Annotated in this window: 57 protein-coding genes (1 of these 57 cut by a window edge); 50 read left to right on the top strand and 7 right to left on the bottom strand. The window is 61.6% G+C overall.

All coding sequences use genetic code 11. From position 1 onward, the window contains the following. The 12 genes from KBB36_RS11575 to KBB36_RS11630 form a co-directional block, all read left to right on the top strand. Window positions 1-376 (top strand): acyl-CoA dehydrogenase (locus tag KBB36_RS11575; protein WP_290980539.1); only part of this gene is annotated, 376 nt, incomplete at its 5' end. 47 nt (window positions 377-423) lie between these two features. Then, window positions 424-1,158, top strand: coding sequence for an ABC transporter ATP-binding protein (locus KBB36_RS11580; RefSeq protein ID WP_290980542.1), 735 nt, complete (start codon window positions 424-426; stop codon window positions 1,156-1,158). 2 nt (window positions 1,159-1,160) lie between these two features. After that, window positions 1,161-3,122, top strand: coding sequence for an AMP-binding protein (locus KBB36_RS11585; protein ID WP_290980545.1), 1,962 nt, complete (start codon window positions 1,161-1,163; stop codon window positions 3,120-3,122). Next, window positions 3,119-4,018: a branched-chain amino acid ABC transporter permease gene (locus tag KBB36_RS11590; RefSeq protein WP_290980548.1), complete on the top strand. Its 900-nt coding sequence runs from the start codon at window positions 3,119-3,121 to the stop codon at window positions 4,016-4,018. The genes KBB36_RS11585 and KBB36_RS11590 overlap by 4 nt, the downstream gene beginning before the upstream one ends. A 3-nt stretch (window positions 4,019-4,021) precedes the next feature. After that, window positions 4,022-5,074 (top strand): branched-chain amino acid ABC transporter permease, encoded by a 1,053-nt coding sequence (locus KBB36_RS11595; protein WP_290980551.1) that lies wholly within the window; start codon window positions 4,022-4,024, stop codon window positions 5,072-5,074. A gap of 50 nt (window positions 5,075-5,124) precedes the next feature. Further along, window positions 5,125-6,324 carry an ABC transporter substrate-binding protein gene (locus KBB36_RS11600; RefSeq protein ID WP_290980554.1) on the top strand — a complete coding sequence of 400 codons (1,200 nt, stop codon included), beginning with the start codon at window positions 5,125-5,127 and terminating at the stop codon, window positions 6,322-6,324. Between the two features lie 36 nt (window positions 6,325-6,360). After that, complete coding sequence (locus tag KBB36_RS11605) at window positions 6,361-7,158, top strand: ABC transporter ATP-binding protein (RefSeq protein ID WP_290980557.1); 798 nt, start codon at window positions 6,361-6,363, stop codon at window positions 7,156-7,158. A 5-nt stretch (window positions 7,159-7,163) separates the two neighbouring features. Next, window positions 7,164-8,390 (top strand): hypothetical protein, encoded by a 1,227-nt coding sequence (locus KBB36_RS11610; protein ID WP_290980560.1) that lies wholly within the window; start codon window positions 7,164-7,166, stop codon window positions 8,388-8,390. Window positions 8,391-8,410: 20 nt separating this feature from the next. Further along, window positions 8,411-10,012: a carboxyl transferase domain-containing protein gene (locus KBB36_RS11615; protein ID WP_290980563.1), complete on the top strand. Its 1,602-nt coding sequence runs from the start codon at window positions 8,411-8,413 to the stop codon at window positions 10,010-10,012. 17 nt (window positions 10,013-10,029) lie between these two features. Then, on the top strand, window positions 10,030-12,063 hold the full coding sequence (locus KBB36_RS11620) for a biotin carboxylase N-terminal domain-containing protein (RefSeq protein ID WP_290980566.1): 2,034 nt from the start codon (window positions 10,030-10,032) through the stop codon (window positions 12,061-12,063). Further along, complete coding sequence (locus KBB36_RS11625; RefSeq protein WP_290980569.1) at window positions 12,063-12,527, top strand: MaoC family dehydratase; 465 nt, start codon at window positions 12,063-12,065, stop codon at window positions 12,525-12,527. Before KBB36_RS11620 ends, KBB36_RS11625 begins: the two co-directional genes overlap by 1 nt. A gap of 5 nt (window positions 12,528-12,532) precedes the next feature. Beyond that, window positions 12,533-13,384: a CoA ester lyase gene (locus tag KBB36_RS11630; RefSeq protein WP_290980572.1), complete on the top strand. Its 852-nt coding sequence runs from the start codon at window positions 12,533-12,535 to the stop codon at window positions 13,382-13,384. On the opposite strand, the gene KBB36_RS11635 is transcribed toward KBB36_RS11630, so the two are convergent. The 5 genes from KBB36_RS11635 to KBB36_RS11655 are packed head-to-tail and all read right to left on the bottom strand — an operon-like array spanning window position 13,381 to window position 18,420. Beyond that, the gene (locus tag KBB36_RS11635) at window positions 13,381-15,699 is read right to left on the bottom strand and encodes a xanthine dehydrogenase family protein molybdopterin-binding subunit (protein WP_290980575.1); all 2,319 of its coding nucleotides are present in this window, start codon (window positions 15,697-15,699) and stop codon (window positions 13,381-13,383) included. The genes KBB36_RS11630 and KBB36_RS11635 overlap by 4 nt on opposite strands. 3 nt (window positions 15,700-15,702) lie before the next feature. Next, the gene (locus tag KBB36_RS11640; RefSeq protein ID WP_290980578.1) at window positions 15,703-16,197 is read right to left on the bottom strand and encodes a (2Fe-2S)-binding protein; all 495 of its coding nucleotides are present in this window, start codon (window positions 16,195-16,197) and stop codon (window positions 15,703-15,705) included. Next, window positions 16,190-17,065: an FAD binding domain-containing protein gene (locus KBB36_RS11645; RefSeq protein WP_290980581.1), complete on the bottom strand. Its 876-nt coding sequence runs from the start codon at window positions 17,063-17,065 to the stop codon at window positions 16,190-16,192. Before KBB36_RS11645 ends, KBB36_RS11640 begins: the two co-directional genes overlap by 8 nt. Before the next feature lie 10 nt (window positions 17,066-17,075). Further along, window positions 17,076-17,702: an SRPBCC family protein gene (locus KBB36_RS11650; RefSeq protein WP_290980583.1), complete on the bottom strand. Its 627-nt coding sequence runs from the start codon at window positions 17,700-17,702 to the stop codon at window positions 17,076-17,078. A 58-nt stretch (window positions 17,703-17,760) separates the two neighbouring features. Continuing rightward, a complete protein-coding gene (locus KBB36_RS11655; RefSeq protein ID WP_290980586.1) occupies window positions 17,761-18,420 on the bottom strand; it encodes a GntR family transcriptional regulator in 660 nt (219 codons plus the stop codon). A 183-nt stretch (window positions 18,421-18,603) separates the two neighbouring features. Between KBB36_RS11655 and KBB36_RS11660 the strand changes: the two genes are divergently transcribed. From KBB36_RS11660 to KBB36_RS11730, 15 genes are all read left to right on the top strand, one after another. After that, on the top strand, window positions 18,604-19,851 hold the full coding sequence (locus KBB36_RS11660; RefSeq protein WP_290980589.1) for an ABC transporter substrate-binding protein: 1,248 nt from the start codon (window positions 18,604-18,606) through the stop codon (window positions 19,849-19,851). 52 nt (window positions 19,852-19,903) lie between these two features. Beyond that, a complete protein-coding gene (locus KBB36_RS11665) occupies window positions 19,904-20,767 on the top strand; it encodes a branched-chain amino acid ABC transporter permease (RefSeq protein ID WP_290980592.1) in 864 nt (287 codons plus the stop codon). Beyond that, window positions 20,764-21,729 carry a branched-chain amino acid ABC transporter permease gene (locus KBB36_RS11670; protein ID WP_290980595.1) on the top strand — a complete coding sequence of 322 codons (966 nt, stop codon included), beginning with the start codon at window positions 20,764-20,766 and terminating at the stop codon, window positions 21,727-21,729. The genes KBB36_RS11665 and KBB36_RS11670 overlap by 4 nt, the downstream gene beginning before the upstream one ends. Continuing rightward, entirely contained in the window at window positions 21,726-22,475 is a 750-nt protein-coding gene (locus KBB36_RS11675) for an ABC transporter ATP-binding protein (RefSeq protein ID WP_290980598.1), read from the top strand. The genes KBB36_RS11670 and KBB36_RS11675 overlap by 4 nt, the downstream gene beginning before the upstream one ends. After that, window positions 22,465-23,181: an ABC transporter ATP-binding protein gene (locus tag KBB36_RS11680; RefSeq protein WP_290980601.1), complete on the top strand. Its 717-nt coding sequence runs from the start codon at window positions 22,465-22,467 to the stop codon at window positions 23,179-23,181. The genes KBB36_RS11675 and KBB36_RS11680 overlap by 11 nt, the downstream gene beginning before the upstream one ends. An 11-nt stretch (window positions 23,182-23,192) precedes the next feature. After that, complete coding sequence (locus KBB36_RS11685; RefSeq protein ID WP_290980603.1) at window positions 23,193-23,972, top strand: alpha/beta fold hydrolase; 780 nt, start codon at window positions 23,193-23,195, stop codon at window positions 23,970-23,972. A gap of 348 nt (window positions 23,973-24,320) precedes the next feature. Beyond that, entirely contained in the window at window positions 24,321-25,001 is a 681-nt protein-coding gene (locus KBB36_RS11690; protein ID WP_290980606.1) for a GntR family transcriptional regulator, read from the top strand. Between the two features lie 56 nt (window positions 25,002-25,057). After that, a complete protein-coding gene (locus KBB36_RS11695; RefSeq protein ID WP_290980608.1) occupies window positions 25,058-26,161 on the top strand; it encodes an ABC transporter substrate-binding protein in 1,104 nt (367 codons plus the stop codon). Window positions 26,162-26,199: 38 nt separating this feature from the next. Next, window positions 26,200-26,988, top strand: coding sequence for an ABC transporter permease (locus tag KBB36_RS11700; protein ID WP_290980611.1), 789 nt, complete (start codon window positions 26,200-26,202; stop codon window positions 26,986-26,988). A gap of 16 nt (window positions 26,989-27,004) precedes the next feature. After that, a complete protein-coding gene (locus KBB36_RS11705) occupies window positions 27,005-28,105 on the top strand; it encodes an NAD/NADP-dependent octopine/nopaline dehydrogenase family protein (protein WP_290980613.1) in 1,101 nt (366 codons plus the stop codon). 19 nt (window positions 28,106-28,124) lie between these two features. Then, a complete protein-coding gene (locus KBB36_RS11710) occupies window positions 28,125-29,222 on the top strand; it encodes an NAD/NADP-dependent octopine/nopaline dehydrogenase family protein (protein ID WP_290980616.1) in 1,098 nt (365 codons plus the stop codon). A 58-nt stretch (window positions 29,223-29,280) separates the two neighbouring features. Next, window positions 29,281-30,390, top strand: a complete 1,110-nt coding sequence (locus KBB36_RS11715) for an ABC transporter substrate-binding protein (protein ID WP_290980619.1) — start codon at window positions 29,281-29,283, stop codon at window positions 30,388-30,390. 4 nt (window positions 30,391-30,394) lie between these two features. Beyond that, on the top strand, window positions 30,395-31,222 hold the full coding sequence (locus tag KBB36_RS11720) for an ABC transporter ATP-binding protein (protein ID WP_290980622.1): 828 nt from the start codon (window positions 30,395-30,397) through the stop codon (window positions 31,220-31,222). 208 nt (window positions 31,223-31,430) lie between these two features. Beyond that, a complete protein-coding gene (gene metA, locus KBB36_RS11725) occupies window positions 31,431-32,348 on the top strand; it encodes a homoserine O-succinyltransferase (protein ID WP_290980626.1) in 918 nt (305 codons plus the stop codon). Between the two features lie 6 nt (window positions 32,349-32,354). Further along, on the top strand, window positions 32,355-32,849 hold the full coding sequence (locus KBB36_RS11730) for a peptide deformylase (protein WP_290980629.1): 495 nt from the start codon (window positions 32,355-32,357) through the stop codon (window positions 32,847-32,849). A gap of 10 nt (window positions 32,850-32,859) precedes the next feature. Here the strand turns inward: KBB36_RS11730 and KBB36_RS11735 are convergent, their stop codons facing one another. Further along, the gene (locus tag KBB36_RS11735) at window positions 32,860-33,783 is read right to left on the bottom strand and encodes a LysR family transcriptional regulator (protein WP_290980632.1); all 924 of its coding nucleotides are present in this window, start codon (window positions 33,781-33,783) and stop codon (window positions 32,860-32,862) included. 106 nt (window positions 33,784-33,889) lie between these two features. On the opposite strand from KBB36_RS11735, the gene KBB36_RS11740 reads away from it, so the two are divergent. Genes KBB36_RS11740 through KBB36_RS11765 form a run of 6 tightly spaced genes read left to right on the top strand, consistent with a single transcriptional unit; the run spans window position 33,890 to window position 38,535 of the window. Then, window positions 33,890-34,948, top strand: coding sequence for an ABC transporter substrate-binding protein (locus KBB36_RS11740; RefSeq protein ID WP_290980635.1), 1,059 nt, complete (start codon window positions 33,890-33,892; stop codon window positions 34,946-34,948). A 15-nt stretch (window positions 34,949-34,963) separates the two neighbouring features. Further along, a complete protein-coding gene (locus KBB36_RS11745) occupies window positions 34,964-35,674 on the top strand; it encodes an isochorismatase family protein (protein WP_290980638.1) in 711 nt (236 codons plus the stop codon). Between the two features lie 37 nt (window positions 35,675-35,711). Then, window positions 35,712-36,104 carry a pyrimidine utilization protein C gene (gene rutC, locus KBB36_RS11750; RefSeq protein ID WP_290980641.1) on the top strand — a complete coding sequence of 131 codons (393 nt, stop codon included), beginning with the start codon at window positions 35,712-35,714 and terminating at the stop codon, window positions 36,102-36,104. Window positions 36,105-36,107: 3 nt separating this feature from the next. After that, a complete protein-coding gene (locus tag KBB36_RS11755; protein WP_290980643.1) occupies window positions 36,108-36,875 on the top strand; it encodes an ABC transporter permease in 768 nt (255 codons plus the stop codon). A gap of 20 nt (window positions 36,876-36,895) precedes the next feature. Then, a complete protein-coding gene (locus KBB36_RS11760) occupies window positions 36,896-37,738 on the top strand; it encodes an alpha/beta fold hydrolase (RefSeq protein WP_290980645.1) in 843 nt (280 codons plus the stop codon). Continuing rightward, complete coding sequence (locus KBB36_RS11765) at window positions 37,738-38,535, top strand: ABC transporter ATP-binding protein (RefSeq protein ID WP_290980647.1); 798 nt, start codon at window positions 37,738-37,740, stop codon at window positions 38,533-38,535. The genes KBB36_RS11760 and KBB36_RS11765 overlap by 1 nt, the downstream gene beginning before the upstream one ends. Window positions 38,536-38,554: 19 nt before the next feature. On the opposite strand, the gene KBB36_RS11770 is transcribed toward KBB36_RS11765, so the two are convergent. Further along, window positions 38,555-39,295 (bottom strand): GntR family transcriptional regulator, encoded by a 741-nt coding sequence (locus KBB36_RS11770; protein WP_290980649.1) that lies wholly within the window; start codon window positions 39,293-39,295, stop codon window positions 38,555-38,557. Window positions 39,296-39,550: 255 nt separating this feature from the next. On the opposite strand from KBB36_RS11770, the gene KBB36_RS11775 reads away from it, so the two are divergent. The 17 genes from KBB36_RS11775 to KBB36_RS11855 all read left to right on the top strand — a co-directional run. After that, entirely contained in the window at window positions 39,551-41,923 is a 2,373-nt protein-coding gene (locus KBB36_RS11775; protein ID WP_290980651.1) for a xanthine dehydrogenase family protein molybdopterin-binding subunit, read from the top strand. Window positions 41,924-41,927: 4 nt separating this feature from the next. After that, window positions 41,928-42,749 (top strand): xanthine dehydrogenase family protein subunit M, encoded by an 822-nt coding sequence (locus KBB36_RS11780; protein ID WP_290980654.1) that lies wholly within the window; start codon window positions 41,928-41,930, stop codon window positions 42,747-42,749. An 8-nt stretch (window positions 42,750-42,757) separates the two neighbouring features. Then, window positions 42,758-43,267 (top strand): (2Fe-2S)-binding protein, encoded by a 510-nt coding sequence (locus KBB36_RS11785; protein ID WP_290980656.1) that lies wholly within the window; start codon window positions 42,758-42,760, stop codon window positions 43,265-43,267. Further along, the gene (locus KBB36_RS11790) at window positions 43,267-44,331 is read left to right on the top strand and encodes a hypothetical protein (protein ID WP_290980660.1); all 1,065 of its coding nucleotides are present in this window, start codon (window positions 43,267-43,269) and stop codon (window positions 44,329-44,331) included. Before KBB36_RS11785 ends, KBB36_RS11790 begins: the two co-directional genes overlap by 1 nt. Window positions 44,332-44,340: 9 nt before the next feature. After that, window positions 44,341-45,720, top strand: a complete 1,380-nt coding sequence (locus KBB36_RS11795) for an aldehyde dehydrogenase family protein (protein ID WP_290980663.1) — start codon at window positions 44,341-44,343, stop codon at window positions 45,718-45,720. Between the two features lies 1 nt (window position 45,721). Further along, window positions 45,722-47,125 (top strand): gamma-glutamyltransferase, encoded by a 1,404-nt coding sequence (locus KBB36_RS11800; RefSeq protein WP_290980666.1) that lies wholly within the window; start codon window positions 45,722-45,724, stop codon window positions 47,123-47,125. A 12-nt stretch (window positions 47,126-47,137) separates the two neighbouring features. Then, window positions 47,138-47,755 (top strand): SRPBCC family protein, encoded by a 618-nt coding sequence (locus KBB36_RS11805; RefSeq protein ID WP_290980668.1) that lies wholly within the window; start codon window positions 47,138-47,140, stop codon window positions 47,753-47,755. Between the two features lie 37 nt (window positions 47,756-47,792). Then, a complete protein-coding gene (locus KBB36_RS11810; protein ID WP_290980671.1) occupies window positions 47,793-48,926 on the top strand; it encodes a penicillin-binding protein activator in 1,134 nt (377 codons plus the stop codon). Between the two features lie 61 nt (window positions 48,927-48,987). Then, complete coding sequence (locus KBB36_RS11815) at window positions 48,988-49,860, top strand: branched-chain amino acid ABC transporter permease (protein ID WP_290980674.1); 873 nt, start codon at window positions 48,988-48,990, stop codon at window positions 49,858-49,860. Between the two features lie 20 nt (window positions 49,861-49,880). After that, complete coding sequence (locus tag KBB36_RS11820) at window positions 49,881-50,819, top strand: branched-chain amino acid ABC transporter permease (RefSeq protein ID WP_290980677.1); 939 nt, start codon at window positions 49,881-49,883, stop codon at window positions 50,817-50,819. Next, the gene (locus tag KBB36_RS11825) at window positions 50,819-51,583 is read left to right on the top strand and encodes an ABC transporter ATP-binding protein (RefSeq protein WP_290980680.1); all 765 of its coding nucleotides are present in this window, start codon (window positions 50,819-50,821) and stop codon (window positions 51,581-51,583) included. The genes KBB36_RS11820 and KBB36_RS11825 overlap by 1 nt, the downstream gene beginning before the upstream one ends. Window position 51,584: 1 nt before the next feature. Further along, window positions 51,585-52,304 carry an ABC transporter ATP-binding protein gene (locus tag KBB36_RS11830; RefSeq protein WP_290980683.1) on the top strand — a complete coding sequence of 240 codons (720 nt, stop codon included), beginning with the start codon at window positions 51,585-51,587 and terminating at the stop codon, window positions 52,302-52,304. 30 nt (window positions 52,305-52,334) lie between these two features. Further along, the gene (locus KBB36_RS11835) at window positions 52,335-53,138 is read left to right on the top strand and encodes an aspartate dehydrogenase (protein WP_290980685.1); all 804 of its coding nucleotides are present in this window, start codon (window positions 52,335-52,337) and stop codon (window positions 53,136-53,138) included. 5 nt (window positions 53,139-53,143) lie between these two features. After that, window positions 53,144-53,971, top strand: coding sequence for a sulfite exporter TauE/SafE family protein (locus KBB36_RS11840; RefSeq protein WP_290980687.1), 828 nt, complete (start codon window positions 53,144-53,146; stop codon window positions 53,969-53,971). A 62-nt stretch (window positions 53,972-54,033) separates the two neighbouring features. Continuing rightward, window positions 54,034-54,741: a TetR/AcrR family transcriptional regulator gene (locus KBB36_RS11845; RefSeq protein ID WP_290980690.1), complete on the top strand. Its 708-nt coding sequence runs from the start codon at window positions 54,034-54,036 to the stop codon at window positions 54,739-54,741. Between the two features lie 98 nt (window positions 54,742-54,839). After that, complete coding sequence (locus KBB36_RS11850) at window positions 54,840-56,279, top strand: amidase (RefSeq protein WP_290980693.1); 1,440 nt, start codon at window positions 54,840-54,842, stop codon at window positions 56,277-56,279. A gap of 4 nt (window positions 56,280-56,283) precedes the next feature. Continuing rightward, window positions 56,284-56,398, top strand: partial view of an NAD(P)-dependent oxidoreductase gene (locus KBB36_RS11855; RefSeq protein WP_290980696.1) — the 5' end (the start) only. It continues 944 nt past the right edge of the window; the window shows 115 of its 1,059 coding nt (coding positions 1-115); it begins with the start codon at window positions 56,284-56,286; the stop codon falls past the right edge of the window.

Raw genomic sequence — 56,398 nt, forward strand, 5'->3', positions numbered from 1 at the left:
TTCGATCCGTTATGCGCAAACACGGCGCGCTTTTGGTGGCCCGATTGGCCGCTTGCAGATGATCCAGGAAATGGTTGCCGAAATGGCGCTGCTGGTGGATAGCGCACGCCTTATCACTTATCGCGCTGCCTGGGGCGTGGATAACGGCCATCACAATCTGATGGACCTGTCGATGGCGAAATACCACGCCACCGAAGCCGGTTCAAAATGCGCCAATCTGGCGGTGCAGATTCATGGCGGCTGGGGTTTCATGGATGATTGCCCGGTTTCGCGCTACATGCGTGATAACCGCGTCTGCACCATCGGCGATGGCAGCTCGCAGATTCAGAAGCTGCTGATCGCCCGCGAATGCGGCCTGGACGTCAGCTTCTCCTGATGCTGCCCGCTCCCGATGCCCGACCGGTCCTGGAGGCACAGGACCTGATGCTCCGCTTCGGCGCGGTGGAGGCCTTGAAACAGGTCTCCATCCGCGTGCTGCCGGGCGAGATTCACGCCATCATCGGGCCGAATGGCGCCGGGAAATCCAGCCTGCTGAATTGCCTGTCGGGCTTCTACCGGCCGCAAACCGGCGCGGTGCGCTTTTGTGGTGACGACATCACCGCGCTGGCGCCCAACCGGCGCGCCGCCATCGGCATCGGCCGCACCTTCCAGGGCATCCAGACGTATCCCAGCATGACGGCCCGCGAGAATATCCTCACCGGCTTTCACAACCGCATGCGCACCGGCCTGCTCGGCGCATTGTGCTACTGGGGCGCCACGCGGCGCGAGGAAGAAGCCTTCGCCGCCAAGGCCGAGGAGATCATCGAATTCCTTGAACTGGAGGAATTGCGCCATGCCGTGGTGGGCGATCTCAGCTACGGCCTGCGCAAGCGGGTTGATCTTGGCCGCGCCATCGCACTGGATCCGAAAATCCTGATCATGGACGAGCCGATGGCCGGCATGAACCCGGAAGAGAAGGGCGACCTGGCGCGCTACATCCTCGATATCCGCGATGCGCGCGGCATTCCGGTGGTGCTGGTGGAGCATGACATGGAAGTGGTGATGGATATTTCCGACTCCGTCACGGTGATTGATTTTGGCCGTGTCATCGCCCATGGCGCGCCGGCAGAGATCCGCCGCAATCCGGCGGTGATTGCCGCCTATCTCGGGAGCGAATAGCGATGCAGAGCTTCCGCGCCAACCCGGTTCCCGATCAGCGCACCGCCAATGGCCGCACCTTGCCGCAATTGCTGCGCGACCGCGCTCAAGCCTTTGCCGACAAGCCGGCAATCCGCAGCAAACGTGCCGGCATCTGGCGCCAGCATGATTGGCGCGAAGTCTACCGCCAGGTGCGGCTCTGCGCCCGTGGCCTGGCGGCGGTTGGCCTCAAGCGTGGCGATGTGCTTGCGCTGGTGACCGAGAATATGGAGGAGCAGTTCCTGCTCCAGCTTGCCGCGCTCTGCCTGGGGGCGCGCACTGTATCAGCCTATCCCGATGCCTCGGTGGATGAACTCGGTTTCCTGCTGGAACATGCCGAAGCCGCCATGGTGGTGGGTGAGGATCAGGAGCAGATCGACAAGATTTTTGAGATCATTCCGCGCGCAAAGGCAATCCGCGCCGTGTTCCATGTTGATGGCCGTGGTTTGTGGGATTACAAGGCGCCGGCCGAAGCTGTGACGCTGGCGCCGATGCAAAGCCTGTTTGAGCTTGGCGCAAGTTATCGGGATGATGCCTGGCTGGAAGCCGAGATCGCGCTCGGCCGCCAGGATGACGTGGCGGTGTATTGTTATACCTCTGGCACCACAGGCCGGCCCAAGGGCGCCATGCTGTCGCATGGCTTCATCCTGGATAATGCCTATCGCCTGATGGGCTCGCTGGGGGTGGAACCTGGCGCACGCTATCTGTCCTACATCTCGCCAGCCTGGGCCGCCGAGCAGTATTTTGGCGTTGGCCTGGCCATGCTGGCGCCGATGGTGCTGCATTACGCCGAGAAGCCGGAAACCGTGCAATCCGACCTGCGCGAAGTGGGGCCGGAATATCTCATGTTCACGCCCCGGCAATGGGAAATGTTGGCTTCCAGCGTGGAAGCCCGCATGATGGATGCAGGCCGGCCGCGCCGGGCGCTGTTTGCCTGGGGCGCCGGCATCGGCCGCAAGCGCAACCTGCCTGATGCCGGCTTTGTCACGCGCAAATTGCTGGCACCGCTGGCAGACCTGCTGATCCTGCGCGGCGTGCGTGATCTGCTCGGCCTGTCTGCGGCGCGTGGGGTGCTTAGTGGCGGTTCCGGCTTATCCGCGGAATTGTTCACCCGTTTCCATGCCTTCGGCGTGCCGCTGGGCAATCTCTATGGGTCCACCGAATTAGGCTTGGTTTCGGCGCATCGCCGTGGTGCCGCCTATCGGCCGGAAACCATGGGCGAGTTGATGCCGTCCGATCCTAGCATTGCCGAACCGATGGAAGCCTGGATTGATGAAAGCGGGCAGTTGCGCCTGCGGCTGCCGGCCTTCTCGGGTTATCTCAAAAATGCAGTCGCGACGCTGGAACTTGGCCAGGCAGCGGATGGTTATGCCACCGGCGATGCCGTGCGGCTTGATGAGCAAGGCCAGTTGATCTTCCTCGACCGGGTGAAGGATATGCGCCGGCTGCGCAGCGGCCAGGCCTATCCGCCGCAATTTATCGAAAACCATTTGCGCGCCTCGTCGATGATCCGTGACGCCATTGTGATCGGCGATGCCAATTGCGATTTTGTCACCGCACTGGTGAATATCGACAGCGAGATTGCCGGGCGGTTTGCCGAAATCAACGGCCTGGCCTATGGCACCTTCACCGAATTGAGCCAGTTGCCGGCGATCCGCGCCGAAATCGGCAAGGTGATTGCCGGTGTCAATCGCCTGGTGGAGCCGGGCGCCCGTGTTGCCAGTTTTGCCACCTTGCCCAAGGAACTGGATGCCGACGAAGCGGAACTGACCCGCTCGCGCAAGCTGCGCCGCGAAATGATCCATGAACGCTACAGCGACATGATCGAGGCGCTTTATGCCGGCCATGCGCATTGCGATGCCGAGATTCAGGTCAAATACCAGGATGGCAGCACCAGCCGGCTACGCGCCCGGGTTGCCATCAATCAAGTGGGGGCGGGCGCATGATCAAGTTTTTTCAAGTGCTGATCGATGGCACGCTGGTCGGCCTGGTCTATGGCCTGGTAGCGATTTCGTTTGTAGTGATCTATCGCGCTTCCAAGATCGTCAATCTGTCGCAGGGCGAGGTGTTGGTCTTTGGCGCGTTGTTCCTGTGGACCTTCACGCTCGGGGTCAAACAACTTGGCCTGGACATCCCGCTCTGGGTTGGCCTGCTGATTACCATCGGCGCCTGCGTGCTATTTGGCCTGCTGCTGGAACGGCTGGTTTTCCGTCCGCTGATCGGCCAGCCGGCCTTTGCCATCTTCATGGCCAGCATCGCCTTGCTGGTGATGCTGCGCGGTACGGCGCAACTGGTGTGGACCGCCGAGACACGGCCATTCCCGGCCCTGCTGCCCGGCGGCGCGTTGCAATTCGGCCCTTTCCTGCTTTCCACCAAGCTGCTGATCGGCGCCATCTTCACGGTATTGCTCACCATCGCGCTGCATCTTTTCTTCACCCGGTCGCGCCGTGGCCTGCGTCTCGCGGCGGTGGCCGAGGATCACAACACGGCCTTGTCGCTCGGTGTTTCGGTGCGTGGCGCCATCGCGGTGGCGTGGATTCTCGGCACAGTGGTGGCCACTTTCGGCGCCATTGTCTTCCTGTCCGGCCGCATCGTGTCGCTGGAAGTAGCGGCCATCGGCTTCAAGGCGCTGCCGGTGGCTTTGCTCGGCGGCTTGGAATCGATCCGCGGCGCGCCGCTGGCCGGCATCCTGATTGGCATCGGCGAAGCGCTGGCGATGGCCTATCTCGACCCGCTCACCAATGGCGTGGCCTCCAACGTGCTGCCCTTCGGCGTGATGATCGGTGTGCTGCTGCTGCGACCCCAAGGCCTGTTCGGCTGGAAAAAGATCGAGAGGCTCTAAGCCATGCTGCCCACCGGCATTCAATTCAGCTCCTATTCCGCCGAAGCGGGTCTGCTCAAGACCGGCCGGGCCAAGCTTGGCGTGGCCCTGCTGGTTGCTTTCCTGGCGCTGGCGCCGCTGCTTTCCGGGCCATATCTGGTCGGCATCGCCACGCAGATGTTCATCACCCTGATTGCGGTTTATGGCCTGCATGTCACGGTGGGCATGGCCGGGCAGATCAATATCGCGCAATCGGCCTTTGTCGGCATTGGCGCTTTTGCCGCTGCCAAATTTGGCAGTATGGGCCTGCCTTTCTGGGCGGTGATCCCGCTCAGCGCATTGGCTACTGGCGCGATCAGCGTATTGTTCGCCCTGCCTGCGGCGCGGGTGAAAGGCTTCTATCTGGCGCTCACCACGCTGGCGGCCCAGGTGCTGTTTCCCATTGTCATCCTCGGTCTGCCGCAGGAATGGCTCGGCGGCTTGGTCGGCATGCCGGTGGCGCCGCTTTCCATCGGTGGCTATAGCATCGCCTCGCCGAAGCAATTCTATTATTTCACCCTGGTGCTGGTGCTGCTGGCCACCTATGCCGCTTTCAATCTGCATCGCAGCCGCTTCGGCCGCGCTCTCATGGCGGTGCGAGACAATGATGTGGCCGCCGAAGTGATGGGCATTCCGGTGCTGCGCTACAAGATCATGGCGTTTTTCACCGGCTCGCTGTTTGCCGGCGTGGCCGGCGCCTGCACCGCCTGGTTCCTGCAATATGTCACGATCGAGAGTTTCACGCTGTTCGCCTCGGTCTGGTATCTCGGCATGCTGATCGTCGGCGGCGTGCATAGCCCGGTGGGCGCCATCCTCGGCGTGCTGTTCATCACCATCTTCCAGGAAAGCCTGCACGAAATTGCCACGCTGGTCATGCGCGGCCAGTCGCATGCCATCGGCGGCACCATCTTCGCTGCCACCAATATCGTGCTCGGCGCCTGCATTCTGTTGGCTCTGATCTTCGAACCGCGCGGGCTCGCGCATCGTTGGTCGGTGCTGCGTACCGCGTTTCAGCTATGGCCATTCCCGCGTCAGTAAGCCGGCCATGGCACAACAATGGGCCTAGAGCCCGATAATGGGAGGGTAGGATGACACTCAAAGCCAGTATGGCCGCGGCAGCATTGATGCTGGCGGCGGTTTCGGCCCCGGCCTGGTCGGCGGAATATACCATGTCGGCCTCGGCAGATTTCAGCGGCCCGTTCGCCGATGTGATGCCCAATGCCATGTCGGGCATCGAAACGGTGACGGCCTGGTGGAACAAGGAAGTTGGCCGCAAGCTTGATGTGAAGGTCAATATCAAGATCTACGACATGCGCTATGATTCGGCGGTGATTGCGCGCACCTGGCCCAGCATCCTGTCGCGCGACCAGCCGATCATGCATCTTGGCTTCGGTTCGCCCGATCTGACCACGCTGATGACCCGGCTGCCGAATGACAAGGTGCCGATGCTGATCGGCACCGCCATGGTGGGCCTGGTGTGGAAGCCGCAGGGCTGGCATTTTTCGATCCGCCCCACCTACAGCCATGAATTTGCTGGTCTGCTCGATAGCCTACAGAAGAAACAGGGCAGCAAGTTGCGTATTGGCGCGGTCAGCACGCAGACCGCCGCCGGCTTTGTCGACCAGGTCAAGGGTGTGGAAAAACTCGCCGCCACCTATCCGGATCGGTTCGAGGTGGTGGATACGCAATGGGTTGCCACCAGCCCGGTGACGATGACCAGCAATATCCGTGCGATGATGGAGAAGAAGCCGGATGTGATCCTGGTTGGCGGCACCACGGCGCAGGTTACCGCCACGGCGGCGGCGCTGGAGGAATTGAATCTCAAGGTGCCGTTGATTGCCTCTACCCATAACGGTTTGACCGAAGTGGCCAAGGGCTTCGATCTGAAGAAGCTGAATGGCTCATATTCGGCCTTCTCGTTTGCGCCAGACAATCAGGCCAAGCTGCCGTTGCGCGATGTGTATGAAGCCAACAAGACCGGCAACGGCCAATGGGGCATCATCACCACGCAATCGGCGGCGCAGGCCTTGCTGGCTTTGCGCGTGCTGGAAAAGGCCGTGGCCAAGGTGGGCAAGGACAAGGTGACCGGCCAGGCGATGTATGACGCGCTGCTGGCCAACAAGTTCACCGAAACCGAATTGCTCGGCGTGCTGCCTGATCTTGATTTCGACGACACCGCACCCTTCCCGATTGGCGCGATCAAGGCCAAGGCGCAGGTTGTGGTGGATGGCAAGATCACACCGCTGGGCAATGAATGGCTTGCGGTTCCTGCCCTGGAGAAGTGGTAGGCCGATGACGCTGCGCAAAACCTGGGAGATGGCGCCATGGGATTGACCCTGACCAATGTTGATGTCGTCTATGGCGGCGTCATCCAGGTGCTGCGCAGCGCCAATCTGGAAGTGCCGGATGGCAAGATGGTGGTTTTGCTTGGTTCGAACGGGGCCGGCAAAACCACCACATTGCGGGCTATTTCCGGCCTGCTGCATGCCGATCTGGGGCATGTCACAGCCGGCGAGATCAAGCTGGATGGCCAGAATATTACCAATGGCGATCCGATCGATATTTTCAGCCGTGGCATTGTGCAGGTGCTGGAAGGCCGCAAGGTGCTGGAGCATCTGACGGTGGAGCAGAATCTGCGTATCGGCGCGCATCGTCGCACCGATCAGCGCACGGTGAAGCGCGATCTGGAGAAGGTCTACAACTATTTCCCGCGCCTGCCTGAATTGCTGCCGCGTGTGGCTGGCTATCTCTCCGGCGGCGAGATGCAGATGCTGCTAATCGGCCGCGCCCTGCTGGCGCAGCCCAAGGTTCTGATCCTGGACGAACCTTCCATGGGGCTGGCGCCGATGCTGGTTGAGCAGCTTTTTGAGGTGATCGGCCGCATCAACCGGGAAGAGGGGATGACGGTTCTGCTGGTGGAGCAGAATGCCCGCGCCGCCATCCGGCAATGCGATTATGGCTATGTGATGGATGGTGGCCGCATTGTGTTACACGGCACGCGCGCCCAGCTTGAGCAGAATCAGGATGTACAGGAATTCTATCTTGGCCTGTCGCTGGCCGAGGGCCGGCGCAATTTCCGTGATGTGAAGCATTACCGCCGCCGCAAGCGGTGGCTGGGATGAACGCGATGGCGCCGGATCGTTTTGCCCGCATGCGCGGCCTCTATGCCGAAGCAGTGACGCTGGCGCCAGCCTTGCGCCGCCGCTTCGAGGTTGCCGGCCTGCTGCCTGAGCAATTGCAGGATGCGGTGGCGCTCAATCGCCTGGCCGTGCTGAAGAAGGAGACGCTGCTGGCGATGCAGCAGGCCGAGCCGCCTTTTGCCGGCTTCCTGGCCTGCCGGCCGGAGGAAATCGCCCATGTTTATGTGTCGCCGGGGCCGATTTTCGAGCCTTCGCTGGCCGAGGATAAGGGCGGCCATGGCATGGATATGATGTTTGCCGCTGCCGGTCTTGGCCCCGGCGATCTGGCGCTCAATACCTGGTCTTACCACCTGGTGCCGGCGGGTCTGCTGTTTGATCGTGGCTTGCGTGCCGTTGGCGCCGCTGTGGTGCCGGGTGGCACCGGGGCCAGCGATTTGCAGGCCGATATCCTGCTCAGCCTGCCGGTGACGGCCTTCCTCGGCAGCACGGCTTTTTTCCAAACCGTGATCGAGCGGCTGGAGCAAAAGGGCCATTCACTGCCGGCGGCCTGGAAGCTGCGCCATGCCTTCCTGGGCGGCGAATTCGGAGACTGGTCAACGAAGCGTCGGCATCTGGAAAGCTGTTATGGCATTCAGACCTGGTCCTGTTACGGCACGGCGGATTTTGGCCTGATCGGCTATGAGCGGCCCGGCAGCAGTGACTACCACATCCATCCCGAGCGTTATGTGCAGATTTGCGATCCGGAAAGCGGCCAGCCGCTGGCCCCGGGTCAGGCGGGCGAAATCGTGGTCACCACGCTGAGCCGGGGCTGGCCGATGATCCGCTTTGGCACCGGCGATGTTTCCACTGCGCTGGAACTGGCAGCCGATGGCGGCGCGGTGCGGATTGCGCCGTTGCAGGGCCGCGTTGGCCAGGCCGTGAAGGCACGCGAGATTTTTATCTATCCAAGCCATGTTGACCGGCTGCCGGCCCTGGTGCCCGGCCTGGCGCGGCTGGCGCTGGTGGTGAAACGGCCCGGCAGCCGGGATGAAATCACCGCACGCATTCTACCCACAGCCGATGTCGATGCCACTATTGTGGCGGCGCAATTGCGCGCAGCTTTTCCCGGCGTAACGCGACTGCAACTCGATCATGTCGAATTGCTGGCCGATGCCGGTGCTTTTGGCGATGCGCCGCCGCTCTGTGATGCGCGCCACGCTGTTGTTTCCTCTTAGTCAAACGAGTGGTTCCTGCCATGGCCGTCCTGACCAGTTCCGTTGATCCTCACGCCGAAACCTTCAAGGCTAATGCGGCGATCTATGATGGCCTGCTGCAAACCCTGCGCGAGCGGTATGCCTGGGCCATGGCCGGTGGCGGCGAGCATATGATGCAGCGCCATCGCACACGCGGCAAAATCCCGGCGCGCGACCGCATTGACCTGCTGGTTGATCCGATGACGCCATTCCTGGAATTGTCGCCGCTGGCGGCCTGGGGGCTTTACGACAACAAGGTGCCGGCTGCCGGCCTGGTGACAGGCATTGGCACAATTCGCGGCACCGTGTGCATGATCATTGCCAATGATGCCACCACCAAAGGCGGCTCGTTCTACAAGGAAACCATCCGCAAACATATCCGGGCGCAGGATATCGCCTTCGAGAATCGCCTGCCGGTGATCTATCTGGTGGATTGCGGTGGCGCCAATCTTGCCCAGGGCGACGAAGTGTTTCCCGATCAGGATCATTTTGGCGGCGCCTTCTATCGGCAATGCCGCATGTCGGCCGCCGGCATTCCGCAAATTGCAGCGGTGTTTGGTGAATGCACCGCAGGCGGCGCCTATATCCCGGCCCTGTCCGACGAGATCGTGATGACGGCCGGCAATAGCAGCGTGCATCTGGGCGGGCCGCAGATCGTCAAGGCGGCGATCAAGGAGATCATCGACCGCGACAGTCTGGGCGGCGCCGAGATGCATTCCACGGTTTCCGGCGTGTCAGACCATTTTGCTCGCGACGAATGGGAAGCCATCGCCAAGACGCGCGATATCGTTGGCGCACTTAACCGGGTGCAGCAGGCCCATGGCGCGCTCAGCCCAAGCCGGCCGCCGCTTTTTGATGCGGCGGAGATTCCCGGCATTGTCGGCGCCGACCTGACCCGGCCGTTTGATCAGCGCGAGATTATCGCGCGCCTGGTGGATGGCAGCGAATTTCATGAATTCAAGCCGCTTTATGGCAGCACGCTGATTTGTGGCTTTGCCAGCATTCATGGCCTGCCGGTCGGCATCCTGGCCAATAACGGTGTGCTGTTCTCGGAATCGGCGCTGAAAGGCGCACATTTCATTGAGCTTTGTGATCAACGCAACACGCCGATTCTGTTCCTGCAAAACATCACTGGCTTCATGGTGGGGTCGGAAGCCGAGCGTGGCGGCATTGCCAAAAATTCGGCCAAGCTGGTTTACGCCGTGTCAAATGCCCGGGTGCCGCGCTACACGCTAGTCACCGGTGGTTCCTATGGTGCCGGCAATTACGGCATGAGCGGTCGGGGTTTCCGCCCGCGCTTCATGTTCATGTGGCCGAATGCACGGCTGGGCACCATGAGCCCGGATGTCGGCAGTTCGGTGCTGATGGATTTGCGCCGCTCCAGTATTTCGCGCAACCCGGCAACGCCGGAAGAACTGGCGAATTATGAAGCCAAGCTGCGGCGCATGTTCGATGAGCAATCGAATCCCTATTACTGCACGGCACGGCTCTGGGATGACGGATTGATCGAGCCGCAGGATACCCGCGATGTGCTGGGACTGTGCCTGGCGATTGGCGCCATGCAACCGCCGGAAACCGGCAATCGCCCGGTCTACCGGATGTGATGAAGGATTTGCCCCCGATGTTTGCCGCTTCCCCCCGGCCGATCCGCTCCGTACTGGTTGCCAATCGTGGCGAAATCGCCATCCGTGTTCTACGCAGCTGCTCCAGGCTTGGCCTGCGCGGCATCGCGGTTTATTCCGATGCCGACAAGGATGCGCCGCATGTGCGCACTGCGGATGCCGCAATCCGCATTGGTGCTGCGCCGGCACGCGACAGTTACCTGAATATCCCGGCCATCATCGCCGCAGCGCAGCAGATGGAGGCCGATGCAATCCATCCCGGCTACGGCTTTCTTTCCGAAAATGCCGCCTTCGCCAAGGCATGCGAGGCAGCAGGGCTGATCTTTGTCGGCCCGTCACCGGCCGCCGTGGCCAGCATGGGATCGAAGATCGAAGCCAAGCGGCTGGCCGAGGCAGCCGGTGTGCCGACCGTGCCGGGTTATCATGGCGATGCGCAGGATCTGCCAACACTAAGCCAGGCCGCACAGGCAATCGGTTATCCGATTTTGATCAAGGCCTCGGCTGGCGGCGGCGGGCGTGGCATGCGCCGGGTGGATCGAGCCGAGGATTTTGCCTCGGCTCTGGCAGCCGCGCGCAGCGAAGCACAGGCGGCTTTTGGTGATGCCAGCGTGCTGCTGGAAAAGCTGATCCTGGAGCCACGCCATCTGGAAGTGCAATTGGCCGGCGACCGGCTGGGCAATCTGGTGCATCTGTTCGAGCGTGATTGCAGTGTGCAACGCAATAACCAGAAAGTGCTGGAAGAAGCGCCGGCGCCCAATCTGCCAGAAGCGGTGCGCGCCAAGCTGTTTGATGCCGCTTTGCGGCTGGGCCGCGCCATCGGCTACGATTCCGCCGGCACGGTGGAATTCATCATGGAAGCTGGCGGCGAGCAGCCGTATTTTCTGGAAATGAATACCCGCCTTCAGGTGGAGCATCCGGTTACCGAGGCAATCACGGGCATTGATCTGGTGGAATGGCAATTGCGCGCTGCCGCTGGCGAAGCTTTGCCGCTGCGCCAGGAGCAGATCAAATGCCACGGCCATGCCATCGAGGCGCGGCTGACGGCGGAACGCGCCGATCTGGATTTTCAGCCGGTGACCGGCGAGCTTACCCGCGTGACCGGACCAGTTGGATTGCGCTTTGATAGCGGCGTGGCTGATCATTCGGTGATTGGCCTTTATTATGATTCGCTACTCGCCAAACTGATCGCTCATGGCCGCAGCCGCGAAAGCTGCCTGGCGCAGTTGCAGGATGGCCTGCGCCGTCTGGTGCTGCTGGGCCTGCCAACGACCCAGCCTTTTCTGCGCGATGCCATCCGGCAGCCGCTTTTCGCCGAGGGCCGTGCCACCACACGCTTCATTCCTACTGCCTTTCCGCAGGGCTGGGCGCCACAGCCGGAGGAATTGCGCCTGCTGCGCGCCGCCGCAGCCTTGGCCTGGCTGCTGCCGGAGGTGCCGGAGCAGGCCGCTACCGGCTGGGTCAGCCCCTGGCTGCAACGTCGGCCGCTGCGGCTCACGGCTGCTGCCCGGCCCGCCAGTGTTTCGCTGTTGCAGAGCGATGAGTATGGCGATTGTGAAATCGAACTGCTGTTCCAGCGCGGCCAGGTGCGGGCGCGGGTGGACGGCGAGCTGGTGGAGTTGGGTGTGGTGTATGCCGAAGCCGGCACAATCTGCATCAGCCCGGCCGGTCAGGCCGAAACCCTGCCCTGTCTGCGTCAGGGCAACAATATCGGCATCACACGCGCCGGGCTGGCCATTAGCGCCCGGCCGGTGCTGAAAAGCGAGGCCGTGCGCGAAAGCGATACGGCAACATTGGCCGGCAACCGGGTCAACGCACCGCTGCATGGCGTGATCTCGCAGATTCATGTGGCGGTGGGCGACAGCATCACCGCCGGCATGGTGGTGATGCAGATGGAGGCGATGAAGCTGATCCACACGCTGAGCGCACCGGCTTCGGGCCGGGTGGCCAGTATCCGCCATGCCGTGGGCGAAACCGTGCCGGCAGGCGCATTGCTGATTGAAATAGACATCACCGAGCAAAAGGAGACAGACTGATGGCCGGATTGTATTTTGAGGAATTTGAAATCGGCATGGTGTTCAATCACGAATGGACCCGTACCATCACCGAGACCGACAATATGTGGTTTTCGCTGCTGACCATGAATACCCAGCCGCTGCATATCGATGCGCATTATTCGGCGCAGTCGGAATGGGGCAAGCCGCTGGTGAACAGCCTGTTCACCCTGGGCCTGATGGTTGGCATGTCGGTGAACGACACCACGTTCAAGACCACGCTGGCTAATCTGGGCATGAGCGATGTGCGGTTTCCCAAGCCGCTGTTCCAGGGTGACACGGTACATGTGCGCACCACGGTGAAGGCCAAGCGCGAAAGCAAGTCGCGCCAGAAGGAAGGCATTGTCACCTTTTTCCACGAAACCATGAACCAGCATGACGAGGTGGTGGCCACCTGCGAGCGGCAGGCGCTGATGCGCAAGCGGCCGGTGCAGCAGGCGGCCTGATCGCCATGCGGTCGCTGCTTTTTGCCCCGGGGGGCTCGGCCAAGATGCTGGCCAAGGCGCCGCAAAGTGGTGCCGATGCCGTGATCTTCGATCTGGAGGATTCGGTGCAGCCGGCCGGCAAGGCGGCGGCGCGCGATCTGGTGGCGGAAGTGTTGCGACAGCGTGCAGCTAGCGGGGTGCCGATCTATGTGCGCATCAATCCGCTGGATGGCGATCTGTTTGAAGCGGATTTGCGCCATGTGCTGCCGGCGGCGCCGGACGGTATTATGCTGCCCAAGCCGGATGGGCCGCAGGATGTGGAAAAGCTGAGCCGTTTGCTGGAAGCCTGGGAAACACCTGCCATGGCGGGCCGAACCCGGATCATTGCGATTTGCAGCGAAACCGCGCTGGGTACCTTGTCATTGGCGGCGGCGTCCTGGCGCCACCCGCGCCTGGCCGGGTTGCTCTGGGGCGCCGAGGATCTGGCGGCGGCATTGGGCGCATCTGCCAATCGCGATGCGGCGGGGCATTATACTGGGCCGTTCGCGCTGGCGCGCAATCTATGCCTGCTGGCGGCGCGTGCCGCGGGTGTGACTCCGATCGATGCGGTTTATACCGATACCCGCGATGCTGATGGCCTGGGGCGCGAAGCACTGGCGGCGCGGCGCGATGGCTTCGAGGCCAAGGCGGCGATTCATCCCGCGCAGGTGCCGATCATCAATCAGGCCTTCAGCTACAGCGATGCCGAACGCGATTGGGCGCGGCGCGTGGTAGCAGCTTTCGAGGCCGTGCCTTCCGGGGCGGCCTTGCTGGATGGCCGCATGATTGATCGCCCACATCTGTTGCAGGCGCGGCGCATCCTGGCTGGCCGGGCTTAACCCGGCAGCAGGGCCAGGATGTCTTCCGGGCCCAGCGGGTGCTTGGTGATCTGTGCATTAAACGGCGCCAATGCATTTTCCACCGCCGCAATCACCGCTGCCGCCGCCGGAATCGTGCCACCTTCGCCGGCGCCCTTGATACCCAGCGGGTTGCCGGGTGCCGGGCTTTCCAGATGGTGGATTTCAATACGCGGCATTTCAGTGGCGATCGGCAGCAGGTATTCGCCGTAATTGGTGGTCAGCGGCTGGCCGCTTTCGTCATAGACCATGCGCTCGAACAACGCATTGCCGATGCCATGCACCACACCGCCGATGATCTGGCCATCCACCAGTTGCGGATTGATCAGCCGGCCGCAATCATGCGCCACCACATAGCGCAGGATACGCACCGCGCCGGTTTCGATATCCACTTCCACTTCGCAGGCATTGGCGCCATTGGCGAAGGTAAGCTGCTTGGCATCAAAATAAGCTGTGGCGCTCAGGCCCGGTTCCAGCCCCTTATGGGTTGGGATGCCCGGCGTGCCGTTGAGCTTGCCGGCGATGGCGCCGAGCGGCAGGGTCATGCCTGGCACGCCCTTCACCCGCACAACGCCCTGTTCGATTTCCAGATCAACCTCAGCGGCTTCCAGCATGTCGGCGGCGACACGCAGGGCTTTCTCGCGCACCTGCTGTGCCGCGACATGCACGGATGAGCCGGCGGTGACGGCAACGCGGCTGGCAATTGTGCCAATGCCGAGCGGAAACTTGCCAGTATCGGCTTGTTCAACGCTGACCTGATCCAGCGCCACCCCCAGCATGTCGGCGCAAATCTGCGCCAGCACAGTGGCATGACCCTGGCCCTGGCTGGCGGCACCGGTCTGCACCTGTACGCGGCCGGTGGGCAATACGCGCACGGTGGCGCCTTCAAACGGCGCCAAGCCGGTATCCTCAACACAGGAAGCGATGCCCAGGCCGATATAGCGGCCCTCGGCGCGGGCGGCGGCCTGGCGCGCGGCAAAGCCGGCAGCATCGATCTTTTCCAGCGCCAGATTCAGCGTGGCGTGGAAATCGCCGCTGTCATATTGCACGGGCGAGCCATCGCGCGCCTTCATGCCGGTGGTGTATGGCATCTGTTCGGTATGCACGAAGCTGCGGCGCCGCACTTCCTCGGGCGGCAGTTTCAGTTCCCGGGCCACGCGGTCGGCCAGGCGCTCCAGGATGAAACAGGCATTCGGCCGCCCGGCGCCGCGCACCGGCGTGTTGGGCACCATGTTGGTGTAAACCGCATGCAGCGTGATATCCAGCGCCTGCAAGGCATAGGGGCCGGGGAAGGAGCCGATGGTGGTGGCGGGCAGCACCAGGCCATAGGGCACATAGGCGCCGTTATCATGCAGGCAGGTGCCGCGCACCGCCAGCAGGCGGCCATCGGCGGCAGCGGCCACTTCCACATCCCAGTATTGATCGCGCTGCTGCGTGGTGGCGTAGAAATGCTCGCGCCGGTCCTCAATCCATTTCACCGGTCGGCCACAGCGCAAGGCCGCCAGGGTCAGCGCGGCTTCCTCGGGATAGAAGGCAGCTTTGGGGCCAAAGCCGCCGCCCACATCGGGGGCGATGACGCGCAGATCACTTTCCTCGCGGCCGAGATAGGCGGCCAGGAAACGCCGCACCAGATAGGGCGATTGCGTGGAGGTGTAGAGCGTTATCTGGCCGCTGAGTGCATCGGCGTTGGCAATCACGCCACGGCATTCCATGGCATGGCAGCCGCCGCGATGCATCTCGATGCGCTCGCGGAAAACATGCGGCGCCTGGGAGAAGACCGCCGCTGTATCGCCAAATGTGCCGCGCATTGTGGCCACCAGATTGTCCGGGGCGTCACGATGCACAAGCACGGCGTCAGGCGCCAGAGCCTGGCGGCAATCGGCCAGCACCGGCAGGGGATCGTAATCCACCAGCACCAGCGCGGCGGCATCTTCGGCCTGGGCGCGGCTTTCTGCCAGCACGATGGCGATGGCTTCGCCGGCATGGCAGACTTCGTGCTGCGCCAACGGATGATAGGTGTGTGATTGCTTCAGGATCGGCGCCGGCAGGGTCTGTGGCAGCGGCCCCCGGGCCAGATCAGCGAAATCCGCCATGGTGTAGATCGCCACCACACCAGGCATGCCGCGCGCGGCATCGGCATCAATGCTCTTGATCAGGGCATGGGCGTGCATGCTGCGCACAAAGGCGGCCTGAAGGCAAAGCGGCGGGTGTATGTCATCCACATAGCGGCCGCGCCCGGTGAGCAGACGCGGATCTTCCAGGCGCTGAACCTTGCTGCCGAAATAGCGCACACCCATGGTTCAAGCCTTTCCACGCGACTGCGCCGCCACATCCAGCGCAGCATCAACAATGCCCTGATAGCCGGTGCAACGGCAGATATTGCCCGAGATCGCATCGCGCACTGCCGCTTCGTCAGCGCCCGGATTCTCATGCAGCAGGGCTTTCAGTGTCATCAGCATGCCCGGGGTGCAGAAGCCGCATTGCAGGCCATGATGCTGCTGAAATGCCGCCTGTAGCGGATGCAATGTGCCGTCGCCTGCCGCCAGGCCTTCCACGGTTTCCACCACGGCGCCATCGGTCTGCACCGCCAGCATCAGGCAGGCGCGTGCCGGCACGCCATCCACGATCACCGTGCAGGCACCGCAAACACCATGCTCGCAGCCGATATGGGTGCCGGTGAGGTTCAGTTCGTGGCGCAGGAAGTCGGCCAGATGCTGGCGCGGTTCCACATCGCGTTCAAACACCGCGCCATTGATGGTGACGCGGATGCGGCGATTGGCGATAAGCTCAGACATGGCGGGCCTTTCGGGCGCGGTCAGCGGCCAGTTCCAGGGCACGGCGGGTCATCACCCCGGCCAGTTTCTGGCGATAGCTGCTGGAAATATGGGCGTCGGACAAAGCCTCAACCTGGCTTGCCAGGGCGGCGGCGGCGGCAAAGCTGGCGCTTTCGGCTGGCTGGCCGATCAGGGCCTGCTCGGCATCGTGCAGCCGCATCGGCTGGATATCCACGCCCACCAGCACCAGGGCGGCACGTTTGATCAGCCCGGCGCCATCCAGCGCCAGCAGGCTGCCGGCGCCCACAATGGCGAAATCGCCGTGGCGGCGGGCGAATTCCACAAAGCCATGGCCATGCGGTTCGCTCCAGGGTGTCAGGCTGATCCGGGTCAGCACTTCTTCGGGGGCCAGATTGGGCATCATGAAGCCCAGGCCCCAGTCGCGCATTGCCATCTGCCGCGTGCCATCCGGCCCGGCGATGGTTAGCTCGCCATCATACAGAGCCACGATGCCGGGCTGTTCGGCGGCCGGATCAAGATGGCACAAGCTGCCGCCGATGGTGCCACGGCTGCGGGTCTGGATATGGCCCACCCAGCCCAGGGCTTCGGCCAGGATCGGGCAATATTGCTGCACCAGTGCATCGCGTTGCAGGCTGCGCTGCCGGGTCATGGCGCCGATATGCAGCTTGCCATCGGCATGCTGCACGGCTTGCAGATCGGGCAGGCGGTTGAGGTCGATGAGGTGATCCGGGATCACATAGCGCATGTTCAGCATCGGCATCAGCGACTGGCCGCCGGCCAGCAGCTTGGCATTCTCCAGGCGGCCCAGCAGGCCGATCAGGTCGTTGATGCTGCGCGGATCGTGATAGGCGAAGGGGGCGGGTTTCATGGCGGATGACTCAGGCAGCGCGGCCAAACCAGCGCGCCAGCATGGCACGCAGGGCTGCCCAGAGCAGGCTTATGCCGGAAACCGCCTGCGGTGCCGGCATCGCTGCCGGTATGGCTGATGGTGCGGCGATTGCCGCTGCCGGGTCAGCTTCGGCGCGGGCCACCAAGGGCGCGGCATTCTGCTGTTCGGCGGCGATGGCGGCTTGCAGGTTGCGGGCGAATTGCTGGGTCAATTGATTGGCGATTTCCTTGATCAGCCCGGCGCCACGGCCATATTGCGCCACCGCGCCAACCAATTGCAGGTCAGTCACCGCAATCACCTTGGTGCCGCCGGCATCGGGTTCCAGCTTGAACTGCACATTGGCGGCGGCATTGCCGCGGCCTTTGCCCTCGGCGCCGCGTGCCACCACCATGGCGGTGCGGGCAGCGTGGTCGATATCGCGCAATTCCGCTTCGCCGGCAAAGCTCAGTTCGATCGGCCCCACTTTAACCCGTGCGCGGCCCTTGTAGCGGTTTTCCCCCAGCACATCGGTCAGTTCGGCGCCCGGCAGGCAGGGCGCAATGCGGCGCACATCCAGCAGCAGCGGCCAAGCCTGCTCGGGCGGCATCGGCACAGTAAAGGAAACATCGAATTGCATGGCGTTACCAGACGATACGGCGTGGAATCGGGAGGGCAGGAGCTCTCGGGCGAATGGTTCAGGGAATCACGGCGGCTTGCTCAAGCGCCTTCAGCACCCGCTTGACGCCGAATTCGATATGCTTTTGCAGCAGCTTGCCGGCCAGACGGCCATCGCGCGCCTGCAACGCATCGATGATCGCGGCATGTTCGGCGATCAGGGCTTCGGCATTGCGTTCGGCCAGGGTGGAGATGCTCATCACCACCAGGCGGTCAAACTGCTCGATCACCGAACGGCCGGTGTCGGCGATGCGCCGGTTGCTGCTGAGATCAATCACCGCGCAATGGAATTCGCGATTGTAATCCACAAAAGAATCGCCCTTGCCCCAGGCCGCTAGGCTGCGGAAACGATCCAGCGCTTTGAGATCGGCATCGCTGGCATTGGCCGCCACATCCGGCGCACAGGCCTGTTCCAGCACCATGCGCAGGCCGAACAGGTCGCGTGCATCGGAAACCGAGATCGGCGCCACGCGATAGCCCTTGCGCGGCACCACCAGTACCAGGCGCTCGGCTTCCAGCCGCATCAGGGCATCACGAATCGGCGATTTGCTGATGGCGAAGCGCTCGGCCAGTTCGGCTTCATGCAGGTTGGCGCCGGGCGCCAGCTGGCAGGCCAGTATCTCTGCGCGCAGGCGCTGATATATCTCTTCGCGCCGAAGATGCGTTGTCTCAATATTCATGGTGCTATTATAGCTGTGATATATCATGGATCAAGCATGTTTTTGTATGGATGGGGTTTAAGCGGTAAAATCTGCGATAAAATGCCGGTAAATGTCAAAATTTGTTACACAGCATGAAAAGCAGTTGACGTTTTTCACGTCTTATTGATATATCAATAGATAACAAATTCCGTGGGAGGAAATATGTTACATCGTCGCTCATTCGCTGCCGCCCTGGCGGCTCTGTCTGTTGCTGCCCTGGCTGGCGGCGCTACTTCCGCGCAGGCGCAGGAAGCGGTGCGTGTCGGCTTCCTGACGGTGAATTCCGGCGCTCTGGCGGCCGGTGGCCGGCAGATGGAAGAAGGCATCAAGCTGTTCCTCAAGGAACGCGGCAACCGCCTGGCCGGGCGCCAGATCGAGCTGATCGTGGCTGATACCGCCGGCGTACCGGCCAATACCCGCTCCAAGACCCAGGAACTGGTGGAGCGCAACAAGGTGCATGTGGTGATCGGCCCGCTGGCGGCTTTTGAGGCGCTGGCGATCAATGATTACATTCAGCAGGCCCAGGTGCCGATCATCTCGCCTTCAGCCGCAGCGGAAGACCTGACCCAGCGCCGGCTCAATCCGTGGTTTGTGCGCGCGGTGTCCACCTCGGCGCAGCCGGCCCATGCTTTGGCGGATTATGCCGCCAAGACGCTCGGCTACAAGCGCATCGCTATCATCGCCGATGATTTTGCTTTCGGCCATGAACTCTCGGCCGGCTTCCAGCGCGTGTTCGAGGAGAATGGCGGTAAGGTGGTGCAGAAGCTGTGGCCGCCGCTCAACGTGGCCGATTACGGCTCGTATATCGCCCAGATCAATACCAAGGTGGACGCGGTTTTTGCCGGCTTTGCCGGCGCCAATGGCCTGCGCTTCCTGAAGCAGTATAATGAATACGGCATGAAGGGCCGTATTCCGGTGCTTGGCCACATGACCACGGTGGATGAAGGCATCCTCAAGAATATGGGCGATGAAGCGCTCGGCGTGATCTCCTCGGGCTGGTATAGCGCGGCGCTGGAAACCCCGGCCAATGCCAAGTTTGCCGGCGCGGTGCGCGCCGAATACAAGGCCGATCCGGGTTATTACACCATGGGCGCCTATCTCTCGGGCATGTTTCTGGAAAAGGCGATGGAGAAGGTGCAGGGCAAGGTGGAGGACAAGGATGCCTTCATGAAGGCCTTGCGCAGCCTCGATCTGGCGGAAACCCCACTCGGCCCGGTGAAGATTGACCAGTATGGCAACCCGATCTTCAACACCTATATCCGCAAGGTGGAGAAGGGCGGCAGTGGCATGATCAACAAGGTGATCCACACCTATCCGGCAACCACCCAGTTCTGGAGCTACGATCCGGCTGCCTTCCTTGCCAACCCGGTTTATTCCCGCGAATGGCCGCCGGCGAAGAATCTTGAGTGATCCGCTCTAGCTCCTTACCCTTCCTGTCTCTCACCGCGTAAAAGGCCCGCCCATGCCGTTAGCCTTCTGGCTGATCCAGAGCCTGAATGCCCTCGCCTTGGGCGGGCTGCTTTTCCTGCTGTCATCCGGCTTTTCGCTGATCTTCGGCTTGATGCGCATCGCCAACCTGACCCATGGCGCCTATTTCATGCTTGGCGCCTATGTCGGCCTCTCGGCCTTGCGCGCCGGATTGGGCTTCCCGCTCGCCATTCTGGCTGGTGGCGCCAGCATCGCTATCGTTGGCGGCCTGGTCGAGCGTTTTATCCTGCGCCGTCTGGCCAACCGCACCCTGGCCCAGGTTCTGGTCACGCTTGGGCTGTCCTTTGTCATCGCCGATCTGTGCCTGATGCTATGGACCGGTGATCCAATGCAATTGCCGGTGCCGTCTTATCTGTCGCAGCCGGTGCGGCTGGGCAATTTCATCTTCCCGGGCTATCGCATCTTCGTGGTGGTGCTGTCGCTGGCCGTGGCTGTGCTGTTGTGGCTGCTGCTGGAACGTACCCGGCTGGGTGCCATGGTTCGCGCCGGTGTGGACGATATGGAGATGGCGCGGGCGGTCGGCATTCCGGTGCCGCGCCTGTTCACCATCGTGTTCTGCCTCGGCTGCGGCCTGGCCGGCATGGGCGGGGTGCTGGGTGGTCCGATCCTGTCAGTCTATCCCGGCCTGGATGGCGAAATGCTGCCATTGGCGCTGGTTGTGGTGATCCTGGGCGGCATTGGCAGTCTGGCCGGCGCCTTTGTCGGTAGTTTCATCACCGGTTTCATCTACACATTCGGCCAGGCTTTGCTGCCTGGCTTGGCCTATATGATCCTGTTCCTGCCGATGATCCTGATTCTGATGCTGCGGCCCAGCGGCCTGTTCGGGGCCAAACAATGACCGGCGCCGGGATGAACCGCTTGCTGCTGCCGGCTGCCCTTGGCGCCCTTGTGCTGGCCGTGCCGCTGCTGATCGGCCAGGCTTTCTATATCAACGTGGCCAGCCAGATCCTGATCGCGGCAATCTTTGCGCTCAGCCTCAATATCCTGGTTGGCTATGCTGGCCTCACTTCGCTGGGCCATGCCGCCTATCTTGGCACTGCAGCCTATATGGTGGCCTGGCTGAATACCCAGGGCGGTTTCGGCCATTTATCGGCTGCGATCATCGCGCTGGTTGGCACCACGGCAATGGCGGCGCTGTTTGGCCTGATGGCGTTGCGCGCCACCGGCATCGCCTTCCTGATGATCACCCTGGCGCTAGGCCAGACCCTGTGGGGTGTGGCCTATCGCTGGGTCACGGTCACCGGCGGCGATAACGGCCTGCCCGGATTGAAGCGGCCGCTGCCTTTCGGCATCAGCCTGATGGAGCCGGCAGCCTTCTATGGCTTCACCGTGATCGTGTTCCTGGTTGCGCTGGGCTGCATCGCGGTGTTTGTCCGTTCCGGCCTCGGCACCAGCCTGCTTGGCAGCCGCGACCAGCCGCGCCGCATGCGCATGCTGGGGCATAATGTCTGGCTGGTGCAGTGGCTCGCCTTTGTCTTCGCCGGCTTCTGGGCCGCGGTGGCCGGCATCGTCTTTGTCTATTACCACCAGTATATCAGCCCGCATGCGCTGGGCCTGCCGGCCTCGGCGGAAACCCTGTTGATGGTGATTGCCGGCGGCGCCGGCACGTTATTCGGGCCGATTGTCGGCGCCTTCATCGTGGTGGTGCTGAAAATGGTGGTTAGCGCCTATGTCACGCGCTGGGTCATGCTGCTGGGTATTGTTTTTGTGGTGATCGTGATCTTCATGCCTGAGGGTGTGGTGCCGGGCCTGGATCGGCTGCGCCGCCGGCTGCTGCCCGGCCGGGGAGGCGCGCCATGAGCAACATAATGCCCGCACTCAAGATCACCGACCTGCGCAAGCGCTTCGGTGGCTTGCCGGCGGTGGATGGTGTTAACCTCACCATTCCGGTGGGCGACCGCCGGCTGCTGCTCGGCCCCAATGGCGCCGGCAAGACCACATTATTCAACCTTATCACCGGGGATATAGCGCCCAGTTCTGGCCGGGTGGAATTGTTTGGCGAGGATATCACCGGCGCGCCATCGCATCGCTGCGCCCATCGCGGCCTGGCGCGCACCTACCAGATCCTGACGCTGTTTCCCAATAATACGCTGCGCGAGAATGTCTATCTTGCACTGCTCGGTCTGTCGCCGTTGCGGCTCAATCCGTTCCGCAGCCTGAAAAACCGCGCTGATTATGCCGAACGTGCCGAGCAGGTGCTGCAACAGGTCGGGCTGCTTGCCCTGGCTGATCGCAAATTGAGCGAAACCGCCTATGGCGAAAAGCGCCGGCTGGAAATTGCCCTGGCGCTGGCGCAGAAGCCGCGGCTGCTGCTGCTGGATGAGCCGCTGGCCGGGTTGTCGCGGGAGGAGCGCGGCGATGTGCAGGCGCTTATTCGCGCCATTCCATCCGATATCACCGTGGTGCTGATCGAGCATGACATGGATATCGCCCTGTCTTTGGCCAGCTCGATCACAGTGATGTATTACGGCCAGGTTATCGCCGAGGGTGATCGTGCCAGTATCACGGCGCATCCCAAGGTGCGGGAGGTGTATTTTGCCGATTGAGGCTTTGCGGCTTGAGGCCGTGAACACCTATTACGCCGATAGTCGCGCGCTGCATGATGTGTCGCTGAGCCTTGCAGAAGGCGAAGTGATGGTGCTGCTGGGCCGCAATGGCGCGGGCAAAACCACCACAATGCATTCGATTGTCGGTTTCACACCGCCGCGCGATGGCAGCATCACGCTGTTTGGCGAAAGCCTGCGTGGCCTGCCGCCCGAGACCGTGGCGCAGCGCGGCATCGGACTGGTGCCGCAGGGGCGGCGGATATTCCGCAGCCTTTCGGTGCTGGAGAATCTGCGCGTGGCGCAGAAGCCTGGCCTGGATGGCAAGGCGGCCTGGCAAGCCGAGCGGGTGTTTGATCTGTTTCCGCGCCTGCGCGAACGCCGCAGCCAGGCCGCTGGTTCGATGTCGGGCGGCGAACAGCAGATGCTGGCGATTGCCCGCGCGCTGATGGGCAATCCGCGTGTGGTGCTGTTTGACGAACCTTCCGAAGGCCTGGCGCCGCAGATCGTCGAAGAGGTTGGCGCCATCCTGCGCCGACTCAAGGGCGAAGGCCTCTCGATAATTCTGGTGGAGCAGAATACCCGCTTCGCTCTGGCTCTGGCCGATCATGTGGCGATCCTGAATACCGGCCGTGTGGTGTTTGACGGCACACCGGCTGCCCTGGCCGCCGAACCCACCCTGCTTACCGCCAATCTCGGTGTTCATTGAGGAAAATTGACATGCAAGCTTTGCGCTCGCGCGATGGCCAGCTTACCGCCGTGCAGACCGGGCAGGGCCCCGACCTGCTGATCCTGCATTCGCTGCTCACGGATCGCAGCGCCTTTGATCCGGTATTGCCGGCATTGGCAGCGCAATTTCGCGTCACCCTGGTCAATCTGCCCGGTTTCCACGGTTCGGCGCCGATCCCGGCCGGGATCGAGGGCTATGCTGATCGCGTTGCAACCGTGTTTGATGATTTTGGCCTTGGCGCCGATTGCATCGTGATGGGCAATGGTTTTGGCGGCACCGTGGCGGTGGCGATGGCTTTGCGCCATGGCCAGCGCTTCGGCAAGCTGGTGCTGAGCGATGTGGCCGCCGGCTTTCCGGAGCAGGGCAAGGTGGCGTTCCGCGTGATGGCCGAGAAAGTGGCGGCTGAAGGGCTGGGCGGCATTGTTGATATCGCTGCACGCCGGGTGTTTCACGATGCCTATCTGGCGCAGCATCCAGAGGCCTTCGAGCAGCGCCGCCAGGTTCTGCTCGGTATCAATCCGCAGGCCTTCATTGCGGCCTGCCAGTCGCTGATCGCCTGTGATCTGGTGCCGGCGTTGGGCGAAATCCGAAACCCGACCCTGGTCGTGGTGGGCGAACTGGATGCCGCTACGCCGCCGGTGCTGTGCCGCCAGTTGGCCGCCGGCATTCCTGGTGCCTGGCTCAGTGAAATCCAGCAATGCGGCCATTGCCCGCCGCTGGAAATGCCTGCGGCTTTTCTCGACACCATCCGGGAATTCATCGGCCTCTGACACTCCTGCCAAACGAATCAGCCGCGCCTGACGGTATTGCCGGGCGCGGCTTTTTTGTGCGCCGGATCAACCATGAGAACCCTTATAAATTTTATCCTTTAAGTAGAAACACCTTTTGAGGGCGTGAGATTGGCCGGGGCTGCTTGAATAAGCGGCGAGGAGCCGTGCTGACTGTGCATTGCATAGGCAAAGGCTGCTGTCTGTGCCGAAAGTTACGGCATTATAATATTCCTAATTGACTCATTATGAAGTCGCTGATATTTCACAAAGGACGCTAAATTTGGCTAGCTATTGTAAAAACCGGCAAATTATCTGGATATTTGCAGGTTTTCTAAGAGAAATACCGCATTGGAACTGGTTGGACCTGATCTAAAAGATATTTCTCAGCAGGGGACGCTGCTGCGTGAAACGATCTATGCCCGACTGCGTTTCGAGATACTGTCCTGCCAATTGCCACCCGGCGAGCAGCTCAGGGAACAGGAATTGGCGGCGCGTTATGAGGTCAGTAAACAACCTGTACGAGAATCATTGCTGCGATTGGAGCGTGAGCGACTGGTGACGGTGCTGCCGCGCCAGGGTTATCGCGTCAATCCGATTTCGCTATCCGATGCACGTGATCTGTGCCGCTTCCGCGAGACGCTGGAGCCGATCTGCGCCAGCGAGGCGGCAAAGCTTGCAAGCGACGAAGAACTGGCGGCGCTGGAAACCTATCGCAGCTTCAGCGGCGATAGCGCAGCCTTCACGGCTTATAACCGGCATTTCCATTGCGCAATTGCCCAAGCATCCGGCTCGGCCCGAATGGCGGCCACGGTGCGCGAGTTGGTGGAACAGGCCGAACGCCTTGTGCTGGTCAGCCTGCAGGCTGTGAAGGGCCGCAACAACGCAACGCTGGTGGACGAGCATGGCGACATCATCGATGCGCTGCGTGCCCGCAACGGCCGCGCCGCCGCCAATCTGCTGCGAGATCATGTCAGTCGCGCCAATGCCCGCATCATTGAAGCTTTGTCACGTTTTCCGGTGGTGTCATGACCCGCACCGCCAGCCATATGTTCAACATCACGCGCAACCGATCCGGGGGGATCACCATGCCTGATAATCGCCAAGCCAAGCCATCGTTGCAGCATATCCTGCGCGCCACACTGATTGCCGGCCTGTCGCTGCTGCCGATGCTGGCGGCGGCGCAGGAAAAAGTGAAGATGGGCACGCCGGCGCGGGTCAATGTCGGCTACTCGCCGTTTTTGCTCACCCGTGAAATGGGCTATTTCAAGCAGGAAGGCCTGGAAGTCGAGATTGTCGAATTCCTCGGCACGTCGGTGCTGATCCCACAAGTGGCAAACAAAGGTGTGGATATCGGCTTTCCCGGGGCTGATGCGGTGATCATCAGCCGGCAGCCTGGCCGCGACTACATGCCGGTGCGCTTTTTCTACAATGTGACGCGCAAGAACCCGTGGGATTTTGTGGTGCCGGATCACAGCCCGATCAAACAGATTGCCGATCTGCGCGGCAAGAAGATCGGTGTTGGCGCCCTGGCAAACGGCAATGTGCCGATTGCGCGCTCAATGTTCCGCGAGATGGGCATGGAAGCCGGCCGCGATTATGAATTTGTGCCGACCGGCGTTGGCGCCCCGGCGATCCATGCCATGAATACCGGGCAGATCGATGTCTTCAACGGCTTCGATGCCACCATTGCCTTCCTGGCCAATGCCGGCATCAAGCTGCGTTACCTGCAGCAATCACCGAAATATACCAACCTGATCTCCAATGGCCTGATGGCGCATGAGGATACGATCAAGAACAAGCCGGAAATGCTGGGCAAATTCGGCCGCGCCATCGCCAAGGGCATCATCGCCTGTGAAGCCGATATTCCGCATTGCATCCGCGCGGCCTGGAAGCAGTATCCGACGCTGAAGCCGCAGGACAAAAGCGACGAACAGGCTTTGGCCGAGGCAATCCCGACCGTGACCAAGCGTATGGAATCGATGCTGACTTTTGCCGATCCGACGGCACCGCGCCGCTATGGCGAATATCAGCCACAGATGTGGCGCGACTATATCGATGTGCTGTTTGACGGCGGCGAAATTACAAGCAAGCAGATTGATGTTGGTTCGCTTTATACCAATCAGCTTGTTGAAACCATCAATGCCTTTGATGCAGCCAAGGTGGTTGCAGATGTGAAGGCGCGGCGTTGAAACCGCACCGCTGCGGCGGCGAACGCTAAGGAGAGCACATGTTGCGACGCAATTGGGCCAATGTGGTCTATCCGATCATCAGCTTTGTGGTGCTGGTGATTGTGTGGAGCCTGTCGATCAAGCTGTTCCAGGTGCCGAACTACATCCTGCCTGAACCTTCAGCGGTGTTGCGGCAACTTCACAAGGGCTATGTGCAGGGCGATTACTGGCCGCATGTTTTGTTCACACTGAAAAATACCGCCATCGGTTACTTTTTCGGTTGCAGCATCGCCATTGTGTTTGGCGCCCTGCTGGCGGAGTCGCGCAATTTCGACCGCTTCGTTTATCCCTTCATCATCGCGCTGCAATCAATGCCGAAAGTGGCGCTGGCCCCGCTGATAATTGTCTGGTTTGGCTTCGGCATGCTGTCAAAGGTGGTGATGGTGGCGCTGATCTGCTTCTTCCCCCTGTTCATCAATACCAGCGTGGGCATCAAGCAAACCCCGACGCAACTGATCGACATGATGCGGGTGTTCAAGGCGTCGCGGCTGGAAATCTTTTTCCGCGTGAAGCTGAAATCCGCCATGGGCCATATCTTCGCCGGCCTGCAAATCGGTGTTGTGCTCAGTCTGATCGGCGCCGTGGTGGCGGAATTTGTCGCCTCCACGCGCGGTCTGGGTTACCTGGTTTCCACCTCGCAGGCCAATTTTGACGTTGCCACCATGTTTGCTGCCCTGGTCGGGCTGATTGCCATCGGCATCACGGGCACGCAGCTGGTGCGCTTTTTCCATAGTCGCGTGGTGTTCTGGGAAGCCAGCGGCAGCAGCGAAACCATCGTTTCAGAGTAAGTCAACAGGCAGGATCATGAGCGTGGCCAAAGACAAGGAAATCTGGACCATCATCGGCGCCGGCATGGGCGGCAAGGGCCTGGCGGCGCAGCTTGGCATCGATGGCCATCGCCTGCGTATCCAGGATATCGACGAGGCCCAGATTGCCGGCATGCGTGCGGCTGGCGGTTTGCATGTGGAAGGCCGTGACATCAGCTTCGCACCGGTGGAACTGGCCACCACAGACCTGGCCGCAGCGGTGCAAGGCGCTGCTATATTGATCGTCAGCACTTATGGCAATGATCACCCCACACTGGCACGGCAATTGGCGCCGTTGCTGGAGGATGGCCAGTTGATCGTGCTGTGCCAGGGGCATTTCTGTGGCCCGCTGGTTTTCCGTTCGGCGCTGGATGCAGCCGGCTGCAAGGCGCGGGTGGATATCGCCGAGATGGATGCCTACCCCTACATGCTGCATGTCAAGACGCCAGACAGCGTCATCATGACCAGCATCAAGGAGAAATGGCATCTTGCTGCACTACCTGCTTCGCGCACAGCAGCCTGTCTGGCACGCATCCAGCATGCTTTCCCTGGCCTGGAGGCAGCCGGCACCATGCTGGAAACCGCGTTGGTCGATCTTGGCGGCATCCTGCATGTAGGCGGCATGATCACCAATGTGGGCATGGTGGAGGGTGAGCAGAGTTACAATTTCTACGCCAACAATATGGTGCCGAGTGTGTGCAACCTGCTGCTGGCGATGGATCGGGAGCGCTTGCAGGTGGCGCAGGCCTTCGCCATCAAGACAGTGGATATCCCAACCTGGCTTGCGATCACCTATTCCTTCCGCGACATGACGCTGCATGAAGCGTTGCAGAAGATGGCCGTGACACATTATCGCTACGCTCCGGCGCCAAAATCACTGAAGCATCGCTATCTGGTGCAGGATGTTGGCTGCGGCCTGGTGCCACTTTCGGCGCTTGGCAAGGTGGCTGGCATTGCCACGCCGGTAATAGATTCCGTGATCCAGATCGCCAATGCGCTGACCGGGCGCGACTTCTTTGTTGAAGGCCGCAATCTCCAGGCTCTTGGCCTGGCCGGCCAGTCTATCGCCGAAATCAACACCACCATCACCGGCAATTAGCCGACAGACAGGATACAGCATGGCTTCGATCACCAAGCAGGATATCATCACCATTATCGGCGCCGGCATGGGCGGCAAAGGCCTGGCGGCACAGCTTGGCATCAATGGTTTCCGCCTGCGTATTCAGGATATCGATGATGCCCAGGTGGCCGGCATGCGCGCTGCCGGTGGGCTACATGTGGAAGGCCGTGACGTAACCTTCGCCCCGGTGGAGATGGCCACCACCGACCTGGCGGCTGCGGTAAAGGATGCTGCAGTGTTGATCGTCAGCACTTACGGCACGGATCATCCGGTGCTGGCGCGCCAGCTGGCGCCGCTGCTGGAAGACGGCCAGACCATTGTGCTGTGCCAGGGCCATTTCGGCGGCGCATTGCTGTTCCGTGCCGAACTGGATCGGCAGGGCTGCAAGGCCCAGGTGGATATCGCCGAGATGGATTCCTATCCCTACATGCTGCATGTGAAGACGCCCGACAGCGTCATCATGACCACGATCAAGACCAAGTGGAATCTGGTGGCAATGCCGGCGTCGCGCTCGGCCGCCGTGCTGGAACGTGTTGGCATCGCATTCCCCAATATGGTGACGGCGCCCAACCTGCTGCATACCGGCTTTGTTGATCTGGGGGCGATCTTCCATGTCGCGGGCATGGTGACCAATGTCAGCCGCGTGGAAAATGACGAAAGCTACAATTTCTACACCGCCAACATGGTGCCCACGGTTTGTGACCTGATCGCCAAGCTGGATGCCGAGCGCGTGGCCGTGGCTGCCGCTTATGGTGCCAAGATCATGAATGTGCGCGAGTGGCTGGCGTTGACCTATACATTGGCCAATCCGACACTTCAGGAAGACATGCAGGAGATGGGCCGCACCCATTTCCGCTATGCTCCGGCGCCGAAATCGCTCAGCCATCGGTATCTGGTGCAGGATGTGGCTTGCGGCCTGGTGCCGATTGCATGCCTTGGCCCGCTTGCCGGTGTTCCCACGCCAGCCTGCGACACAGTGATCCGTTTTGCCAGCCTGCTCACCGGCCGCGACTTCTATGCCGAAGGCCGCAATCTGCATGCGCTTGGCTTGGAAGGCAAATCGGTGGCCGAAATCGTCGCGACTGTCACCGGCTGAATCACGCCCGAGCAAACCAGGCGCCGGGTTGGCGCCGCGAACAGATAAGGAGCATCCCATGGCATTCGAGTTCACGGCCTTGAAGCACAAATTGGCCAGCGCCGCCCTCGCGCTTGGCGTAACTACGCTGCTGGCCGGCATTGCGCTGCCGGCATTGGCGCAGCAAAAGATCAAGCTGGGTACGCCCGCCCGCATCACCTATAGCTACGCGCCGTTTCTGATGGCCATCGAAATGGGCTATATGAAGGATGAGGGCATCGAACTGGAGATCGTAGAATTCCTCGGTACTTCACTGCTGGTGCCGCAGGTGGCTAACAAGTCGGTGGATATCGGCTTCCCCAGCGCCGATATCGTCATTATCAACCGCCAGCCCGGCAAGGATTACATGCCGGTGCGCTTTTTCTATAACTCGGCACGCAGCAATATCTGGGAATTCGCCGTGCTGGAAGATAGCCCGATCAAGAGCATTGCCGATCTGAAAGGCAAGAAGATCGGCATTGGCGCCCTGGCCAATGGCAACGTGCCGATTACGCGCGGCATGTACAAGGAAATGGGCATGACCGCCGGCAAGGATTACGATTTTGTACCAACCGGCGTGGGTGCGCCGGCCATCCGCGCGCTCACCAATAAGGATGTGGATGCCTTCAATGGCTTCGATGCCATCATCGCCCAGTTCGAAACTGCCGGGCTGAAAATCCGCCGCCTGGATCAGCCGACCAAGTATAGTGGCCTGCTGTCGAATGGCTTCATGGTGCATGAGGATACGCTGAAATCCAATCCCAAGCTGCTATCCGGTTTTGGCCGGGCCATCAGCAAGGGCGTTGTGGCTTGTGAAGCCAATATGGATTTCTGCGTCCGCAACACCTGGAAGTATTACCCCAGCACTCGTGGCGACAAAGGCACCGATGCCGAGCAGCTCACTTCCGGTCGGCATATCCTGGAATCGCGTATGAAGCGTAATCTTAATTTCAATGATATCGGCGGCGCACGGCGTTTTGGTGAATATGCGCCGCAGGTCTGGAAGGATTACATTGACGTGCTGTTTGATGGCGGTGAACTGACCAGCAAACAGATCGATATCAACAGTCTTTATACCAACGAGTTCGTGCCCGAATTCAACAAGTTTGATCCTGCTCAGGTGCAGGCTCAGGCCAAGGCACGGCAGTAAACCGATGGATAGCGCGATGGAGGCAATCAACGTGCAGGAAAAAGCCGTGCAGCCGGCTCGCCCGGTTTTGCTCGATATCGACGGCCTTACCGTCACCTATGCCTCCTCGCGCGGTCCAGTCACGGCGGTGAACAACTTATCAACCAAGGTTCATGCCGGCGAGTTTGTCTCAGTGCTCGGCCCATCGGGTTGTGGCAAATCCACCTTGCTTGGCGTGGTTTCTGGCCTGCTCAGGCCCACGGCAGGGCAGGCCAAGCTGGAAGGCAGCGCCATCACCGGGCCGCGTGCCGATGTGGGTGTGGTGTTCCAGCGCCCGACATTGTTGCCCTGGCTCACGGTGCTGGAAAATGTGCTGGTGCCGGTGCGCACCATGCGATTGCCGGTGAAGCAATATACCGAGCGTGCCGAGGCATTGATCGAAATGGTCGGGCTGACGCGATTCCGCAACCATTATCCGAATGAATTGTCGGGCGGTATGCAGCAGCGTGTCGGCATCGTGCGCGCGCTGGTGCATGATCCCAAGCTGCTGCTGATGGACGAGCCCTTTGCCGCACTGGATGCGATGACACGCGAGAAAATGTCGCTGGAATTGCAGCGCATCTGGACCGAGGCGAAAAAAACCGTGCTGTTCATCACGCATAGTATTCCCGAAGCGGTGTTTCTCTCCGATCGTATCGTTGTGATGTCATCATCCCCCGGTCGCATTGTTGAGGATATCGCCTGCGACATCGCCCGGCCGCGTACGTTGGATACGATGGAGGAGCCAGGCTTCACCGCCGCCTGTAACCGCCTGCGCCGCCTGTTTGACAAGATCGAGGCCGCCGCGCATTGAATAGCAAGCAGAGCGGCCCGGCTTGCCTGGCCGCTCTGCGTTTATGTAATTTAAGATATTGATATAGTTATATTAATTCCTGAGGCTAGGAATTCGGCCGCCGGCCTTATAAAAGAAGTGACCCGCTGCCCGGGATTTCCTCGGCCGCGGCAATTTCACCTGTGAGCCAGGCGGCGCCGCGTTACCGCAGGTGCAGCGAGACAAGCCGATGCCAATCAAGATTCCTGACAATCTGCCCGCCCGTGCCACGCTGGATGCGGAAGGCGTGATGGTGATGCGCGAAACCGATGCCGTGCGTCAGGATATCCGGCCGCTGCGGATCGGGCTGCTTAATCTGATGCCGAACAAGATTCGCACCGAAACCCAGATTGCCCGGTTGCTTGGCCCCACGCCGCTGCAGGTGGAGCTGACCCTGGTGAAGATCACCAATCATGTGGCGCGTAACACACCGAGCGACCATATCATCTCTTTCTATCGCGATTGGCAGGATATTAAGGGCGAGAAATTTGACGGCTTCATCATCACTGGCGCGCCAGTGGAGACGATGCCGTTTGAGCAGGTGACCTATTGGGACGAACTGCGCCGCATCTTCGATTGGACGCAGAGCCATGTGCATGGCTGTTTCAACATCTGCTGGGGCGCGCAGGCGGCGGTGCATCATTTCCATGGCATGCCGAAATACCTGCTGGCAGAGAAGGCCTTCGGCGTTTATCGCCATCGCAACCTGGCGCCGGCCTCACCCTACTTGCGTGGCTTCTCGGATGATTTCGCAATCCCGGTATCACGCTGGACCGAGATGCGGCGCGAGGACATCCCCGCCGACAGCGGTCTGAGCGTGCTGATGGAATCGGACGAAGCCGGGTTATGCCTGCTTGACGATCCGCGCCATAACTCGCTGCATATGTTCAATCATATCGAATATGATTCCAGTTCACTCAGCGAGGAATATTTCCGCGATCTGGCTGCAAACAAGCCGATAGCCCTGCCACGCGAGTATTTTCCGAATAATGATCCGACCAGGCCGCCGGAGAATCGCTGGCGCAGTCATGCGCATCTGCTATTTGGCAACTGGATCAACCAGCTTTATCAGACCGCGCCGTTTGATCTGGCGCAGATTGGCAAGTGACCGCCGATGGCGGTACGTCCGATCCTGATTTTCCCCGATCCGCGCCTGCGCCAGATGGCGCTAAAGGTTATGCGGTTTGATGCTGATCTGGCCACATTGGCCGAGGATTTGCTCGACTCCTTGCGCGCCGCGCCGGGCATCGGCATCACGGCGCCGCATCTTGGTATCCTGCAAAGGCTGGTGGTGCTTGAGCTGGATGGCCCGGGCAGCGCGCGCACTTATGTCAATCCGGAAATCATCTGGGCTTCGGCCGAAACCTGGCGCCATGCCGAAGGCAGCGTTTCTATGCCGGGTGTAACCGACGAGGTTGAACGCCCGGCGCAGATTCGTATCCGCTATCAGGATTTGACCGGTAAATATCATGAAGAAGCCGCCGAGGGCCTGCTGGCGGTGTGCCATCAGCATGAGATTGACCAGTTGGATGGTATTTTCTGGATATACCGGTTGTCGCGGCTGAAGCGCGAAAGGCTGGTGAAGCGCTACGACAAACTGCGGCCATAGCGATAATTAGTCACAGCAGCGGCAGCCGGTCGCCGTCTTTCAGGTTGTTGAGGATGTGGTCCAGGAACAGTTTTGCTGCGGGTGTTGGCAGCACGCCGCGCCGCCGCAACAGGCTGATGCGCCTTTGCACCAGCGGCTCGATCAACATGCGATGCACCAGATGCGGATGGCCCATGCCAGGCCAGGCCAGGCCGGGCAGTGGGCTGACGCCGATGCCGGTGGCAACGATGGCCAGCACGGTGGCCGGGCTTGAAGCACGATAGGTGACCCGCGGCACAAAGCCGGATTCATGTAGCGCGGCTTCCATCTCGCGCCAGATGCCGCTGTCACGCGCCATCGCCACCAGCACGGTATTGTCGGCAGCCAGTTCGGACCATTTGACATAGCTGCGCTGGGCCAGGGGATGGTCATGCCGGCAGATCAGCGCATAGCTGTCGCTCAGCAAAGGCTCTGCCTGCAAATCCGGATCAAGATCAAGCGTGTTCGAAAGGCCAAAATCAGCGCCGCCACTGCGCACCCGCTGCATCACGGCATCGAGTTTTTCTTCCATGATCTCCACGGTGATGCCGGGATGCGTGGCCTGAAAGCCTGGCAGCAGGCGGGGCAGCAGGCCGATTCCCACCGAAGGCAGGCAGGAGATCGTCACTTGCCCGGCCTTGCCCGCCGCCAGGTTGCTCAATTCGTCGCGCGCCTGATCAAAGGCATTGATCGCGCGTTCGGCGGTGGCGAGGAATTGGCGGCCGGTTTCGGTCAGCCGCACCCGGCGGGTGGTGCGGTCAAACAGGGCATGGCCGATTTCTGCCTCCATTTCCCGGATTGCCTGGCTCAGAGCCGGCTGGGAAATGCCCATGTGGTCAGCGGCTTTGCTGAAATTGCTGTATTTATAGGCTATGTAAAAACAATTAAGCTGTCTGAGGCTGATATTAATAGGCATGGCTTATGAATATATGCAGGCAATCGATTTGTGCAAGCGCCGATTCAGGCCGCAAGCTGTTGTCGACAAAAGTTGAACCCGTCCAGTGCTAGCCAAGGAGCCCACCATGTCCGAACGCGATCCGGTATCCGCCCCCCTCGCCAGCCTTGCCAAGCCGACCCGTCGCCGCCTGCTCGCCGCTGCCGGCGCCGCCGGTTTGGCCGCCGCCGCTTTCCCGATGCCCGGCCTGACGCAATCGCGCACCAAGGTGACGGTATCGGAAGCGATCCATATCGCGCTCTACACCCCGTTTTACACCGCCTTGCGCAAGAACCTGTTCGCCAAGCATGGCCTTGAGGTGGATTATTCCACGGCGGGCGGTATCGCGCTGCCGGTTTCTGTGCTGCTGGCCAACCGGGCGCAGTTTGCGCTCACCGGCACCGGCATGTCGGTGAATGCCACACTGGAGGGCGGCAAGATGCGCTGTATCGGCAAGGTGGCGGGCGGCATCTCGCTGTTTGCCATCGCCAAGCCGGGCCTGAAGATCAATTCGCTGAACGATCTGAAGGGCAAGACCATCGCCACCCTGCGTTTCCCGTCCAACACTATTTCCACCCCCACCTACATCATGCGCAGCCGCGGTGGCTTTGATCCCAAGGAAGCCGGGGTGAATTTCCTCGAATTGCCGCCGGGCGCCCAGGCTGCCGCTGTAAAGGATGGCCGCGCTGATCTGGCGATTGCCTTCGACTGGGATGCCAGCATCGGTGTTACCCAGTTCGGCCTGGAGGTGGTGTATTCCTTTGCCGACATTCTGGGGCCGATTGCCTTCTCGTCCATCTTCGTGACCGAACAATACCTGCGCGGCAATGGCGAGACGGTGCAGAAATTCAGCAACGCTCTGGCCGAGGCGATGAAGCTGCTGCACACAGTGGATGGCACCTTCGAGGAAGTCAGCAAGCTGGAATTCCCCAATGTGGCGCCGGATGTCCTCAAGCTCGGCTCGAAAAATTTCATGTCTGCCAAGCATGTGGTGCCGCGCAATCCGATCATCACCAAGCAGGATTGGGACGCCATCATGCAGCATGAGAGCGGCGCCGGCACTTTGAAACAGACGCTGCCCTATGAAGACCTGGTGGATGCCAGCTTTGCCACCAAGGCGGCAGCCCAGTTTGGCCTGCCGGCTTGATCGGAGTGCAGCAACATGGCTAGCAAGCCACAGAAACTGCCTGTGCGCGATGGTGCATTGATGCTGCCCGCCCGGCCGGAGGAGTTTCCGCTCCTGCCGGCCGAGACGGCGCTGATTGTCGTCGACATGCAGAATGCCTATGCCTCGCCCGGCGGCTATCTTGATCTGGCCGGCTTCGATATATCCGGCGCCCCGCCGGTGATCGATGCCGTGGTGGAAACCGTTGAGATCGCCCGCAAGCTGGGCTGCACCATCGTGTTTTTCCAGAATGGCTGGGATGCCGGCAAACAGGAAGCTGGCACACCAGACTCGCCGAATTGGTGGAAATCCAATGCGCTCAAGACTATGCGCGAGCGGCCAGAACTGGATGGCACGCTGATTACACGCGGCACCTGGGATTATGCCCTGGTGGATGTGTTGAAGCCGCTGGCTGGCGAGATCGTGCTGCCCAAGCCGCGCTACAGCGGTTTCTTCAACACGCAGCTGGATGCCATCCTGCGTGCCCGCCGCATCCGCAATCTGCTGGTGGTGGGTGTGGCGACGAATGTTTGTGTTGAATCCACCATCCGCGATGGCTTCTTCCTGGAATATTTCCCCATCATGGTGACCGATGCCACCTTGCAGGCCGGCCCGCCGGCGATCCAGGAGGCAACCGTGTTCAATGTGGAAACCTTTTTCGGCTGGACCACCAGTGTGAGCCAGTTGCGCAGCCTCACCAACCGCTGACACAGTTTCATCTGCCTTTGAAAAGAGGAGTATACCGATGCCCCGTACCCCGATCATCCCGCCCGGTTCACCGCCGCCGCTGGCGCCCTATTCACCCGGCGTGGTCGCAGACAACGTGCTCTATATCTCCGGGATCCTGGCGATGGACGGCCAGGGCAAGACCATCGGTGTGGGCGATGCCACGGCGCAGACCCGCGCGGTGCTGGAAACCATCAAAAGTGTGGTGGAAGCGGCTGGCGGCAGCATGGCCGATATCGCCATGAACTCGATCTTCCTCAAGGATCTGGGCGATTACGCGGCGATGAACGCGGTTTACAAGGAATACTTCCCCAATAACTTCCCGGCCCGCTACTGCATCCGCGCCGATCTAGTGAAGCCGGAATTCCTGGTGGAAATCGCCGCCATCGCGCATCTGCCGAAGGCGCGCTGAGCAATGACCGGCAGCCGTATCCGCATCTCGCCCTGGCTCACCATCCTGCTCGGCCAGATTGGCCTCACGGTGGCATTTTTTGGCCTGTGGGAAATTGCCGTGCGGGCGCAATGGCTGCCGGTCTATCTTTATGGCCAGCCCAGCGGCGTGCTGAGCAAGTTCATCACCCTGCTGATGGATGGCAGCCTGATCCGCTCCACGTTGATTACCGGCGCCGAATCAGTGATCGGCTTTGTCATCGGCTGCCTGTTCGGCAGCCTGTGCGGCCTGGGCCTGTGGCTCACGCCGCGCCTGGCGCTGATGCTGCGGCCCTTTATCGTGGCGATCAACGGCCTGCCCAAGATTGCCCTGGCGCCGCTTATCATCGTCTGGTTCGGCATTGATATCGAATCGAAGATCGCCATTGCCGCGATCATCACCTTCATCGTCTCGCTGATGACCGCGTATAGCGGCGCCCAGGAGGTGGATCAGGATTTGATCCGCCTGATGCGTTCGCTCGGCGCCAGCCAGCGCCAGACCTTTGTCAAAATCGTGGCGCCGGCCACCATGCCCTGGATCATCTCGGGCCTGCGGCTGAATGTTGGCTTCGCGCTGATCGGTGCGGTGGTGGGCGAGTATATCGCCGCCAAGCAGGGCCTTGGCTATCTGGTCTACTATGCCGGCACGATGTACGACCTCAACGCCGTCTGGGTCGGCCTGTTTGCACTGATGCTGCTGGCCTTGGTGCTGGATTACGGCGTCACTCTGCTGGAACGCCGCCTGAGTTATTGAATAAAACACGGAGTAGCATGATGCCTGTGGCACAAGTGAATGGCACTGAAATCGCGTATGATATCCAGGGGCAAGGCGAGCCGGTATTGCTGGCCGCCGGTATTGGCGGCGCAGCCAATTATTTTAATCCCAACATCACGGCGCTGGCGGCGAAATATAAGGTGGTGCTGCACGACCATCGCGGCACCGGTGGTTCGCGGCGCGATCGCATCACCTATTCGGTGGCGCAGATGACCGACGACATGGTGGCGCTGATGGACCATCTCGGCATCGAGGCGGCGCATATCGTAGGCCATTCCACCGGCGCTGCAATGGCGCATGAAATGGGCCTGCGTTATCCGGATCGGATCAAAAGCGCTGTGCTTTATGCCGGCTGGGCGGCGGTGGACCCGTATTTCAAACGCTGTTTTGATGTGCGCAAGCGTGTGTTGGCTGAAAGCGGTGCGCTGGCCTATGTGCGCACTACGCCGCTATTTCTCAGCCCACCCTGGTGGATCAGTGCCAATATCGCCAAGCTGGAAACCGATGAGCCGGTGGCGGCCCAGCATCTGCCCGAGCCGGAAATCATGCTCAGCCGCATCGAGGCGATCTGCTCCTACAGCCCAGGCGAAGCGCTACGCAGCCTGACCTTTCCGGCGTTGATTACCTGCGCCAAGGACGATCATCTGACGCCGCTATATTATTCGCAGCGTATGGCCAAGGTGATGCCGAAGGCGGATCAATTCTATTTTGAGACCGGCGGCCATGCCGTATCGCAGGTTTTGCCTGAGCAGTTCAACGCGGTGGTGATTTCCTACCTGGATGCGGTGATTGCCGGCCGGCCCTGGCAGGCCCCTGCGCTCAGCTATCCGGAGATTGCCTGATGCAGCCTGCGCCGGCCGAAATGGTGGAAGTGCTGACCGCTCGCGATGTCGGCATGGTCTACAATCCCGATGGCCCCAAGCCGGTGCGGGCGCTGGGCGGCATCTCCTTTGGCCTGCGCAAGCGCGAGGTGCTGGCGATTGTCGGCCCCTCGGGTTGCGGCAAGACCACCTTGTTCAACATCATTGCCGGCCTGATTGTGCCAAGCGAAGGCAGTGTATCGGTGAATGGTGTACAGGTGGCCGGTGCCAATGGCCAGGTCGGCTATATGTTGCAGAAAGACATGCTGCTGCCCTGGCGCAATGTGCTGGATAACGTCACGCTAGGCCTGGAAGTGCGCGGCGTGGCGCGCGTCGAAGCCGAGAAGATTGCTCTAAGGCTGATCCAGGCTTATGGCCTGGCCGGCTTCGAGAAGGCCAAGCCGAGTGAATTGTCGGGCGGCATGCGCCAGCGCGTCGCTTTCATGCGCACACTGGCCTTTGATCCCGATGTGATCCTGCTGGATGAACCATTCTCGGCGCTGGATTTTCAGACCCGGCTTTTGTTGCAGGGTGAAGTGCAGCGCATCATCCGCGAACGCGGCAAGAGCGTGATCCTGGTGACGCATGATATCGGCGAAGCCATCACCATGGCTGATCGTATTGTGGTGATGAGCAACCGCCCGGCCACGGTGCGCAGCGTGCATGACATCGCCCTGTCACATGGCGAGCGCGATCCGGTGACGATCCGCACCAATCCACTTTATAATGAGTATTTCAATCTGATCTGGTCGGAACTGGAAATCCGCCGCGATATCTGACGCGCTGACTCGTTTCAGCTCAGTTCGGCTTATGCGCCAGATGGCCAACAATGCTGCTGGCCACATCATGCAGATGTTCGTTCATCGCCTGCGCTGCCGCCAATGGATCACCCTGCATCAGGCAGCGCACAATCCGTTCGTGATGCTCGGCGGCGCCCTGGCTCAGGCTTTCATATTCATTGGCGCGATGCCGGGCGCGATGCACATGCCACATGATGTGCTCATGCATGTCGGCTAAAGTCTTGTTTTCGGCGCCCAGCACAATGGCGCGGTGAAATTCGTCATTCAGCCGGTAATAGGTGGCGGCGTCGTTGATATGGGCGGCTTCGCTCATCTGCATATGCAGGCGGTTGATGCGCTCCAGCACTGCCGGCGAGCGGGTGCTGGCCACTTTGGCCGCCGCTGCCTGCTCCAGCGCCATTAGCACTTCCATTTTCTCGGCCACATCGGGCTGGGTTGGATCGGTCACCACCGCGCCGACATGCGGCACAAGTTCCACCAGGCCCTCGGCTTCCAGGATTTTCAACGCATCGCGCATGGGCGTGCGCGAGATGCCGAATTCGGCGCAGAGCAGCGGTTCGGGCAGACGCTCGCCCGGGCGCCAGCGGCCTTCCACAATATCGCGCCGGATATGCGGCAGAATCTGCTCATGCATCGGCTCGCGCGAAATCAGCGCGCGGCGCTTCGGTGGCTCGGCCTGACCGCGCTTGCCTAGCGGCGAGTCGGCATCGGCGGCAGCAAATTTGGTTGTCACTTCCATACCTCACATCCTCACCGAATCCGTAGGGGCCGCCGGCTCGGTGCTCTTTATTGGGGAAGCGGCGAGACTTTGGCAAGCCCACACGTGTGCCTGAATTAGCAGCAAAGGCCTATCAGGCAAATTCTTGTGCAGATTGACATTGACTCGTCAAAATCAAATCGTATACGATATTCAATATACGATGATTGGGCGGTAAGTATAGGCCTAATTATTGAAATTGCTGGAAAATTTATGAGTCGAGGGTGACGCAGCAAAATGGCCAATCTGACAATGCAAGCCGACGCCGCTAATAAGAGCCGCCCTCAAGGCGTCGGCAATTCGGTGCGCCGGGTCGAGGATCGCCGCTTTCTGGAAGGCAAGGGCGAGTATCTCGCCGATCTGAACATCCCCGGCACCTGGGACCTGGCTTTCCTGCGCAGCCCGGTGGCACATGCCAAGCTGAACGGCGTGCGGATTCCCGAGCGCTACCGTGACCGGGTTTTCCTGATCGATGCCATCGATTTCGCCAAGCCGATCGTCGCGGTGGGCAAGGCGCCTGGCTTTAAACATTCCGAATATCCGCCGCTCGCTCGTGACCGCATCCGTTTTGTTGGCGAGCCGATTGCCATGTGCATCGCGCCGACGCGGGCCGAGGCCGAGGATATTGCCCAGGCCTGCGAACTGGATATCGATGAATTGCCGGCGCTTTGGGATATCGACATCGCCCTGCAAGCCGATGCTCCCAAGCTACACGATGGCTGGACCGACAATCTGTTTGTCACCACCGAGATCAAGACCGGTGACATGGCCGCCGCCAAGGCCGCCGCCAAAGTGACGGTGCAGAAATCCCTGCGCATGGGGCGCCATGTCGGCGTGTCGCTGGAAACCCGGGGTGTGCTGGCGCATTACGACCGCCGCCTGGGCGAATTGGTGGTGTATTCCTCGACGCAGTTTCCGCATGTCATCCGCACCATCCTGGCACAGGCACTGGGCATTGCCGAGAGCACCTTGCGCGTGGTGGCACCGGATGTTGGTGGCGGCTTCGGGCCGAAGAATAATTTCCAGCCTGAAGAACTGGCGGTGGCAGCCCTGGCGATGAAGCTGGGCCGGCCGCTACGCTGGCTGGAGGATCGCCGCGAACATTTTATCGCCTCGCCGCATGCCCGCGAACACCGCTATGAACTGACTGCCTATGCCGACGAAACCGGCCGGCTGCTGGGGGTTGAGGCCCAAGTGACGGTGGATGCCGGCGCCTATTCGGTCTGGCCGTGGACCGCCTCAATGGAAGCCGGCATGGCGGCGGGCATCATGACCGGGCCGTATGACATCCCGGTCTATCATGGCCGCGCCATCACGGTTGGCACCAACAAGTCGCCGCTTGGCCCCTATCGCGGTGTTGGCCGCACCGGCGCTTGTTTCGCCATCGAAACCCTGATCGATGCCGTGGCGCGTGCGGTCAATCGGCCGCCCGAGGATGTGCGGATCGAGAATATGGTGAAGCCCGAGCAGATGCCCTATCGCTCGGCCACCCACAAGCTATACGACAGCGGCGATTATCCGGAATGCGCCCGTCGCGCCGTGGCGGCGATCGATCCGGCAGCGATCCGTGCCCGCCAGGCCAAAGGCGAGCCGGATGGCCGCTTGATTGGTTATGGCGTGGCCAGCTACACCGAGCAATCGGCGCATGGCACAGCAGAATGGGTGGCGCGCGGCCTGCCAGTGGTGTTCGGCTTTGAGCCGGCGCTGGGGCGTTTCACCCCCGATGGCAAGCTGATCCTGTTTGTCGGCATCCAGAATCATGGCCAGGGGCTCGAAACCACCCTGGCCCAGGTGGCCAGCGAGGAACTCGGCATCCGTGTCGAGGATGTGGTGGTGCGCCATGGCGATAGCTCCACTTCGCCCTATGGTATGGGCACTTTCGCCTCGCGCAGCATGACCATGGCCGGTGGCGCGGTGTCGCGGGCCTGTGCCGAACTGGCAGTGAAGGTGAAGCGCATCGGCGCGCATCTGCTGCAAGCGCCCGGCGATCAGGTGAAACTTGCCGATGGCGCCGTGTGGTTCGGCGAGCAATCGGTCAGCTTCGCCGATATCTGCAATGCCGCCTATCTGCATCCGGAACGGCTGCCGGAAGGCGAGGAACCGGCGCTGGAAGCCAGTGTGGTTTACGAACCTGGGCGCTCTACTGGCGCCTTTTCCTACGCCACCCATGCCTGCGTGGTGGCGGTGGATACCGGTACCGGCGTGGTGGAAGTGCTGGATTATGTTGTCTGCCACGATTGCGGCACCATGGTGAATCCGTTGTTGGTGGAAGCCCAGGTGGTGGGCGGCGTGGCGCAGGGCCTCGGCACCGCGCTCTACGAGGAAATCCCCTACGACGAAAATGGCCAGCCGCTGGCTTCCACCTTCCTCGACTATCTGATTCCCGGCGCCGCCGAAGTGCCGGATGTGCGCGTGCTGCATATGGAAACGCCATCGCCGCATACCCGCTTCGGCATCAAGGGCATGGGCGAAGGCGGTGCCATCGCGCCGCCGGCCGTGGTGGTGAATGCCATCAACGATGCCTTGCGCGCGCTCAAGGTCGAGATCAATCAAACCCCCGTCACGCCCGAGCGTCTGCTTGAGGCGGTGCTGGCCGGCCGGAACGAGTGACGCCATGAAGCCCGCAGCTTTTGCCTATTCCCGCCCCACGGCCCTGGATGAAGCCATCGGCCTGCTCGGCGATCCCGGCGCTCGCGCCCTGGCTGGCGGTCAGTCGCTGGTGCCGATGCTGAATTTGCGCCTGGCGCCCGTGGAGCGCCTGGTTGATCTCGGCCGCATCGAAGCGTTGCGCGAAGTGCGCGAAACCCCGGAGGCAGTGTTTTACGGCGCCAGTACGCGCCATGCAGCTTTCGAAGATGGCCTGGTGCCGGATGCCTCAAATGGACTGATGCGCCATGTCGCCGGGCGTTTTGCCTATCGCGCTGTGCGTAATCGCGGCACCATTGGCGGCGCCCTTGCTTTGGCTGATCCGGCCGCCGATTGGCTGCTTACTGTGGTGACACTGGAAGCCCGGCTGCATCTGCAAGGGCCGCAAGGCCGCCGTGTGGTACCCGCCGAGGAATTTGTGCTCGGGCCGTATTTCACGGCTTTGAATGATGGCGAGTTGATCGTGGCGGTGGAAGTTCCGCGCCGCCCGGCTGCCGAAAGCTGGGGCTACAGCAAGGTCACCACCAAGATCGGCGAATATGCCGAATCAATGGCGTTGGCCTTGTTCAATCCGGCGGCCAAAACCGCCCGCCTGGTGCTGGGCGCCGCCGATGGTGCGCCGATCGTGCTGAATGAGAGCGCTGCTGCCTGGGCCGCCGGCCAGAGCGGTGCGGCCCTGCGCCCGCTGATCCTACGCGAGCTGGATGCCGCCGAGCGCGATTTCAGCCCAGCCAAACGCCACATGCATGCCACCACGCTGCTGCGCGCGACACAGGATGCGACCAAGTGAGCAATGCCATGACCAGCCCCAAGATGCCGATCTCCCTCACCGTCAACGGCCGCGTAGTGGAAGCGATGGTGGAGCCACGCCTGCATCTGGCCGATCTGCTGCGTGACCAGCAGCGCCTGACCGCCACGCATCTTGGTTGCGAACATGGCGTTTGCGGCGCCTGCACGATTTTGATCGATGGCCAGCCGGCACGCTCCTGCATCGCCTTGGCCGTCAGCATGGATGGTGCCGAAATCCGCACGCTGGAAGGTTTGCAGGGTGATCCGCTGATGGAAATTCTGAAACAGGCCTTCCATGAGCAGCATGGCCTGCAATGTGGTTTTTGTACCCCGGGCATGCTGATTTCGGCCTGGGATCTGTTGCGGCGCGGGGTGGCGCTGGACGAGCGGAGTGTGCGCGAGGCGATGGGCGGTAATCTGTGCCGCTGCACCGGCTATCAGGGCATTGTCCGCTCCATCATGGCTGCGGCCGAGATGGCCAAGGCCGCCGGCCTGATCAAAATCGGAGAGACTGCCTGATGTCCACCACCACCACCATTGTTGGCGGCGCAATGTTGCCGCATGCGCCGCAATTCTTCACCCTGCCGGATACCGAAGACAAGGGCACCGTTGCCCGCGTGCAGGCTGTGGCCGCCGAGATCGGCGACAAGCTGCGCGCGCTTGATCCCGATCTCTGGATCATCTTTTCCAATGACCATGCCGAGCAGTTCTTCCATGGCATCGCGCCGCCCTTCACCATCCATGTTGGCGGTGAGGCGGGTGGCGAATTCGCCGGCCGCAAGTTCCATTGGGAAATCCCCAGCGCCGTGAGTTTCGAACTGGTGCGCCAGCTCTATCGCCAGGGCTTTGACCCGGCATTCACCAGTACGGCGAAATTCGATTATGCCATGGGCATCCCGCTCACGCATATCGGCCATAAAGGCGCGGTGCTGCCGATCTTCGTCAATGCCTATCTGCCGCCGCAGCCGACCATGGAACGCTGCTACGCTTTCGGCCAGGCGGTGGCTCGTGCGGTGACCAATCTTGGCCTGCGCACCGTGGTGCTGGCTTCCGGTGGCATGTCGCATTTTCCCGGCACCGACCGCTATTCGCATCCCGAACTGGATTGGGACAATGCGGTGCTGGATCGTCTGCGCACCGGCAATCTCAAATCACTGATCGGTTATGACGAAACCGAACTGGACGACAAGGGCAATATCGAATTGCGCTGCTGGGCCTGTGCGGCCGGCGCGCTGGGCGAACGCAAGCCCGATATCGTGTCGATGGAGCCGAGCTGGCACCATAACTACGCCTCGCTGGGCTGGGTCGGTGCCGACCTGCTCAGTCTTGAGCCGCATTACCCGACAATCAAGCCGGAACTGGTGCAGATCACCTCGGCATTGCACGCCCTGGCGCATGATCGTGATGCGCGCAGCGCCTATATCGCCGATCCGGCGGCTTATGCCGATCGCTACAAACTGACGCCTGAGCAGCGCCAGGCGCTGGTGGCCTTCGACGCCCCGGCCATCGTGGCCATGGGCGCACATCCTTTGGTGCCGTTCCTGGCCAACATGCAGGTGCAGCGCCAGCGTGGCGCCAAGTAGGAAACAACGATGACGCATCCCGCGCTTGATCTGATCAATCCCCAGGATGGCAGCCTGATCACCCGGCTGCCGGAACAGGGTGAGGCTGGTGTGGCAGCGGCGGTGGCCGCTGCCCAGGCCTGCTTCATGGCGCAGCGCAAGGCGCCGGTGCATCAGCGCGTTGCCTGGCTCAAGGCGGGTGCCGCCGCCTTGCAGGAAGCCGCCGAGGAACTGGCGCAGATCATCCGCGAGGATATTGGCAAGCCGATCCGGGTGGCGCGAGGCGAAATCAAGCGCGGGGTGGAATTCATCGAAGCCTGTGCCGCCGCCTTGCCGCAGCTTGGTGGTGAGGTGCTGCCGCTGGATGCCACGGCGCTGGGCGCCGGGCATTTCGGCTTCACCCGGCATATCCCGTATGGCGTGGTGGCCGGCATCACGCCGTTCAATGCACCGATCAATCTGCTGGTGCAGAAAGTGGCGCCCGCCATCGCTGCCGGTAATGCCATTGTGGTGAAGCCGGCGCCGGCCGGCAGCCGCACGGCCTTGCGCCTGGCCGAATTGTTTGTGGCTGCTGGCTGGCCCGCCGGCCTGTTCAGCGTGATCACCGGCGACCGTATCACCGCTGCGGCACTGGTGGCGCATTCCGGCGTGCGGGCTGTCAGCTTCACCGGCTCCACCGCAGGCGGCGAAGCGCTGGCGCGGGCTGCCGGGGCCAAAAAATTTCTGGCAGAACTGGGCTCTAACGCCGCCAACATTGTGCTGGCTGATGCCGATATCGCCGACGCGGCCAAGAAGATCGCGGCTGCCGGCTTTGAGGCCAGCGGCCAGCAATGTATTTCAGCACAGCGGGTGTTGGTGGCGCGCCAGGCATTACCGGCTTTCCTGGAAGCCTTCGTGACCGCCGCCAAGGCACTGAAGGTGGGCCGAGCCGACGATACGGCCAGCGATATCGGCCCGATGGTGACCGAGGCCGCCGCGCGTCGTGTGATGGATATGTGCGCCGATGCCATTGCCAAAGGCGCGCGTTATGCACTGGAGCCTGTGCGTCAGGGCGCCACGGTATCGCCTGGTATCCTGATTGATTTGCCGCGTCAGGCGCGGCTGTGGTGCGAGGAAGTGTTCGGCCCCATAGCCGTAGTGGTGCCGTTTGACGATGTGGACGAGGCACTGGCGTTGGCCAACGATTCCGATTTTGGCCTACAAGGCGCGGTTTTCACCCGCGACCTCGGCGCGGCTTTCCGCTTTGCCGATGATTTTGATGTCGGCGCCCTGTGGGTGAACCAGGCCAGCCGCTTCCGGCTTGATATGTATCCGTTCGGCGGTGTGAAGCAGAGTGGCGTGGGCCGCGAAGGCGTGCGTTATGCCATCGAGGAGATGTCGCAGGTCAAGTTCATCGGCATTAAGGCCTGACATGGACAGCCTGGAGCGCCTTTGCCAGACCATTGCCACCACCGGCGCCAAGGTGGTGACATCGGCGCATCCTGCCGCCACGGCGGCGGGGGCTGCGGCTTATGCGCAAGGCGGCAATGCCTTTGATGCGGCGCTGGCCGCCTGTTTCATGGAGACGGTGGCGCTGCCGATGAAATGCGGTCTGGCCGGCGATTTGGTGGCGCTGTATCACCGCGCCGATGGCAGTTTTGAAACCATCGTCAGCGTTGGTCCTGGCCCACAGGCTTTGGCGCAGGGCGCGGTGCTGGAGCGGCTCGGGCCACGATCGGTGGGTATCCCAGGTGCGCCGGATGGTTACGTCACATTGCATGGCATGGCTGAATTGCCATTGTCCAAGCTGGTGGCGCCGGCGATCAAGGCAGCTGAACTCGGGTTGCCGTGGAGCTGGGTTGCACTGAGTTATCTTGATGAAGCCGAGGAATTGCTCGGCCGCTACAGCCCGCATCATCCCTATTGCCCGCATGGCCGGCGACCGCAACTGGGCGATCTGCGCCGTCTGCCTGGCCTTGGGCAGTTGCTGGCCGCCTTCGCCGACCTGGGCGCCGATCTGTTTACCGGTGATCATGGCAAACGGCTGGTGGCGGACGTGCAGAGCCGGGGCGGTTTTCTCACCCTGGCTGATCTTTGTGGCCGGCCGGCGCGCCGCATGCCGGCTGAAAGCCTGGCCCTGGGCGATGGTATTGATCTGCTGGTGACGCCCGGCCCGACGGCCGGGCCGCGCCTGGCTGAAGTCATGCGCCAAGCTGGCAATGTTGATGCCGACCTGGTTGGCATTGTGCGCGCCGAGCGGCAGCAGGCCCGTGCGCGCAACCGCGAGGCGCTGGATGAAGGCACCTCGGTGGTGACGGCGGCCGATGATCAGGGCAATGCGGTGGTGGTGGTACACAGCAATTCCTTCCCGCGCTTCGGTTCCGGCCTGGTGCTGGAAAGTGGCCTGGTACTGAATAACCGTCCCGGCCGCGGCTTTGATCTCTCGGCACCGCCTTATGCCCGTAATGCCCCGGCTGCCGGTCGTGTGCCGCAAACCACCCTGCATGCCTGGGCCTTGCGCCATGGCGAAACACTCTGCCTCGGCGCCACGCCCGGCGGCGTCAACCAGTTGCCGTGGAATGCCCAGACAATCCGCGACCTGCTCGCTGGCGCTTCGCCGGCCCAGGCCGTGAGCAATCCGCGCTGGGCGCTGGATGAGAAAGATGAATTGACGGCGGAGCAGGGGGTGCAATTCGGCACCGATGCAGCGCCGCACCGCGCCGTGCAGCGCTTTGCGCATCGTTCGGTGCAGCAGGTGATCGCCATGCGCGCCGGCTTGCCGCATCTGGCGGCGGCCGATCCACGCAGCGGCGCCTCGGCGCTGGGCGTTTATTGAGGATATGAAGCCATGAAGATCGAAAAGGATTTCACTGTTGCGCATGGCCCCGATGTGGTCTGGGCGGCTTTTTCCGATGTGCGGCTGGTGGCGGCCTGCCTGCCGGGTGCCGCAATTCTGGAAGAGCTGGGCGACAATCGTTATCGCGGCCAGTTTTCGGTCAAGGTCGGGCCGTTGGCTGCCGCTTTTGAAGGCGAGGTCACATTGCTGCGCGACGATGCCGGGCGCAGCGGCAGCGTGGAAGGCAAGGGTGCCGATGCCAAAAGCAATTCGCGCGCCAGCGGCAACATGACCTATCGCGTCGATGCGGCCGAAGGCGGCAGCCGTGTGCTGGTGGATTGCACCATAAACCTGGCTGGCGCCCTGGCGCAGTTTGGCAAAGCCGGTGTGGTGAAGGAAATCGCCAACCGCATCACCGCCGAATTTGTGCGCAACCTGGAAGGCCATCTGGCGGCGCGGGTTGCCGCAGCGCCGGCGGCAACTGCCAGCGAACAGAAAACTGAAATACCGGTTTCGCCACCCAAGCCAGCCCAGTCGCTGGATGCCGGGCGGCTCATGTGGTCGATCGTTCGAGATGCCGTTGTGGGATTTTTCCGCACGCTTCTCGGCCGTCGCAGCAGTAACTCGTGATCAACCCAAACCAACCAAGCACCAACAGGAGGATTGCATGAAACGGACTGCTTTGCTCGGCGCTGTCGCCGCAGCCGCCATGTTTCTGGGCCAGCCGGCCCAGGCGCAAGACACCATCAAGATCGGCGTCATCCAGCCGCTCACCGGCTCGGTCGCCTATAACGGCAAGGCCGATGTTGCCGGCTCCGAACTCGCGGTTGAGCAGCGCAATGCTGCCGGCGGTGTGCTCGGCAAGAAGGTTGAACTGATCATCGAGGATGGTTCGTGCAACCCGGCCAAATCGGTGAACGCGGCCGAGAAGCTGATCCAGCGCGACAAGGTGACCGTACTTTCCGGCGCCTTCTGTTCGTCTGCCACGCTGGCGGTGATGCCGGTGGCCGAGAATTACAAGATCCCGCTGGTAACTGGCGTGTCGTCGAAGGCCGACCTGACCGAAAAAGGCAATCGCTACTTCTTCCGCGCCACCGAAACCGATGCTTTGCTTGCCGAAGCCTTTGCCAAGATTCTTTTCGATCAGCTCAAGCTGCGCAAAGTGGCCTATATCGGCGTGAACGACGATTGGGGTCGTGGCGGCGTGGATGAGTTCGAGAAGAACATGAAGGCGCTGGGTGCCACTACCGTGATGAAGGAATACTTCGATCACGGCACCACAGACTTCTACACCCTGCTGGCCAAGCTGCGGGCTTCGGGCGCCGATGGCGTGTTTGTGGCCGCCGAAACCCAGGATGGTTCGATCTTCGTCAAGCAGAAGGCGGAATTCGCGCTCAAGCTCAAGGTATTTGGTGTTGGCTCCTGGGCCACTGCCGACTTCATGCGCCTGACCGAGAAGGCTTCGGAAGGCATCTATGCCGCCGTGCCCTATGCCTCGACGATGACCACGCCGAAGAATCAGGCCTTCGTCGCCGCCTATGAGCAGAAGACCAAGGAGAAGCCCGGCAAGTATGGCGCTGCCGGCTACAACGCGATCAACATCATCATGGATGCGATCCAGCGTGCCGGCTCCACCGAACCGGAGAAGATCCGCGAAGCGCTGACCAAGACCGATTATGAAGGCCCGAACGGCAAGTTCCGCTTCGATGCCAAGGGTCAGGCGGCCGGCTTCGATGTGGTGCTGGTGCAGTTGCAGAATGGTGTGCCGGTGGTGGCTGCGTCCACCTCAATCGGCCACTAAGGCTTACCCAGGCCGGCGGCCCCGCGCCGCCGGCCACTCTATTCAGCAAGGCGGGGTGGATATGGATTTTTTCCTGCAATTATTGGCGAATGGCCTGGTCAATGGCAGCTTCTACGCGCTGTCGGCGATTGGCCTCACCCTGGTCTTCGGCCTGATGCGCGTGGTGAATTTTGCGCATGGCGATATCTACATGGTGGGTGGCCTGCTGGGCTGGACCTTCACCGTGCATCTTGGCCTCGGCTTTTTCCCGTCGCTGATCGCCGTCATCGTGGTGATGGGCGCTGCCGGCTGGCTGATCGAGCGCGTGCTGATCGAGCGTGTGCGCGAGCAGGGCGAGGAGCCGGGCATCCTGCTCACCATCGGCCTGTCGATTTTCCTGGTGAATACGGCCTTGCTGATCTACGGCACGGCGCCGCTGAAAGTCACCGGCCCGATGCCCAACAAACCGATCTTCTTCGGCCCGGTGGTGCTCACCGAAGCACGCCTGGCTATCGTGGCGATCGCGGCTCTGCTGATCCTGGCTGCCCATATGGTGATCCAGCATACCAAGCTTGGCCGCGCCATGCGCGCCACTTTCCAGGATACCATGGCGGCCAAGCTGGCCGGCATCCAGACTGCGCAGGTCTATGCCACGACCTTCGCCATGGGCATCGTGCTGGCCAGCGTGGCCGGCATGCTGCTTGGCTCGATCTATGTAGCGCAGCCCACCATTGGCGGCCTGGTCAGCCTGAAGGCTTTTGTGGTGGTGATCTTTGGCGGCATGGGCAGTTTTCCGGGTGCCATCGTTGGCGGCTTGGTGCTTGGCCTGGTGGAAGCTATCTGGGGCGGCTATCTCGGCACCGGTTATGTCGATGCTATTGGCTTTGCCATGGTGATCATAATGCTGCTGGTGCGGCCCTATGGCCTGTTCTCCAAGCGGGCGGAGCGTGTGTAATGCGGAATTTTGAACGAAATATGCTGCTGGCTTTTGTGTTTCTGGCCGCGGTGCTGCCGCTGCTGGTGCGCAATGAATATATCCTGCATCTCGGCATCATGGTGCTGTTTTCGCTTATCCTGGCAACCAGCTTCAATCTGATTGTTGGTTATGTCGGCGAATTCCCGCTTGGCCATATGGCCTTCCTTGGCATCGGTGCCTATGCGTCAGCGCTGGGTTCGTCCAAGCTCGGCCTGCCGATCCAGTTCACCGTACCGCTGGCCGGCGTGGTGGCGGCGGTATTCGGCCTTGCCATTGGCGCCATCACACTGCGGCTGCGCGGGCCGTTTTTTGTCATCATCACGCTCTGCTTCGCCGAAGTGCTGCGCCTGATCGCCAACAACTGGGTTGGCTTCACCAACGGCCCGATGGGCATATCCGGCATCAAGAAGCCGGCCGCCATGGCGGCATTGGATGCCCTGGGGCAGAAGACCGCCTTCTACTATATCGCCCTATTGCTTGCGGCTGTTGTGCTCTACATCGCCTTCCGCTTCGTTTATTCCAATATCGGGCGTGGCGCAGTGGCGGTGCGCGAAAACCGCTTCGTCGCCCAGTCGGTCGGCATCTCGCCATTCCACTATGCACTGCTCACCTTCGTGATCGCGGCGGCTTTGGCTGGCTTGAGCGGCGGTTTCTACGCACATTACATCTCCTTTGTCGGTCCGGAGGTGTTCGGTTTCAGCTTCATGGCATCCACCATCATCATGGTGCTGCTGGGCGGCAAAGGCACGTTGCTGGGGCCGATCCTGGGCGCCTTCGCCGTGGTGGTGCTGGAAGAATATCTACGCGACTTCAAGGAACTGCGGTTGTCGATCTTCGGCGCCATCGTCATTGCCGTGGTGCTGTTCATGCCGCGCGGCGTGATGGGTTATCTGACCGACAAGCGTGAAACCTACAATCGCAAGACGGAGGCCGCGTGATGCTTGAGGTCAACAATCTCCGCATGCGCTTTGGCGGCATCACTGCCGTGAATGATGTGTCTTTCACGGTTGGCAAGGGCGAGGTCGTCAGCCTTATCGGGCCGAATGGCGCCGGCAAGACCACTTGCTTCAATATGATCTCTGGCTTTCTCAAGCCGACCGAAGGCTCGGCGGCTTTTGAGGGCGAGACCGTGACCGGCAAGGCGCCGCATGACATCGCCCGGCGCGGTGTGGTGCGCAGTTTCCAGAAAACCAACATCCTGAAGAATTTGACGGTATTCGAGAATATCCTGGCGGCGCATCACCGGCAGGGTACCCGTTCGCTTTGGGCCACACTGTTTCCCGGCAAGGGGGTGCGGCAGAGCGAAGCGGCGCTGCGCGACAGTGCTGCCGATATCGTTGAATTGATCGGCCTCGGCGCGCGCATGAATACCGAGGCAGCGTCACTTTCCTGCGGCGAATTGCGCCTGCTGGAAGTTGGTATCGGCCTGGGTGCCAAGCCGCGGCTGCTGATGCTCGACGAGCCGGCCGCCGGGCTTAATTCGGAAGAGGCGATCAAGCTGGGCGCTATCCTCAAGCAGCTTGTCGGCAGCCAGATCGAGGCCTTGCTGCTGGTTGAGCACAACATGAATCTGGTGATGAGTATTTCCGACCGCATCGTGGTGATGAATTTCGGCCTCAAGCTGGCCGAGGGCGGGCCGGAAGATATCCGCAGCAATCCGGAAGTGATCGCCGCCTATCTCGGCAGCGCGACGGGGCATTGAGATGACGCAGCAACCAATTCTTGAATTGCACGACCTCAAGGTCAGCTACGGCAAGGTGCAGGCGCTGCATGGTATCAGCTTTAGTGTGATGCCGGGCGAGGTGGTGGCGCTGATTGGCTCCAATGGTGCTGGCAAGAGCACGTCGCTGCGCGCCATTTCGGGCCTGATGGCGCCGAGCGCCGGCAGTATTCGTTTCAAGGGGCATAGCATTGCCGGCAAACGCGCCGACGAAGTGCTGCGCGCCGGTATTTCGCATTGCCCGGAAGAACGGCATGTCTGGCCGGAAATGACCGTGGAGGAAAACCTCCAGCTTGGCGGTTATATCGTCAATGACCCGCGTGAATTGGCCAGCCGGGTGGAGAAGGGCTTCGAGCGCTTTCCGCGCCTGCGCGAGCGGCGCAAGCAGTTGGCCGGAACATTGTCGGGCGGTGAGCAGCAGATGCTGGCGATTGCCCGCGCGCTGATGTCGGAGCCTGAACTGCTGCTACTGGATGAACCCAGCCTGGGCCTCAGCCCTTTGCTGGCACAGGAAGTGATGGGCGCAGTGCGTGAGTTGCAGAAACACGGCGTCACCATCCTGTTAGTGGAGCAGAACGTGCATAACGCGCTGTCGGTTGCGTCGCGCGCCTATGTGCTGGAAACTGGCCGCGTGGTAGCGTCCGATACAGCCGAGGCCTTGCTCGGCAACAAGGACGTGTTGCGCGCTTATCTCGGCGGCTGAGTTCGCCGGCAATTTATTGAGGCTGATGCCATGAGTAAATCGCGTGCGCTGCCGGTTGGCCTGATCGGCTATGGCGCCATTGGTCGCGTTGTCGCCGAAAGCATTGCCGCAGAGGCTGATATCACTCTGGTTGGCGTGTTGCTGCGGCCCGGTTCGGCGCGCGATGTGCCGGCCAACCTGCCGGTGGCTGGCGATGCGGCGGCTTTGCTGGCGCTCGGGCCGCGCGTGGTGGTGGAGGCGGCCGGGCATGCCGGCTTGCATGCCCATGCCGAAGCCTTGCTGCGCGGCGGCGTTGATCTGCTGGTGGCCTCGGTGGGGGCGCTGGCCGATGCGGCGCTGGAAAGCAGGCTGCGGGCGGCGGCGGATGCCGGCGGCGGCCGTGTGCTGATCCCGGCCGGTGCGCTGGGCGGCCTGGATGCGCTCGGTGCGGCGCGCCATGCCGGGCTGGATAGTGTGGAATATACCGGCCGCAAGGCGCCGAAGGCCTGGATCGGCACCAAGGCCGAGAGCCTGATTGATCTTGGCGCGGTGACCGAGCCTGCGGTGTTTTTTGAAGGCACGGCGCGCGAAGCTGCCCTGGCTTTTCCGCAGAATGCCAATGTGGTGGCGGCGGTGGCGCTGGCCGGCCTGGGTTTTGAGCAGACCCGGGTGCGGCTGATGGTGGACCCCACCGAGGCCTGCAATCAGCATAGCGTGTTGGCGCATGGGCCGTTCGGTGAAATGAGCAGCCATGTGGTGGCCAGGGTCTTGCCGGCCAATCCCAAAACCTCGATGCTGGCGCCCTACAGCTTGGTGCGCGGCCTGCGCAACCTCGTGGATGTGATCGCGGTATAAAGACCATGATGCAGCTTGAATTGAGCCAGGTTTTGAGCTTCGGTGCCATGTTGCTGGCTGCGGGCGCGGTGGCCGGCATCACTGCCGGGCTGCTTGGTGTAGGCGGCGGCATCGTGATCGTGCCGGTGCTGTGGCATATGTTCACCGCGCTTGGTATTGACGAAGCCGTGCGTATGCATGTGGCGGTGGGCACGTCGCTGGCCACCATTATCGCCACCTCGGTTTCCTCGGTGCGGTCACATCACAAGCGCGGCGCAGTGGATTTTGCCCTGCTGAAAAGCTGGGGGCCGTGGATTTTCATCGGCGTGCTGATCGGCACGGTGCTGGCCGGCCATGTGCGTGGCCCGGTGCTGAGTTCGGTTTTTGCCAGCGTGGCCTTGATCGTGTCGCTGCATATGGGCTTTGGCAAGCCGGAATGGCGGCTGGCGCCAGAATTGCCGAAGGGTGTGGGGCGTTCGCTACTTGCCACCGTGATTGGCGGCATCTCGGCCATGATGGGCATTGGCGGTGGCACGCTCAGCGTGCCGATCCTGTCGCTGTTCGGCTATCCAATTCATCGCGCTGTTGGCACCGCTGCGGCAATCGGCTTCATCATCGGCATCCCCGGCGCCATCGGCTTTGTCTATTCCGGCTGGAACGTGGCCGGGCTGCCGCCATTCAGCCTGGGCTATATCAGCCTGATCGGCTTTGCGTTGATATTCCCCACCTCCACCCTGCTGGCGCCTTATGGCGCCCGCCTGGCGCATCGCATCAATACCCGCAACCTCAAGCGGGTCTTTGCCGTGTTTCTCGGCTTCACCGCCTTGCGGATGTTCTACGACCTGCTTTTCTAGCCGCCACACCCGCTATATAGTGCCGATCAAACATCTGGTTGATACAACACGGGATGGCAGGCATGGTGGCGGTTGGCGCAAAGCAGCGCGGTCGGGTGGTGAAGCCGCCGGTGAAGGCCGTGGCCAAGCCGCTGCGGCGTGCCGGCCGCATTGCTGGCGGCGAGGCCGAGCGCAACAGCCGCGAATTGCTGCTGGCCGCAGCACAGAGCGAATTCGCCAGCCGTGGCTTCGAAGGCGCACGGGTGGACGCCATCGCCAATCGCGCCGGTGTCAACAAGCAGCTTGTCTACCATCATTTCGGCAACAAGGATGATCTCTACGCCAAGGTGCTGGAGCTTGCCTATGATGGCATTCGCGAGCGCGAGCGTGCGCTTGATCTGGCGCGGCTGAAACCGGCTACGGCGATGCGCCGACTGATCGCCATGTCGTTTGATTATCTGGCCGAGAATCGCGATTTTGTCTCGCTGCTGACCGATGAAAATCTGCACAAGGGCAAACATCTCAAGCAGATACTGAACCTGCAACGGCTCAACACGCCGCTGCTCGGCACGCTGGATGACATCCTGCGGCGCGGTGCTGCGGAAGGCATTTTCCGCAAGGGACTCGATCCGCTTCAGGTTTATGTTTCCATCGCCGGCCTCGGTTTCTTCTATTTCAATAACATCTATACGTTGACGGCGATATTCGGGCGCAACCTGGATGCGCCAGAGGCGGTGGCCACGCGGCGGCGCCATGTTGTCGATCTGATGATGAGCGCCCTGCGCCCCTGAACCAAAGCGCCATCGTTTGGCGCTTTTTTTGTTTCTGTACCGATGACATTGCAATTCCCGCTTGACAGCTTCTCGTTGCAGATGATTGGATCAACCAGTTGGTTGATAATCGCATCCGGCAATGGGGGAACATGCAGCAAGGCATCGCTTGGGCTTCGGCCACCGAATTGCTCGCTGCCTATCGCAGCAAGGCAGTGTCGCCTGTGGAGGCAACGCAGGAGACTTTGCGCCGCGCTGAAGCGCTCGATCCGGCGCTAAATGCCTTCTGCCTGCTTGATCCGGAAGCCGCCCTGGAGCAGGCGCGCCAATCCGAAGGACGCTGGCAGCGTGGCGCACCATTGGGTTTGCTGGATGGCGTGCCGGTTTCGATCAAGGATATCATTCTCACCAAGGGCTGGCCCACTTTGCGCGGCTCCAAGGCGATCAACCCGGATCAGCCCTGGGACGAAGATGGCCCGGCTGTGGCGCGCCTGCGCGAACAGGGCGCGGTGATTTTCGGCAAGACCACCACCAGTGAATTCGCCGCCAAGCCCACCACCAACACCGCGCTATGCGGCGTGACGCGCAATCCCTGGAACCTGGAACGCACACCGGGCGGCTCCAGCGGCGGCGCGGCGGCTTCTGTGGCGGCGGGCATCTCTGCCCTGGCACTCGGCACCGATGCCGGCGGTTCGATCCGCATGCCGGCGAATTTCTGCGGCATCTTCGGCTTCAAGCCGGGCGGCGGCCGGGTGGCGATGTATCCGCCCACGCCCTATGCCACACTGGCCGGTTTCGGCCCGATGACCCGCAGTGTGGTTGACGCGGCGCTGATGCTGAGCGTGATCGCGCAGCCCGATCCGCGTGATTGGGATTCACTGCCGGCCGATCCGACGCAGTATCATGCAGAACTGGCTGCTGACCCGAAGCAATGGCGCATTGCCTGGAGCCCCACTTTGTGTGGCGCCGTGGTTGATCCCGAAGTGGCGGCATTGACGGAGTCGGCAGCCAAGGTTTTTGAGCAGCTTGGCGCGCAGGTTGAAACCGTCGAGACGGTGTTCCCCGATTCGCGCGATCTACTGTTCAAGCTGATGCGTGGCCTGACCGACTATGCCTTCCACAAATTCACCCCGGCGCAGCTTGCGGTGATTGACCCTGATTTGTTGCAGCGTGTGGAGCAGGCGCGCGGCGCCACCGCCATCGATCATCTTGATGCCGAGATGCAGCGCGCGCAATTTGCCCGCCGCATGAATGAATTTCACCAGCGCTATGATCTGCTGCTGTCGCCGGTCACCGCCGTGCCGGCATTTGCCGCAGAACGCAACGAGCCGGAAGGCTATAGCGGGCGCAACTGGTATCCCTTCACCTTTCCCTTCAACCTGACCCGCCAGCCGGCGGCCAGCGTGCCCTGTGGCTTTACCCGCGATGGCCTGCCGGTCGGGCTACAGATCGTCGGGCCGCGCCACCGCGATCTGCTGGTGTTGCAGGCGGCGCGGGCATTCGAGCAGGCAGCGCCCTGGGCAGCACAGCGCCCGCCGCTTGCCACTAGGAGCATGTGAGAGCATGAAGCAGGAGCGTAAGTCCAACATGCAAGTCAGTGAATCCCTGCCGGAACGCATCGCCGATCTGGCGGCGCTGGAAGAAATCCTGTCACGCCCGGATATCGTTTTGCAGCGTG

Origin of the sequence: Ferrovibrio sp. (assembly GCF_017994015.1) — a bacterium.
In the GTDB taxonomy this organism is placed as follows: domain Bacteria; phylum Pseudomonadota; class Alphaproteobacteria; order Ferrovibrionales; family Ferrovibrionaceae; genus Ferrovibrio.

Excerpts from the sequence above, each read along its gene's own strand:
- KBB36_RS11610 (WP_290980560.1), top strand. The coding sequence starts at position 7,164 with ATGGCGCCGGATCGTTTTGCCCGCATGCGCGGCCTCTATGCCGAAGCA.
- KBB36_RS11810 (WP_290980671.1), top strand. The coding sequence starts at position 47,793 with ATGAAACGGACTGCTTTGCTCGGCGCTGTCGCCGCAGCCGCCATGTTT.
- KBB36_RS11745 (WP_290980638.1), top strand. The coding sequence starts at position 34,964 with ATGGCTAGCAAGCCACAGAAACTGCCTGTGCGCGATGGTGCATTGATG.
- KBB36_RS11825 (WP_290980680.1), top strand. The coding sequence starts at position 50,819 with ATGCTTGAGGTCAACAATCTCCGCATGCGCTTTGGCGGCATCACTGCC.
- KBB36_RS11660 (WP_290980589.1), top strand. The coding sequence starts at position 18,604 with ATGTTACATCGTCGCTCATTCGCTGCCGCCCTGGCGGCTCTGTCTGTT.
- KBB36_RS11790 (WP_290980660.1), top strand. The coding sequence starts at position 43,267 with ATGTCCACCACCACCACCATTGTTGGCGGCGCAATGTTGCCGCATGCG.
- KBB36_RS11765 (WP_290980647.1), top strand. The coding sequence starts at position 37,738 with ATGCAGCCTGCGCCGGCCGAAATGGTGGAAGTGCTGACCGCTCGCGAT.
- KBB36_RS11670 (WP_290980595.1), top strand. The coding sequence starts at position 20,764 with ATGACCGGCGCCGGGATGAACCGCTTGCTGCTGCCGGCTGCCCTTGGC.
- KBB36_RS11845 (WP_290980690.1), top strand. The coding sequence starts at position 54,034 with ATGGTGGCGGTTGGCGCAAAGCAGCGCGGTCGGGTGGTGAAGCCGCCG.
- KBB36_RS11600 (WP_290980554.1), top strand. The coding sequence starts at position 5,125 with ATGACACTCAAAGCCAGTATGGCCGCGGCAGCATTGATGCTGGCGGCG.
- KBB36_RS11675 (WP_290980598.1), top strand. The coding sequence starts at position 21,726 with ATGAGCAACATAATGCCCGCACTCAAGATCACCGACCTGCGCAAGCGC.
- KBB36_RS11655 (WP_290980586.1), bottom strand. The coding sequence starts at position 18,420 with ATGAATATTGAGACAACGCATCTTCGGCGCGAAGAGATATATCAGCGC.
- KBB36_RS11740 (WP_290980635.1), top strand. The coding sequence starts at position 33,890 with ATGTCCGAACGCGATCCGGTATCCGCCCCCCTCGCCAGCCTTGCCAAG.
- KBB36_RS11835 (WP_290980685.1), top strand. The coding sequence starts at position 52,335 with ATGAGTAAATCGCGTGCGCTGCCGGTTGGCCTGATCGGCTATGGCGCC.
- KBB36_RS11590 (WP_290980548.1), top strand. The coding sequence starts at position 3,119 with ATGATCAAGTTTTTTCAAGTGCTGATCGATGGCACGCTGGTCGGCCTG.
- KBB36_RS11770 (WP_290980649.1), bottom strand. The coding sequence starts at position 39,295 with ATGGAAGTGACAACCAAATTTGCTGCCGCCGATGCCGACTCGCCGCTA.
- rutC (WP_290980641.1), top strand. The coding sequence starts at position 35,712 with ATGCCCCGTACCCCGATCATCCCGCCCGGTTCACCGCCGCCGCTGGCG.
- KBB36_RS11720 (WP_290980622.1), top strand. The coding sequence starts at position 30,395 with ATGGATAGCGCGATGGAGGCAATCAACGTGCAGGAAAAAGCCGTGCAG.
- KBB36_RS11665 (WP_290980592.1), top strand. The coding sequence starts at position 19,904 with ATGCCGTTAGCCTTCTGGCTGATCCAGAGCCTGAATGCCCTCGCCTTG.
- KBB36_RS11705 (WP_290980613.1), top strand. The coding sequence starts at position 27,005 with ATGAGCGTGGCCAAAGACAAGGAAATCTGGACCATCATCGGCGCCGGC.
- KBB36_RS11640 (WP_290980578.1), bottom strand. The coding sequence starts at position 16,197 with ATGTCTGAGCTTATCGCCAATCGCCGCATCCGCGTCACCATCAATGGC.
- KBB36_RS11585 (WP_290980545.1), top strand. The coding sequence starts at position 1,161 with ATGCAGAGCTTCCGCGCCAACCCGGTTCCCGATCAGCGCACCGCCAAT.
- KBB36_RS11820 (WP_290980677.1), top strand. The coding sequence starts at position 49,881 with ATGCTGCTGGCTTTTGTGTTTCTGGCCGCGGTGCTGCCGCTGCTGGTG.
- KBB36_RS11780 (WP_290980654.1), top strand. The coding sequence starts at position 41,928 with ATGAAGCCCGCAGCTTTTGCCTATTCCCGCCCCACGGCCCTGGATGAA.
- KBB36_RS11635 (WP_290980575.1), bottom strand. The coding sequence starts at position 15,699 with ATGGGTGTGCGCTATTTCGGCAGCAAGGTTCAGCGCCTGGAAGATCCG.
- KBB36_RS11775 (WP_290980651.1), top strand. The coding sequence starts at position 39,551 with ATGGCCAATCTGACAATGCAAGCCGACGCCGCTAATAAGAGCCGCCCT.
- KBB36_RS11595 (WP_290980551.1), top strand. The coding sequence starts at position 4,022 with ATGCTGCCCACCGGCATTCAATTCAGCTCCTATTCCGCCGAAGCGGGT.
- KBB36_RS11630 (WP_290980572.1), top strand. The coding sequence starts at position 12,533 with ATGCGGTCGCTGCTTTTTGCCCCGGGGGGCTCGGCCAAGATGCTGGCC.
- KBB36_RS11605 (WP_290980557.1), top strand. The coding sequence starts at position 6,361 with ATGGGATTGACCCTGACCAATGTTGATGTCGTCTATGGCGGCGTCATC.
- KBB36_RS11815 (WP_290980674.1), top strand. The coding sequence starts at position 48,988 with ATGGATTTTTTCCTGCAATTATTGGCGAATGGCCTGGTCAATGGCAGC.
- metA (WP_290980626.1), top strand. The coding sequence starts at position 31,431 with ATGCCAATCAAGATTCCTGACAATCTGCCCGCCCGTGCCACGCTGGAT.
- KBB36_RS11795 (WP_290980663.1), top strand. The coding sequence starts at position 44,341 with ATGACGCATCCCGCGCTTGATCTGATCAATCCCCAGGATGGCAGCCTG.
- KBB36_RS11760 (WP_290980645.1), top strand. The coding sequence starts at position 36,896 with ATGCCTGTGGCACAAGTGAATGGCACTGAAATCGCGTATGATATCCAG.
- KBB36_RS11755 (WP_290980643.1), top strand. The coding sequence starts at position 36,108 with ATGACCGGCAGCCGTATCCGCATCTCGCCCTGGCTCACCATCCTGCTC.
- KBB36_RS11735 (WP_290980632.1), bottom strand. The coding sequence starts at position 33,783 with ATGCCTATTAATATCAGCCTCAGACAGCTTAATTGTTTTTACATAGCC.
- KBB36_RS11645 (WP_290980581.1), bottom strand. The coding sequence starts at position 17,065 with ATGAAACCCGCCCCCTTCGCCTATCACGATCCGCGCAGCATCAACGAC.
- KBB36_RS11730 (WP_290980629.1), top strand. The coding sequence starts at position 32,355 with ATGGCGGTACGTCCGATCCTGATTTTCCCCGATCCGCGCCTGCGCCAG.
- KBB36_RS11785 (WP_290980656.1), top strand. The coding sequence starts at position 42,758 with ATGACCAGCCCCAAGATGCCGATCTCCCTCACCGTCAACGGCCGCGTA.
- KBB36_RS11805 (WP_290980668.1), top strand. The coding sequence starts at position 47,138 with ATGAAGATCGAAAAGGATTTCACTGTTGCGCATGGCCCCGATGTGGTC.
- KBB36_RS11710 (WP_290980616.1), top strand. The coding sequence starts at position 28,125 with ATGGCTTCGATCACCAAGCAGGATATCATCACCATTATCGGCGCCGGC.
- KBB36_RS11700 (WP_290980611.1), top strand. The coding sequence starts at position 26,200 with ATGTTGCGACGCAATTGGGCCAATGTGGTCTATCCGATCATCAGCTTT.
- KBB36_RS11800 (WP_290980666.1), top strand. The coding sequence starts at position 45,722 with ATGGACAGCCTGGAGCGCCTTTGCCAGACCATTGCCACCACCGGCGCC.
- KBB36_RS11830 (WP_290980683.1), top strand. The coding sequence starts at position 51,585 with ATGACGCAGCAACCAATTCTTGAATTGCACGACCTCAAGGTCAGCTAC.
- KBB36_RS11625 (WP_290980569.1), top strand. The coding sequence starts at position 12,063 with ATGGCCGGATTGTATTTTGAGGAATTTGAAATCGGCATGGTGTTCAAT.
- KBB36_RS11695 (WP_290980608.1), top strand. The coding sequence starts at position 25,058 with ATGCCTGATAATCGCCAAGCCAAGCCATCGTTGCAGCATATCCTGCGC.
- KBB36_RS11615 (WP_290980563.1), top strand. The coding sequence starts at position 8,411 with ATGGCCGTCCTGACCAGTTCCGTTGATCCTCACGCCGAAACCTTCAAG.
- KBB36_RS11580 (WP_290980542.1), top strand. The coding sequence starts at position 424 with ATGCTCCGCTTCGGCGCGGTGGAGGCCTTGAAACAGGTCTCCATCCGC.
- KBB36_RS11620 (WP_290980566.1), top strand. The coding sequence starts at position 10,030 with ATGTTTGCCGCTTCCCCCCGGCCGATCCGCTCCGTACTGGTTGCCAAT.
- KBB36_RS11650 (WP_290980583.1), bottom strand. The coding sequence starts at position 17,702 with ATGCAATTCGATGTTTCCTTTACTGTGCCGATGCCGCCCGAGCAGGCT.
- KBB36_RS11715 (WP_290980619.1), top strand. The coding sequence starts at position 29,281 with ATGGCATTCGAGTTCACGGCCTTGAAGCACAAATTGGCCAGCGCCGCC.
- KBB36_RS11840 (WP_290980687.1), top strand. The coding sequence starts at position 53,144 with ATGATGCAGCTTGAATTGAGCCAGGTTTTGAGCTTCGGTGCCATGTTG.
- KBB36_RS11685 (WP_290980603.1), top strand. The coding sequence starts at position 23,193 with ATGCAAGCTTTGCGCTCGCGCGATGGCCAGCTTACCGCCGTGCAGACC.